The organism is Erythrobacter sp. AP23, assembly GCF_001542855.1.
Lineage (GTDB): Bacteria > Pseudomonadota > Alphaproteobacteria > Sphingomonadales > Sphingomonadaceae > Qipengyuania.
Genome location: NZ_LNBY01000001.1, coordinates 1 through 57,671, shown reverse-complemented (window position 1 = coordinate 57,671; position 57,671 = coordinate 1). Strand labels below are relative to the sequence as shown.

The window sequence follows — 57,671 nt, the reverse complement described above, 5'->3', positions numbered from 1 at the left end:
CACCTAATGAGCAAAGGAAGGTACAAGCGAGCTGCTTTCTTGATGCATCAAGCTGCAGAGAGTCTGTACCACTGTGTCCTACTGGTCTGCACATTCTACACGCCCCACGTGCACAATCTCGGCTTCCTGCGCACCCAGGCGGAGCGCATCGATCCGCGCCTCACCTACGTCTGGCCACGCGACACCCGCCGCGATCGAGCCCGCTTCGAGAAGCTCAAGGAGGCTTACGTCAAGGCCCGCTACTCGAAGCACTACCGCATCACCAAAGAAGAACTCGAATGGCTCGGTGAACAGGTCGAGAAGCTTGGCCACGTGGTTCACGCAGTATGCTCCGAGCGACTTGAAAAGCTGAGAGCCGATGCCGCTGGCTCTCACTGAGCATGAGACACCACTACGTCCCGCAGTTTCTGCTTAAGCGCTGGCAAGATGAGTCCGGGAAGGTCCACCTATTCGGTGTCAAGAGTGGCAAGCTGGTTTCCTCAAAGCGAACGCCCAAATGGACTGGCTTTGAAAACGATCTCTATGCAATCGTTGCCAATGCAATCGGCCTTGGCAGCGACGTGCTTGAACGAAAGGTATTCTCTCCTCTCGACAACAACGCAGTCAAGGCGCTCGAAAAACTCGAACGCCATGAGGCGCTGACTGAGGACGACCATATTGCATGGACGTTCTTCATGAGTTCGCTCCGAGTACGCCAGCCGGACGTACTCGACTATTTGCGCCAAGAGGGCGGGCAGTTGGTTAGGCGGTTTCTCGCAGAAGCAGATGCCAAAACACTTGGACCGGGCCAAATGAGTTCCGAGCAATGGTTTGGCGAAAACTTGCCGGGCGCAATCGATGCAATTCGACTTGCAAACATCATCCCGCGAATGATCACTCACGACGAAGTCACTGAGACATTCGGAAGCCTTAAATGGTGGTTTCGCGAGTTTGCCGAAACAGACCCGCCGCTTATCCTTTCGGATATGCCGCTTCACTGGGAAGGTGGTTTCAAGAACCCAGAGTTTACGATCCAGCTTCCTATTGGCCCGCGCCGCCTCTTCTTCGGCACACGATCAGAAAAGATCGAGCAGATTCTATCCAACATCGAACCGGCAGATCTGATCGCGAGAGCCAATCGGACAAGCCTCGCTTCCGCTTCACAGCGAGTCTGGGCAGCATCCGATTCCCCCGCGCAAGAGTTCATCGAGGCCAACCTGAAGTCCTGGGGCGTAAATGTTGTTCAGTTCCGATCGCTGGCACAGCAGAATTTGAGCGCTGGGATATGGCGAGATAAAAGAGCCGCCGTCTGTCGGGCAGCAGGTGGTTGGTTTTGTTGAGTAATCTGCGACGGCACCCGAAACGGCCCAGCGGCGGTTTCCAGAAAATCCCTTTTCTTTACAATGAGAATGGCGATGGCGCTTGACCGAATGGCGCAGCGAGCGGTCACGACGTGCCGAAGAGAACTGGTCCGCACTCGTCCGCAAGGATGCGTGCAGATGCATCTCGCCCAAATAGCATCGGACCTCGGCGCCTTGGCGCGAGAACGGCAGCCCCAGCGTAGAAATGTCATGTGGCGCGTTCGGACCCCAATCACCGATAATTGGTCTCGATGGCGGGCCTGACCTGCTCCCCCTCCATGTCCCCCAGGTCGGTCCGTCATCACCCTAAAATGAAAGGACCGACCGAATGTCGATAACAGGCGCGAACGACCAGCGAGCCAGCCAGAAACGCCAGACCGACATCGAGCGATCGCCATGCGGATTACAGAAGCCTGTCGCTATCTCGGGATCGGTCGCAGCACACTTTACGTGCTCATCGGCCAAGGCGAGCTTGAATACATCAAGCTGGGCAGTTCGACGTTGGTGCTGACCGAGAGCCTCAAGAGCCTTGTCGAGAGCAGGCGCGTTGCGCGCGATCGGACCGAAGGCTCGCCCGCGTGAAGATGCATCCCGACCTCGCTCACGCGATCGTCCTGGCCGCGCTCAAGAAGGCCCCGGATGGCACGAAGCGCAGACTAATCACGAATGTGCCCGAGCGTCGCGAGCAAGCCGAAGACGTCATCGCAGCTAGCATCGTGGTGGCGCTCGCACAGAGGCAATGACGGTCTTTTCGTATGGCGAAGCGCGTCCGCTTTGCGCCCTCATTCCAGACTCTGTTTCGATCAAAATGGAGTCCAGAGCGGACGTTCGGCATTGAGCTTTTAGCTAGCTGGCTTGCGTAATGTCAGCGAGGCTTCCCCAGAACTCTCGGTTGGTTCAAATTTGATCTCGATCCGCTTTCTTCAATTCATCGGACACTTTCTTGGACCGCTGGCGGTGTATCTGACGTGCATCCACGACGAATTCGGTCGGCAGGGTGTCCAACAACTCACCCAAGCCCATCGAGTCGGTACGGTTCCAGAGAAAATAGGGATCGACACATTCGAAAATCGTCTGCATCCTTGCCCACTTGAGCGGTTTCGCCGACGCCTTCATCGCATCGAGATGACCAGAAGCTGCTACTTCCAGAGTTCTCTTGCGGATTGCATCTTCCGCTGCTGTTTTCACCGTCATCGAACTGTCTTGAAGCAAGGCGCTAAGCCAGGGAAAATCCACCGTGGTTGGCATCCATCCGGCCAAATCGGCAGCCAACTGCCGTTCCCTGGCCGAATTTGCTGCAGCCAGCGGATTAAGCTTAGCCAGAATTTGATCGGTAGAGAGTCTCGTGCGCAACCGTCTTGCAATGTCGGCCTGGAGAGATGGCTTGGCGCTGCGAAAGGTCGCCAACAGAATTGGCACGGCTTCGTCACGATTGATGTCGAGCATCAAACTGATGGCGGCAGCATCGCTATGTCGGGTAAATAACCTGCGGGCGGCAAAAAAGGCTTCGTCAGGGTCCACCGATTGCAAGAACCTGATTGCTTCCACCGTTCGGCCAACGCCAAATCTCGGAGCTCGATAGGCTTCCTTCCACAAATCCCCTTGCGCCCGTTCGTCACCCTCTTCGGCCAGCTGGCGCACATAGTAGGCATTGATGGAGAGCCTGCCATCATCGCGGGCTCGGCGCAGAAACTCCAAGGTTGCCGGGCGGCTATCGCTATGATCCATCAATGGCTGAATGAAGGCATAGTGAGACGAGGACCATGTGTCCGTCTGCATCTTGCCAAGCCACCGGGTCACCGCCTTGCGGGCGTCTGCATCTCCGTTTGCAGCCAGATAACCGGCAACAAACTGCCCGTCATCATCATACCGATCCTGCATCAGTCGCTCGGCAACTGCGAGGACTTGCGGATCGTAAAATTGCAAGGCTCGAAATGTACCGATGATTGCCTGCTTGATCTCGTCATCGATCGCTGGATCGACGAAGACCGGCAGCAATATTTCGGCATCTTCCTTGTCTTTGAGGAAACCTGCCAGCCGAGCGGCTGAATGCAAGTCATCTCTGTCACCACCCGCGAGCAACTTGCTTACGCGATGTTTCAGACCTTTGATCGCACGACCATCGACGCTGCGCATCTCTGCAGCATTGACATAAATGGGTGCACCTTCCTTGATCATCTGTTCCAGTTTTGCGTCGTGCTGATGGACGGCAAGGGCCTGCATTTGCTGCACTTGACCGTAGCCACCATCCTCGATGCTTTCAGCGCTTCGGAGAGCGTCCGCAACACCGTCCGCCTCGCTCCATAGCGCGGCAGAATATCCATCCTCACGGCCCATAGGATTGTCTCGGCTCAGTTCCGAGACGACAAGTGCATCGAATCCTTCTCCTGCCATCATTGCGAGGATGCGCTCGCATTCCTGCCCCTGCATATCTCTCACCCGGCTCGAACGGCCCGAGCGCGCGGTGGCAAAGCGGACTAACTCGTCTTCGAGTTCCGTGCCGGCTCTTCCGGCCACGCAATCGAACTGCCAAGGATGGACGAGCCGGGGCAGGAAGCTGAGCGGATGACCAAGACGACCGGTTTGATGGTCCGGATCGCCGGCATGCTCTGCGTTGAACTCGGCCAATCGAACGGCGAATCTATCGAGCACCCATTCCAGGGTCTTCGCATCCATCAATTCGGGCAAATGCGAGTAATACAGGACAACATCCGTCAGCGGATGAGCCCCCTTCTGCGCATTCTCCAGGATCGCTTCGGCCAATTCTTCTGGATGCGAGCGCGCAAGCTCGGAGAGCCACCAATTGGCGGCTGACCAGCCGTAATCCTTATCCCGATCGCGAATCCGTTTGAGCGCGGCAGCCGGGTTCAATTGTGCCTGGCTGCTCAATACGCGATCGTCGATTGCATTCTCCTGGCTGAGCGGGACGCCATCGAGCCAGCCTGTGTTGTCGAAATCGGCGAAATGCTTGAGCGCGTGGATCATCGCCACGCTGTCTTGCGCCAGAACTGATCGAAAGTGCTCCTTATGTTGCGCCCAGATGTCGGCGGTCGCCTGATTATCTAGGATGTCGCGGTCGCACAGCACCCACAGCAGGTATTCGAGATCTGACCGATCGGATGTGGCTTCAATCTTGTCTTCGAGCCAGGCAAGATTGGACGCCAAAGCCATTTTGAGCGCTTTGGAGCTGACATCGCGGCGCCCCATCAGATCGATACTTCTGTTTCTTTCTTCAGGGTCCGCCCGACACTCATCCAGCTCGGTGGCGCGCTGGCGGTAAATGTCCCAAAGCCGATCGAGCAACCTTGCTGCTGATACCGTGCAAGCCGACCGTACCGCCACATCGATCGCATCCGCATTGTCCGACGTCAGCAGTCGTTCTATCGCATCTGTGACTGCACCGGAATCCTCCTTTGCGATTGCTGCGATTGCGAAATGGATATTGCGTGGAATGTCCCACTCGGTCTCGTCGTCATAGGATCTTAACGCCAGGTCTTCGAGTGCCGGAAGAAGGCGCTTGCCAATGGTCGCCAAGTGCCGTGACCACATAGCTTCCTGACGCCATTCATGGGGTAGTCTGCGCATTTGGGCGAGCAACACGTCTGCCACAAATTGTGCTGAAACTTCCCCGCTCAGGAGCCAGATTGTGTCGAGGAACACGTACCCCAATCGCTTCCCGACAGGCTCTTCCTTGGCCGTTTCGATGGCGTCGATTCGCTCAAGTTCTTCGTCGACTCGATGCGGTGTCCAGTGCTCGTCGACTATTCGTGCGCACAGCTGCTCGGCAACAGCCCAGTTCAGTAATCGATCGGATCGGAACGCGAACCTGTCTGGTCGCGGCCACCAAACGAGACCGACCTTCTCAAGCCTCTGGAGTGCCGCATCATTAAGACCGGCGTCCTGCACATCGCGCAATGTCCAAGGGTATCGCGGCGTGCTGCCGAGCAATCGACCGGCCAGCTCCGTAAGGCCTAGTGCATCGCTCGGATGGTCGCCTTGTTCGCGTGCTTGGCGCGTGGCGAAATCCCAGTAGCTCTTGATGAACTCATATTCGGTGCAATCGACCCAATCGGTGCGCTCGGGCAACTCGACGAAAATCTTTGCGTGAATGGGTTTCAGCAAGAGCTCGAACACGTCATCGGGCATCGTTTCGAGCGGAGCGTCACGGCCATGATAGCGCAGATATCTGCGTAGTTCTGCGCTGGTGAAATTGTCGATCTGGTCAATTTTCGCGCTGTTCTGGCAATTGGAAATTTCTTCCGTGATGCGGGGCTGACACGAGACAACCAGTCTTACTCCGACTGCTGCCCAATCATAGGAAGCCAGCTTCCGGGCCAGATTCCGGTCCTGTAGATCGTCAACATAGACTGTCAGCCAGATACCGCCTTTTGCACCGGCGGCTGGCATAAGCCGGCGCGCAATCTCCGGAATCGACGCAATCTTGCCATAGGCAGGCAGCCAGATGCGTTCGTTGATTTCCGAAACCATGCCATCGAAATCCGTCGGCGCCCGGAATGCGATTGCAAGTTCGCCCCGCTCCAGCTGCGACTGTGCAGATTGTGACAGGGACCATGTCTTTCCTTGCCCTGACTCGCCCGACAATACGGTAATGGGATCAATTGGAATAAGGGGCTCGATCCGTGCCTGCTTGCTGGAATCGTATCCCAAAGCCGTCAGATCGGACTGGAGCCTGGTCTTCAAAATACGGGGAAGATTGCGGGCATGGTCGAGCCGCAATTGTGCATCGGGTCCGATCATATCCATGATGTCGGAATCGCTTAGCGTTTGCCCTCGGCTGGCTGCTTTGAGCATGCGGCCTGTAATCTCTTCGCGCTTGTCCTCTGCTTTCTGATTGGGCGCGAGCATCAGCGAAAGCAGGTGATCGACTTCGTTCTCAGCCGACGCCGTATCGATAAACTCGATGTCGAAATTCTTCAAAAGCCGGTGCAGCTTTTGGCTTCCAGGATCGACTTGAGCCGCCTTGGCCAAGTTCTCTAGGAACTGATCGACTGAAAGTTTCTGATGCCCCCATTTGAATCGCGGCTTGGGCTCATTTGTTTCCGGCGAATGGAGATGCCGGACGAAGCGACTTAACTCCTCCGTACCCAGACCGTTGTCCGTTACCAGCCGGAACACTTGCGTATCTGCGATCGATACGGATTTCAGAAGATCGGGAAAAACTTCCCGCGCAATGTCACCGGCAGACCATGTACGATGGTGTGCCCGCATCTTCACCTGTTCGATAACTGTGTTCGACGAAGCTTCGAGTTGATGATCGCCGCCATTGTCGGGCTCAAGCCTCAACAGCATTGCGTTGTCTTCTGTTTCTCCGCCATCGCCGAGACGTAGCTGGACGGACATCCGGGTTCCCAACTGGATGCTTCTCAATATCTGGAAGAGAAAGCCGGCGATTGCGGCTTGTCCCCCCGTAGGACCTGTTGATACCATATTCGGCCTGTTTGCTTTACGCTGTGTGTGCCTCTCCGAACTCAAGAAATGCGTTTTGGCCCGAATAGATATAATTACAGAACAAGCTTTTACCAGTCACCCAGAGTATAGCGGCATTTCCGCTACCTCATTTCTTCCAACTCCTCATCGGCAAGATAGTCGACGAGCTCCGCGTCATCGACAACCGCAGCGTAAAACAAATGGATCCAAGCGTTCGGTCCGCGGTCGAGATGATGCTCTTTGAATAGCGGCAGAAGTGCGCGAAAGTCCTGATCCTTGTCGCGGGCGTTTTGCGCCAACCTTAGCAGTCGGATGTATTGGTCTCTGAAATATGGGCCGTAGCGTTTCTCGAGATCTAGACCACCGATATGGCGCACAACCAGTGCTTTGATATCTTCGGGCAGATCGGGATCGGGATCAAGGCTAAAACTCTCTGGTGCGTTGAGCGGCCTGCCGATTGTCAGCCGCAGCACTTGCTCGGCGATGAAGTCATCGAAATAGGGATGGAGGTACAACCGCCGGCCTTCGTCATCGACGGTTTCGCTGCCTTTCTGCCCCTGGCAGATATCGCACATGGGAGAGAGATTTGCTGGAGTTACGGCAAATTGCGGATACTCGGCTTTGGGCAGATAATGGTCGAGCGTGTTGGGCGTGCCATCCTCTCCGCATGAGGGGCAGATTTGAAGCGTCCGCTTCCTAAGTTCTTCGAGTATCGGACGCTGGACAGAGTTCTCGCCCGGATGGTCATAGAGATTAATGAACTTTTTTCGGTGCGCTGCCACTTGCGGCCAGTCCGGAACGCTCTCCGGATTGCCGCGCTCCGCGACATAGAATTCCACGCGTTGCCGCCATTCGGCTGCCAGAACGTTGAAGAACACTTCATTTTGACCGTTAGCGCGTTCCAGCACCAGGTCATCGACAAGCTGGGCACTGCAGAACGGTGGCAACGGAAGCTTCAGAACCATTTGCCGTTATCCATTGCGTGAAGCTGGATGATAATCTCTTCGTTTATTTCTTCGTCCAGTAAGGCAATAACCTCCTCGGCCGACCCGTGCTCTTCGAGGAGCTCGCGCAGCCAGCTTTCATGCGGCTTAGAGACAGCCCGGTCGCCGAAGACGTAGCTTGCGATCCGTTGCACATCGCCGCCGAACGTCTCGAAAGGCGGAGAGGTAATGGCCAGTTCGTCGTCCGATATTCCTAAGACATGGACACAGCTGCTCGGCACCTCGCGCACCGTAACCGGTGAATGAGTGGCAAGCACTGCCTTCGAACCGTAGGTTCTCAGCACTTTTTTCAGCATGGTGACGAAATCGATCTCAAGCGTTGGATGAAGAAACAGTTCCGGCTCGTCGACGATCACTAGGCTGTTGCGGCGGATAACGCCGATGACGTTAATGACAATATAGAGAAACAGGCGTTGCCCGGAGCTCAACGAAACCGGCTCATCCCCATCGAAGAAGGTGACACCGGCTTCATAGTCGACATGGCTTTTGAGCAAATCGATATTGAGAACGCCGTCATGGTTCGAGATCGGAAGATACATGCCCGGATTGTCGTAGTTCCTGTCCAGCTCGATCACTTGCAGATCGTCCAGGGGGTCTTCGATGATGATGTCAGCGATCGGTGCTTCGGGTTTTAGCAGGAGTGCGGCCGCGTCGAATGTCATGGCTTTTCCCAGCACTCGGTGAAGCGTATCCAGCTTATTAGCCCATTGCTTCATACCGCTGAAGCGCAGATCGTCGGTCAGGCAGCTCATAAGGGACGTCGCGGCGTTAATCCGTGGAACGGCCAGGCTATGTCGCGTTTTCCTGGGTTTCTTGCCCTTTTCGGGAGCGGGTCGTCCGCGAAATCCGAAGAAACGGTACACATCCTTGTCTTGCAGGCGCTGATCCAACGCTGGCTCGTCGTCCGCATCGACCGGAAAACGCTCGAAGGGACTGTAGGATACTGTGACGAGCTGGCTCAGGTTGGGTTTCTCCTTGAAGCCCGCCCCGTCGAGCTCATCGGCCTGCTTGGGCGGGAGCAACCAAGCGCGCACAAGCTGCTTGAGCAACCACGACTTGCCAACCCCGTTCGGGCCAATCAGCACATTGATGTCGTGTGGCAGGATCGATTGCGAGTCGAAGTTGAGCGTTAGGGTTGAAAGGTCTCCCAGCACATCTCTGAAATCGAAAGTGAGATCCGAAACACCGAGCGCGCTGCCGCTCAAAACTTTCCAGACATCGGCAAAAGATTTTTGTGAGCCTCGTTCACGCTGCAGCGAATTTCGAAAGCCATCGGTGTCAGTGAGCTTTATGGCCTCCTGGTCTTCACGCTCGAATACGAACAGGCTTGCGTCGCGCAGATGCTCGGCAATCGCGAGTGTTTCCTCGTCCGATGTTGCGCCCTGCAATTGCTCGTAGAATGTGACGTCTTCCGGCACGGAAATGTAGTTTTCTCGATCGATCGGGAAAACGCCGTCCCAATTGTCTTTGCGCAATTGGCTGAGGTGTTGATGCGACGAAGAGTTGTCCTGAAACAGTATTCTAATGGCACCAAGTTCCAGTTCTTCTCCATCAACTCGGCAGAAGGTGGGAAAGCGCGTCTTGAAGCCGTAATCGTCCCACCGATCATAGAGTAGGAGCAGAATATCGTCATTGCGCGACACCCACTTACGGCGCGCCGACTCATCTCTCCCTACGTAAACAACCTTCATATCCAATGCCTTCGAGTGCTTCGATGTTACTCCAAAACTTAGAAAATACAGACTGTTCCACTTAACACTATCGCCGATCACTCAAGTTCTGCGAGAAGGCAACCTCCGTTTTGAAAAGCTAGATGTCTAGACCGAACATTTTTCCATAAATTGGCAACGACATCGAAAAGCCAGCTGAAGGCAAAAATACGCCCCATGCCGTTCATTATCTTGCCCCGACCATGCACGGCACAGACAATTCATCTTCGGCTTATGGATATTTCGGGCCAAGAGCGGACTGTCCGGTAACGGCCCCTTCGCGACGGATCACCATGGAAGACTGGCGGTGCGTTTATGTTGACACCATTGGTCATTAGCAGAGCACCCAGGTCATACCGCGTATTTACAGTCAATCACACCTACCGAACATTCTCCGCCCTCAGTAATTCATTCTATTCGTGTGAATGGGAACCCGTCCGTTGCCTAATAGTAGGAACTGAACGTTAATGGAGAAACAAGATGTCATACATCCGATCAGGATTGGGCTCCCTATTTCTTGTGACGGCTACAGTTGCGATAGCCCAGGAAACGGTACCCCGGACTCAAGAGCAGGCGACTGCCGCCTTCATAGAGCGTAAGACTAACGAACAACGCGAAAGGGCTCAAAGATCAGTAGCCCCAAATGAGTTGCGGGAGTTGAATGGACTGGTCCGTGCAATAGATGTGGTCCTGCCGCATCCGTCCGCTGTCGACAATCCGGTGCAGTTGGAGGCCATCCGCAATCTCTATATGGTGGATATCGCACAAGGGTTGGCTAGTTACGGCTTCAAGCCAGGCGATCTGCGATCCAGTGCGGACGGCGGCTCCGCCATTGTCGAGGCTATGGGCAATACCCTCCGTGGAACGGCTTCTGTCGACGACTACCTTATGCTCGCTGATACAGTCTTCGTGGGCACAAAACAGTCCGAGACCAATCAACTTCTCGACGACCAACACCGCACCACGGTCGGTTTCCAGATCACCCGTGAAATCAAGTTCCCGCCTAATTTGAAAGACACCATTGATCTGCGCCGAAGGTCAGGCGCCGGTGCAGGTGGCGAAAACCTTCGCATATCGACGGAAGTCCCGTTGGAAGACGGACAATCATATCTGATCATTGGATCGAGATCCCTTTATCAGTCCGAGTTTTCGGGGAATCGAGGCCAATGCAAGAACTGCATTGTCGAGCTGATCCCCGCGCTCGTCGTTGATGGGGATAGGGCGACCTCGACTGCGCCGCCATCGTTCAGCGTTGATCTTTCGTCGCTCTAACTATCGCGCAATTTCCTGCGAAAGGCACAGTCATGAAAATTCAACTCGGTATCGCAGCAGTTTGTTTCGGCCTCGGCACCGCCGTGTCGGCCCAGAGTATTCAGCAGCAAGGATATGTGAAACGCATCGTCGACAACCAAGTGCAGTACGTTCGTATTCACGAAGAATTACCGCCCATTTGCGATGGCGATACAATTCGCGCCGCCACCACGGTAAATGAGATCGGTTCGGAATTTGTGCTTACTGGCGCAGGAGACTACTTCAAATACGGCACCAAGCCCAGCTACACCGACGACCCCGAATTCCTCGATATTGTTCCAGGATCGACGTCGGTCATGTCGACACAGATATGGTGGGAAGATAATGGGTCGCGACCGGTCCCTTACTACGGTGCGCGCGTCGTAGTGAACGCGAACAGATTCTACTATTCGGTTCGGGAAGAGCAGGCGGGCGACTTTGCCTGCGGGACGGTCACCTCATCCAACATTCGGCAGCGCATCGACTACGAATCTGCGATGCTGCACGAGTTCGGGCACTTTATGGGGATGTACCATCGCTCCGACGGTACGACTGGCCCTTGCGTCATGTCTCGATACATCATTCAGGGACAAATCAAGCGTGATTTTTGCACTGACGAAGAAGGTTTGATGCTCGGCTTTTACGGGACAAGGTAGCTGTCATGTCCGACCTGAAAAGAGTTCTCCTCCTTTCTGGCATGTTGCTGGCGGCTTCGTCGTGCCAGGACGCTTCCGAGCCCGAGCCGGCGCAGCACAAGGTGGTTGGACCTGCTGGCGCGGACGTTACCCAGCGGCCCGAGATACCCCCGTCGCGAGGCGATGTGGTGCTGGAAGGTTGCTGCTCATTTGCGCCCGGTGATCATGCTGTCGAGGAGCTTTTTGGAGATTTCCAGGGCTGGAAAGTCAGTGGTGACAGTTTTGAGCTCGTTTTCAGCTACGGGGCGTCGCTCGAACCCGCACCCGATTTGCCGGGTTCGAGCAGAACCTCAATTGATGGGGTGAGGGTCAGATCAACAGCGCTGAAGCCGGGGACAGGCGAAATTCCGGTTCTCACGGCCGTTCTCGATGCTTCTAGCTTGGATGGCCTTGAAGTAGTCGATCCGCGCCTCACTGTGTTCGGCCAGTGTGAGAGCGAAAGCGGTTGCGCAGATGCGAGGTTAGTCCTCGACAGTTTGAGGTTTTGAAACTGTACGCAATTAGGCAATTAGGCTGAGATTTTGATCTGTGTTGGAGCATGTCAGCCGCAGCCCGGCGACGCACGACACGCGAACACGGACGTGTGTCTTACGAGGCGATTGTTTGAGGTTCGCTCATAGGTAGAGACCAGCAAAACCGGACGGACCGCTTCCGCCCCCCGACCTCGCCGTTAGCTTCACTTTACCTCGAGGCGGTTTTCGCGCTGCCCCTGGGGCGACCTGCTCTATCCGCTGCGCGGACCGGGCCTGTAGTCCCGGCCCATTCGGGTGACGATCAGGAGCAGTTTGAAGTTGAGCGGGAGTTTCTGAATGACGCGCTCTGTCCCGCGCTGCGCACTCCTGAAGGCTCGGCGCTCTTGAGCTAACCCGCAGGCACTCTTGCCTCTCTCATTGCCGGACGCCCGCTGGCGCAGTGACCGCGCGCGCAGGACGTCCGGCGGCTTCCCACCGTCGCAAGGGTGCCGTTTTGTTGTACGGATCGCTGGCGCGATCCTTCACGCGGGAACGCCATGGGCTTCGCCCTCTCGTTTCCGAAACCGCAAATAGACGCCCCCGGGTGGCGGGCTGACACCCGCTGGCCCGCGCCAGGGCATCGATTTGCGGTTTTCCCTCCCCCTCCCATCCTCGCCGGAAGGCAGACGGCATGGCTGAAGCCATGCGCGCCAGCTAAGCGAGTTCAAGCTGCCAAGCCTCTCCAACCGCGCAGAATGCATTTTGTGGGGAGGAAATTAGTGGTTGCAAATAGAACAAAGAGAGAACATAAAATCAAGGTTCTCTTTGAGCGGGATTTCGCTAATCAGAGACGAAGGAGAGCCCTTTGACGTCGATTTTGGCACGAAAACTGAACTCGGTCGAACGTGTCGATCAATCGCATTCGCTTGTTTCGAAGCGAAATGAGTTGGCCCGTGCCCGGACAGTCGCGCGCGCTTGGGCGCAAACCCTTCATGACCAGTGCCGAGCTCGACTTGCTGCCGATTTCTCCCATGTTGCAATGGGTTCATTCGCCGAGAAGGTCGCTCCAAATTTAGATATTGCCGACCACCTGGCGGGTAAGAGCCATTCTCTGGACACGACAACCGTACAGCTCGCTCGATCAATCGGGATCGAAGCCGCCTCCCTTCCATTGCTCGAAGGATGCCACTTCCTGACGAGCCTCTACACCGCGCTCCTTCCCTCCAAGCAAAGGAGCGATCTCGGAGCCTTCTATACACCAGCGTCGCTAAACAAGCGGCTACTCGATCTTGCGGAGGAGGGCGGCGTCGATTGGACGACCGCGCGAGTGCTCGATCCGGCAAGTGGCGGCGGAGCTTTCTTGCTCGAAGCTGCTTCGCGGATGCGCAGTGCGCTTGATGGCAGCGAAAAGGCGTTTGTCTTGGCGCAGCTTGGCGCGCGTCTATCCGGTATGGAAATTGACCCCCACGCGGCAGCCCTTTCGCAGGTTGCACTTGAGATATTTCTTTCGGATCTGATCGATGCGAGCGGTCGTGCCGCACCAAAGTTCGTAGAAGTGTGCGACACACTCGAAGTTACGCCATCGCCCAAATTCGATTTGGTGGTCGGCAATCCGCCCTATGGCCGCGTGCGCCTCTCGGCGGAGCAGCGAGAGCGCTTCGCGCGAAGCCTCTACGGCCATGCTAATCTCTATGGTCTGTTTACCGATGTTGCTTTGCGTTGGGCCAAGCCAGGAGGTGTCATTGCCTACCTTACTCCAACCAGCGTCCTCGGCGGGCAATACTACACAGCTCTGCGCCGATTGCTCGCCAGCGAAGCACCGCCAGAAGCCATTGACTTCGTCCACGCGCGCCGGGGCGTTTTCGAAGATGTGATGCAGGAGACTCTGCTTGCGCTCTATCGCAAGGGCGGTGAGCAGAGACCTTTCCAAGTTCACTATCTGAATGTCGACAATGAGCGTGAAGCTCGATTGACAAAGAATGGGAAGGTCACGCTACCCGATGACTCTTCCACACCATGGCTAGCACCACGGCAACCCGAGCATGTTGGCATTATCAAAGCCGCAGCTAGGATGCCCGCTCGTCTATCGGATTGGGGTTATCGTGTTTCGACTGGCCCGCTGGTCTGGAACAGGTTCAAGCCGCAGTTGCGTGAACGGGCTGTCCGAGGAGCGTTGCCGCTAGTTTGGGCCGAGGCGGTAACGGCAGATGGCCGGTTTATCTTCCGCGCGGAGAAGAAGAATCACGCTCCCTATTTCAAGGTTGAGGTGGGGGATGATTGGCTAGTTGTCGATCAACCCTCGGTCCTCGTTCAGCGAACCACGGCGAAGGAGCAGCCGCGACGTTTGATTGCTGCTGAACTTCCGCAGGAGTTCGTGGAAAAGCACGGCGGCGTGATCGTCGAAAACCACCTGAACATGGTTCGTGCGACTTCATCCGCGAAAGTCTGCGCCGCTGCGGTGGCCGCAATCCTAAACAGTGACGTGGTCGATCAATTGTTTCGCTGCATCAGTGGGAGTGTGGCAGTCTCCGCATTCGAGCTGGAAGCCATTCCGTTGCCTCCCGCGTCAGAAATGAAAAAGATCGAGAAGCTGGTTTCTAGCGGAGCATCTCGCGCCACGCTGGAAAAAGCACTGCGACAAATTTATGGCCTCTAATCATGAGCCTACCGCCACTTACCACTTGGAGTGAAATTCACCGCCGACTTCCGCTGATATTCCCTGAGGGTTCGCCAAACCGTGAGCACTCGATTTGGGAGATCGCGGCAAAGACCATATTTGTCATGCAGTACGTTGGCGCCGTCGAAGGCAGAGAACGGTGGATACGCCCTGACCAGGTCACAAGAATGACCGACACTCAGGCCGCACAAACAACCGACACCGTGAGAGAGCAATGGGCCAAGGATTCCATGAAGCCCAGCAAGACCGACATTCCCGGTCGTTGGTATGCTGTTAACACCCGTGAGTCCATTCGTGATGACACTATCCGATATGCTCTGATCGCGAACGGCGCCGTACTAGACAAGCCGGGGGTGGCCGTAACTTCTCCAGCTGGGCGATACGCTCTTCAATCAGATTTTGCTGACTTGCTTGATCCGGCGCTGTCTGAGGCAGTGCTCAAAGCCAAAATCGATGCTTGGCAGAAGAAGTATCTCAACGCGGGCGCATTAGCGCGGATTGCCATCGTTCGACGGGGAGCTGCGGCAGGAGGCGATCACCAGCTGGTCACTTTCTCGAATGGCGAAACGCGACGAATGTCGACTGGACCAAGTTCCGATATTTCGAAAGCCGTCATCGAGGTTTTTGCTCCAACATTCCTCGATAAGCCGGGTGTCATCACGCTCAGCGAAAGCGGCAATAAGGTCGTTGCGCGGGATGACGAATTGGCGAAAGCAATCGGGCTGACCATCCCCGCGGAAAAGAGCTTGCCAGACATCGTTTTGGTCGATCTCGGCCCAATTCACCCCTTACTGGTTTTCGTCGAAGTGGTTCACACTGACGGTCCGGTAAATGAGGCGCGCAAGACTGCACTGCTCAAGCTAGCTGACAAGGCAGGATTTGCACCTGTGAATGTCGCTTTCGTCACGGCATTCCTCGATCGCGGCTCGGCAACTTTTCGGAAGACAGTCGGCACATTGGCGTGGGGAAGCTACGCATGGTTTGCCTCGGAACCAGAACGGCTGATTCAATTCAGCGAGAAGGTCAAACGCATTGAGGGTTCTTCGCAGTAAAAACGGCTTTTTCCGGACTGCGAATTTTGCCGTGCCTTTTCGTGAAGTTTGCGAGCGGCAAGGATTGCTTCGACTGAACTCAGTCGAATTCTTCAGGACGAATGAGGACGATTCCGGCATCAAATCGGTGCCAACAATTAATCCTGGGGCAAGCTTTGGGGGCAAATTTTGATGTGCCCGAAACTTCAAGGAATGTAACAATTACAAGCATTTGAAGTGCGAGTCTTCTTCTGCAGCGATTGCCTCTAGAGACTATTGCGTGGGCTCGCCTCGAACTGCTCGCCGGACTGCGCCTAGGAATCCAATCGCCTGACCGCCTACTTCGAGTCCGGCAGAAAAATCGAAGTCATTCACCGGCCTACCACCCAGTTAAGTAAGCAGTGGTCACCAATCGGGAGGCCAACCGTTTGCTGGGGAAGCAGTCACCGTTTCGTCGGGATATCGCAAACTTGAGGAGCTGAAACGCGGCGCGGGCCGTGGTTGGAAGGACAAGTCTGTCGCGATGATGGAACCGCGCGTTCGGTTGGTCTCGCTTCGGGACGCCTCTTCCAAGGTTAGAACGGGTGTAACGCATGCGTCCAATCCCGCGAAGGCAACTTCCCACTCGGTCATGGTCTTTGTCTTGATCACGGGTCCCAGTAACTCAGCGCGCGAAGCCCAGTGCTCGGGGTTGAGGTAGTCGTCGAAGTCCAAAGGATCGAAACCAAGGCCGGTGAGGAAGGCGTCGTGGAACTGTCTCTCGAGCGCCCCCACCGCAATATGGCGTCCGTCGGCGGTTTCATAGCACCGATAGAAGTAGGCGCTGCCGTCTAGCAGGTTGCCTCCACGCCCGGGATTCCACTGGCCCATCTGCATCCAACCGGACAGCTGTGTTAAGAGAACACTGATCCCGTCGATCATGGCGACATCGAGGACCTGCCCCCTGCCCGAGCGTTGCCTCTCGTTTAGAGCGGCCAGTACTCCAACCACCATGAACATCCCGCCACCCCCGAAATTGCCGACGAGGTTCAGAGGTGGGGTCGGCGTACGATCGAAAGGCCCGATAGGGTTAAGTCCGCCACTCAATGCCAGATAGTTTATGTCATGACCGGCCTTCTGGCTTAGCGGGCCTTCCTGACCCCACCCACTCATCCGAGCGTAGACCAGCCGTTCGTTGATCTCGCAGAGCCGGTCCGGCCCCAGACCAAGGCGCTCCATCGTTCCGGGCCGGTATCCTTCGATTAGCACGTCCGCTTCTTGGACCAGGTAAAGGATTTTCTCCAAGCCATCCTGCGACTTGATATCCAGTTCGAGCGAAGGCCTACCCCGGAAAAGAAAGTCGAACTTCGGATCCCCTCCAAGCGGATTTGTCGCTCCAGCCCGTTCGATCCGAATGCCGCTGGCCCCGAGGTCGCAGAGCATCATTGCACCGAACGGGGTTGGCCCAAGGCCTGTAAACTCCAGCACCTTGACGCCTTCCAGCGGCATCTGCCGCCGCGCCTCATTGCTATCTGTATCAGCGTCGCCAGCACCCATGCCGTCCTCCAAAATTATTCCCGCAAGTTAAAAAATATACTAGCCAGTAGACGTTTCGGATGTCACTATCGAAAACATGATCCGCCTCAAGGCGGACATGGGCACAACTGAGAGGATGCGAGAATGGGAACCGTCACACCTAGCGAACTGCGTTTTACGCGGACGGAGCGGGTAACAATGGGCCAGCCCGCCGGCCAAGCACTGCTGGACCAGGCTGAAGCCATGGCATGCAACAAGGTCTTTCTTCTCGCATCCAGCACCCTCAGGGAGAAGACTGACGAGATTTCGAAGATCGAAAACGCGCTTGGCAAACGACACGCTGCGACCTTCAGTGGCGTTGCGCCGCACGCGCCGCGGGCCGATGTGCTTAAGGCGGCGAATGCTGCACGTGAAGCGGGCGCCGATCTGATCGTATCGATTGGCGGGGGATCGACAACCGATGCAGCCAAGATCGTCAGTCTGCTCATCAAACACGACGTTCGCACGGTCGAGGATTTCGAGCCGCTCCGTACTTACGTCACCGACGACGGTGAGGTCATCAATCCAATTACGGTTGGGCCGGATATTCCTGTAATATGTGTGCCGACCACGTTGTCTGGCGGCGAATTCAATGCACTTTCAGGCGCTACCGACGAGGAAACGCAGCACAAGCAAGGATACGAGCACCGCAACATGGCTCCGGTCATGGTGGTTCTCGATCCTGAGATCACCGTGCACACGCCTGAATGGCTATGGCTGTCCACTGGAGTGCGGTCGGTCGATCATGCCGTCGAGACGCTTTCTTCCGATAAATCGAACGATTTCGCCGATGGTCTCGCAGAAAGCGCACTAAAGCTGCTGGTTGAAGGACTACCCCGAGTGAAGGCTGACCCTAACGACCTGGAAGGTCGTCTCAAATGCCAGATCGGCGCATGGCAATCCATGATCAGCATCATTGGGGGAGTGCCGATGGGCGCCAGTCACGCGATCGGCCACATCCTGGGAGGGACCTGTGACGTGCCGCACGGCTACTGCTCGTGCGTGATGGCGCCTTACGTGCTGCAGTGGAACGCTGAGTACGACGACAGTCGGCAAAAACGAACACTATCTGTTCTCGGTAACACCCATCCAACTGCGGCGGAGGCACTCGACGCATTCATCCGAAATCTTGGGATGCCGCGCACCCTCGGGGAGGTCGGGGTCGATGAAGCGCGCTTCCAGCAGGTATCCGAATATACGCTTCTCGACATCTGGGGGAGAACCAACCCCAGGCCTGTCAAGACGGCGGACGATATCATGGAAATACTGCGACTGGCAGCTTGAGGGAGGGAACGACGTGGCCAAGGAAGATGATTTCGCCGATCCGCGTATTCCGAACCGCGATGTATGCGTCCTGCGCTATCTTGTCGACAGATGGGCAGCCGAGCGACCGGAAAAGGCGCATGTGGTTTTTGCCGATGGCGATGAATGGACATTCGCTGAATTGCAGAAGAGAGTCCGGGCCAAAGCTGCGGGGCTCCGCGACCTTGGAATTCGCCAGGGTGAGCATGTAGCCGTATGGTTGCCGAATGGGCCCGACGCTCTGCTCGCTTTCTACGCTATCAATTACATTGGCGCGGTTTTCGTTCCCTTCAATACTGCATACCGGGGCAGCCTACTGCAACACGTGATTGCGAATTCTGGAGCGCGTTTTCTGCTGGTGCATCCAGACCTGCTGCCACGCTTGTCGGAAATCGATCTGGCGAAGGTGGAGCAGTTGGTCGTCACAACGAACGGGGACGCGGATTGCGCGAAATTGCCGGTCACCCGTTTCGATTCGCTATCTGGCGATGAGAACGATCCGCTTCCTCTCGATCGACCGATCGAGCCCTGGGACATTCAATCGATTATCTACACGTCGGGTACGACTGGCCCGTCGAAGGGGGTGCTGTCCTCCTATCTGCACATGTTCTCCAACGCCGGGCCGGAATCCTGGCCGATGGTGGGCGAAGACGACAGGTACATGTGCGTTGCTCCAATCTTCCATATCGGTGGCATGGGTCCTCCGTTCGTCATGCTGGCGCGCGGTGCATCAGTGGCAATGATCGACAATTTCTCGACTGATGAGTTCTGGTCTGTCGCGAAAGCCACCCAGTCAACCGTCGTGTTTCTGCTCGGCGTAATGGCAACATTCCTGCTCAAGGCGGAGCCAGGACCTGGAGACCGGGATCATACAGTGAACAAGGCCTTCATGGTTCCCTTAACCGGCGATGCCCCTGCATTCACGGAACGCTTCGGCGTCGACATCTACACGATCTTCAACATGACGGAGATTTCTTCCCCGATCGTATCGGAAGCAAATCCGATCAAGATCGGAACCTGCGGAACCGTTCGCGACGGAGTTGAGGTCCGTCTGGTGGATACGAACGATTGCGAGGTGTCGATCGGCGAAATCGGCGAGATGCTGGTTCGGACCGATAGACCCTGGGCGATGAACAGCGGCTACAATGCCAATCCTGAAGCGACTGCTGAAGCCTGGCGCAATGGCTGGTTTCATACGGGCGATGCATTCCGCCGGGACGAGGACGGATACTTCTATTTTGTTGACCGGGTAAAGGATGCCATCCGGAGGCGCGGCGAGAATATCTCGTCCTTCGAGGTAGAAGCTGACGTCTGCCGCCATCCCGCTGTGCGCGAAGCAGCGGCCATCGCTGTTCCCAGCGAGTATTCCGAAGACGAAGTCATGGTCGTTGTGGCGCCAGTACCCGGAAAGTCGATCGACCCGCAAAACCTTGCAGAGTTTCTTATCGAGACCATGCCCTACTTCATGGTCCCTCGTTACGTGAGAATCCTCGAGGAGTTGCCCAAAACGCCTTCCGCAAAGGTGATGAAGGCAGAGCTGCGTAGCGAGGGAATTACCGACGATACGTGGGACCGCGAGGCTGCGGGCCTGCGCGTCCGCAGAGAGAGCTTCAATTCATGAAGCCAACACCTTTAAAACAGGCGGTCGCTGCAGGCCGCCCCGAATGCCGGGAATAAATAAGCAATGAGCCAGCCCTTCTCCGAACGACCGGTCCGCGCGGAAGAGATTGATCGCGATCTCCTCAAGCAGGGAATTGCCAAGGCGAACATTCCGGCACTGTTGATGGTTCTCTACCAGATGACCGGCGAACAGCGCTGGCTTGAGGAACCTTATGCTCCGAAGCGTTCGCCGGGCCTCGATGACAACGACAGCGGTCAGTTGCCCGAAAAGGTGCAGGACGAAATCCGTGCATCGGCAGCCGAGGCGATCGACCGGTGGCTGGGCGGTGCGCCACTGGCGGTTCCTCGTCCCGGCAACGCCGAGCTCGCGCAGATGCTGAGTGTTGCGATGACCGAGGAGGTGCCCGAGGAATATGGCGACATCATTGCGGCCGGAATGGACTACGATAAGGCATCGGGCCTGGACAGTATCGAGAGCGCGGGAAAAACCGCGATCGTCATTGGTGGTGGTGTGTCGGGTATCTGTGCAGGTATCGAACTCAACAATCTTGGAATCCCTTACACGCTGTTCGAAAAGAACGAGGATTTCGGCGGCACCTGGTTCGAAAATCGCTACCCTGGCTGTGGGGTCGATACCCCGTCGCTCACTTACACATTCTCCTGTCGACCGAACGACTGGTCGATGTATTTTCCATTGCGTGATGAGATCGAGAACTATCTGCTCGATACCGCGCGAGAGTTCGGCCTTTACGAAAGCGCGCGGTTCAACACGCATGTGGAAGAGGCGCGCTGGAATGATACCAGCGAGAGATGGGACGTCACGGTCACCGCACCGGACGGCAAGCGCGAGACTCACAGTGCAGACTATCTCTTCAGCGCAGTCGGCATTCTCAATATTCCCAAATACCCCAATATAGAGGGTCTCGATCGCTTCGCCGGAGAAATTTATCATACCAGTCGCTGGCCGAGTGATGTCGACCTTGCCGGGAAACGGGTCGCCGTGATCGGCAACGGCGCCTCGGGTATGCAGGTCGCGCCTGCCATTGCCGACGAAGTCGAGAGTCTGACTCTCTTTGCACGATCGAAGCAATGGGCTGCGCCTTTCCCGCAGTTCAGAAAGACAATCCCAGACGGCGTGCGCTATCTTATGCAAGTGGTGCCGCTCTACCGTGCCTGGCTCGAACAACGCCTGTCTTGGACCTTCAACGACAGGGTGCACGGCACACTGTTCCGGGATCCGCAATGGAAACATCCGGAGCGCGCGGTAAACAAGATCAACGATGGCCATCGCCGGGCCTTCACGCGCTATGTGCATGAAGAGCTGGAAGATAGACCCGACCTGATCGAGCACGTGTTGCCTGACTATCCGCCTTTCGCGAAACGGATGCTACTCGACAACGGCTGGTATCGCACGATCAAGAAGCCGAATGTCAAACTCATCCCCGAGCATTTGGCTCGAGTCGAAGGAAGCACGCTCTATTCCTCCTCGGGAGAGACCGTAGAGGCTGATGTCATCATCCTGGCGACAGGATTTCAAACGACGAATGTCCTAGGCTCCTATGACATCATCGGTCTCGGTGGGGAGGTCCTGCGCGAGAAATGGGGCGAAGATGACGCTGCGGCGTATCTGGGGACGCTGGTGCCAGGTTTCCCCAATTTCTTCATCCTCCTTGGACCGAATGTCGGCTCGGGCCACGGCGGCAGCATGATTCGCAATATTGAAAACCAGATGCATTTCGCTGGTGAGGTAATTCTTTCGGCCAGCAACAGGGGCGCACAAACGGTGGAAGTGCGCGACAAGGTCTACGAAGACTATCTGCGCAAAATTGATGAGGCACACGATAAACTGGTCTGGACCCACCCGGGAACGGAGAATTGGTATCGCAATTCGAAGGGCAGAGTGGTGGCCATCACTCCCTGGCGCAACGACGCTTTCTGGCGAATGACACGCAAGCCGGACGTGAACGATCTGAAGTTCGAACAAGATCGGGAAGAAATCGTCAAGAAAGCCCAATCGAGCTGAGCTATCGGTATGCGCGCATATTGCGGTCACGAACTCGGCAATCTCGAAGCGTTCGCGCTTGAGAGCGTCGATACTCCGACTCCAGCCGATGGCGAACTGCTGATATCGGTCGAGGTGACGGCGTTGGGGTTCGTCGACCAGCTCGTCATGCGCGGGTTGTATCAGATCAAGCCGCCCACGCCTTTTGTACCGGGCGGCGAGATTGTCGGTACAGTCGAAGCCGTCGGGCAAGAGGTTTCTGGCTTTGCCCCAGGCCAGCGGATTGCAGCCTGGCAATTCGGTGGCGGGCTGGCCGAGATGGCGATAGTCCGCCAGGATCATGCAGTGCCGGTACCGGCAGATCTCGAACCTGCAGCGGCCGCCTCCCTGCTTCTTGATTATCTGACCGCCTATTACGGATTGTTCGATCGCGGCGGCCTCAAACCCGGACAATTGCTCTTGGTCACCGGAGCATCAGGCGGCGTGGGCGCGGCGGCGGTCCAGCTTGCCAGTGCCACGTCAGCGAGCGTGATTGGCTTGGCTTCAACCGATGAGAAGCGAGAGATGGTTTCCCGCGCGGGTGCATCACAGGTGATCGATTATCGCGACGAAGACTGGCGCGACAAGCTCAAGCGCGCATATCCATCAGGCGTCGATCTGGTGTTCGACCCGGTGGGCGGCGGGTTGTTCGAGCCGTGCTTCCGCTCGCTCGCAAAGCGTGGTCGCCATCTTGTTGTCGGCTTCGCGTCCGCAGATGGCATTCCGAGCCTTCCGGCGAATCTCCCATTGTTAAAATCGGGAGAGCTGGTCGGTGTCGACACGCGCTATCTCTGGGAGACTGATCCCGCGCGAGTGCGCCAGATCCTGTCGATAGTGCTGCAGCTCGCGGCGTCAGGACGGCTCGCCCCTGCGATCGGCCGAACCTTTGCTCTTGACGATGCGGCTTCGGCGATCGCCTATGTGAACGACGAGAAGCGCATCGGAAAAGTCGTCGTCAGACCCTGAGGGCGGGTGCCGCTTACCAGCTGACCGGCAGGGCAGAAAGTCCGCGAAAGAGGAAACCTTCGCGCCATTGCGGATTGCTCGCATCTCCTTTCAGGGTCGGCAATCGGCGGGCGAGCTGCTCGAATGCGATCCGGCCTTCCAATCGCGCGAGTTCCGCGCCCGCGCAGAAGTGTATGCCGCCGCCAAAGCTGAGGTGCTTTTTCGCATCACGAGAGATGTTGAAGCTGTCGGGATCATCGAACACCCGAGGATCCCGGTTACCCGCCCCGATCAGCGTCAGCACCTTGGCACCGGGATCGATCGTCTCCCCGCGTATCTCCGTTTCGCGAAGCGCCGTGCGGTAGGTGGCTATGAGGGAACTTTCATAGCGCAGGGTTTCGTCTACCGCCCCAGCTGCAAGCTTATCCGGTTCTGCGACCAATGCCGCCCACTGCTCGGGATAACGAGCGAAGGACAGCAGGGCGTTGCCAATCATGTGTGCCGTCGTCTCGAAGCCTGCCCCGAAAAGCCCGATGGCGACCGTAACGAGCTCGTCATGCGACAGCGAGTCCTCCTGCCCACCCGACTGAACGAGCGCTGTCGCGAGGTCGTCGCGCGGCTCGCGCATCCGCTCGGCGAAGAGCTCTTCGAAAAACTCCTGCAATACTCCAATCTGTTCGTTGGCGGTGGCGAGCTCTTGCGGGCTCAGCGCTCGTGCCTCGAACACAATAAAACTTTGAGCGATGGCTGCCATGACTGCCGGCAGGCGCGAGTCCTCGGCATCAATCCCAAGCATGTCACACATGACACGGACGGGAAGCTGGTAAGCGAAGTCAGCAATGACGTCGCCCGTCCCCCGCTCGACCATTGCGTCGATCAGGCTGTCGGTAATCTCTCGGATGCGAGGTTCCATCGCTCGTACCCGTCGCGCATTCAGCGCGCCTGTAACCAGACCACGGATCCTAGTGTGATGCGGAGGGTCCTGCATCAGAAAGACTTCGGAAAGCCATTTGTATGACCGCTGTCCTAGGACATCGAAGTCGGGTCCATAGAACAGCCGGATATTTTCAACGAAATCGCCCTGACCGAAATTTTCCCGATCCATCAATACCGAGCGAACATCCTCATGCCGACTCACTACCCAATATCCCAAATCCGATCGATGTATCGGGTCATGTTCGCGCAGTTCGGCAAAAATGGGATAGGGATCCTGTCTCATCTCCGGCGCGTCGGGGGCAAAGGAAGCTACTTTGGCGGAACTGCTGGCCATTAGCGTTACTCCGCTATCTGGTCTGGAAATACGGGACGGAATCCCTCGCTCGCACGCTCGACGAAGACGAAGTGTGGCGCCCCGAAATGCGCCGGGACGATCCTTGCACCGGTGCTTGCGGCCTGTTCTAGGATGCGGCGCCTGGTACTGGCGGCCTGGGGGCGGCATTCGCAGTAAACACTGTTCCAGTCGGGTCGATAGACCTGCATCGGATGATGAAGGATGTCGCCGGTAAACAGAGCAATCTGTCCGCCGTCGGTTACTTCAAGGACCATGTGACCCGGTGTGTGGCCCGGAGAATAGTGAGCGGTCATCCCATTGGCGATCGAAGCTCCGTCATTCACCAGCTCGGCGAGACCTGCCTCAATAATCGGGGCTACGCTATCCTCGAAAACATTCGAATTGACCACCGCTCCGGTCATGGATGAGAATCGGTCTTTCTGCGGATCCCAGGACTCTTCGTCGAGTCGTGGGAGGAAATAGGTGGCATTCGGGAATGTAGCTTCCCAACGATCGCCGACCAGACGGGTGTTCCAGCCGACGTGATCGATGTGGAGGTGAGTGCAGAAGACCTTGTCGATATCGTCCGGGGCAAAGCCTGCCTCGCCCAGCTTTTCAAGAAAATCGCCGTCGAGATTGCCAAAGACTGGGATGCCCGGCCGATCCTTTGCGTTACCTGCACCAGTATCGATCAGGATACGCTCTTCACCGGTGTCAATCAGCCAACTCTGAAGGTAGGCGTAAAGCATCCCGTCGCGCATGAAGTCTGGCTCAAAGCCTGACGCTCTTTGTGAAAAGGCGTCAGGCTCGAATTCCGCGAAGAGATCTTCGGGCGGACTGAAACCGCCCTGCCACTCTTCTATCCGGTAGACCTTGAACGATCCGATGCGAAACGCTTCTTCCGTCATGGTGCGTCCTTGCCGCTTTAGAAGTCCACTCCAAGCGTGACACCGTAGGTCCGGGGCGGCCTCAGCGACCCAACCGAAACGAACCCATAGAGTGGCGCGGTGATGATTGTGTTCGCAAGGGCATATTTGTCGAACAGGTTCTTGCCCCACAGGGCCACTGAGTACCGCTCGTTGGGCGAATGGTAGGTGATGCTCGCATTGACCAGGGCAAAGGCATCCTGTCGAGCATCCCGATTATTGAACTCTGTGAAAAAGATCTCGTCCTGAAAGTTCATGTCCGCGGAAAGATCGATCGATCCGGTATCGCCAAGATCGATGGTCTGATCAGCGAAGATCGCCACGGTGAACTCTGGCGCATTGGCCAACCGATTGCCCGACAGGTCCGATAGCGCAGGGTTATCAGGGCAGGCTGGAAACTGCCTGCGTGTCGGATCGCCGGCTGCATAGTAGCCGTTGCAGAAGTCGGTGTACTTAGCGTTGAGGTAGGTCCCGAAGATACGGAACGTGGTATTGCGCGCTGGGCGGAGCGTCGCTTCCAATTCGAGTCCGTAATTGCGAGCCGACGCAGCGTTGATGGTTTCGACGATGCTGTTCTCGTTGACAAAGCCCACCTGCAGGTTGGTGTAGTCATAATAGAAAGCTGCAGCGCTGTATCCGAAGGTACCGTCCCTCGTTTCGCCACGCAGGCCCACCTCGTAACTCCACACATTCTCAGGCTCGATCACGTCATTGACGCTACCGATGTTCACCACACCTGATTTAAACCCTTTCGTTACCTTTCCGTACAGCAGCGTTCCGCCTGGAGTCTGGTACTCGAGAACAAACTTCGGCGTGATCGAATCCCAGTCCCCGGTCTTGTCGGTCGGGATATCCAAGCCTTGCGCTTCGAAGGTAAAACGGCCGGTCCCCGAGCGCTTTTCCCAGTTGTATCGGGCCCCGGCTGTGAAGGTCAGGTCGGGAACAATCTCAAGCGATCCTTCCAGATATGCTCCGACGGCCTCTGTCTTGACCGTTCCGCGTTGCAGGTAGTTCCCTTGGTCGAACAGGTCCGGCGGGAGATTGGTACCTAGAAGGACGTTGAAATACTGGGCGAGATTGACGGTCGGCACGCGGACTTCACCGAAGAGATCCTCCTCGAAATACATCGCTCCTCCGAGCAGATCGAATCCGTTAAGGTCGGCCGTAAAGGTGAACTCCTGGCTGAAGGATTCGCTGTCTTCGGTGTAGTTGTTCTGACCGAACGCATTGATGTCAGAAACGTCGAGGTCGTCCCGATTGAAGCGCTCGAACTTGCGATAGGCCGTGGTAGAGGTGAGCGTAAAGTCGCCCTTATCCAGCGTTGCGATTGCCTGGATGCTTGAGCCTTTGCGATCATTGATCGCGTCTTCGTCGGAATAAATGTTGCGCGTATCTACCGGCTCGCCGCGGTCCGCGTAATAATCGAAGATGGTGTCGCCGCCCAGGAGCGGCCCGGGAAGGAAAGCTTCCGGCACGACCGTGGGGCCGAAATAGTGAAAGGCGTAGTTGAAGTCGTCTTCCCTGAAGTGGTCCGCCACGACAAGAAGCTCGAGATCAGGCGTTAGGTTTGCCTGCAGTGATCCGCGAAAAGCGTAGGCATCGCGGTCGTCGACGGGATTGCCGGTGAAGAGGTTCTCGCCGTAGCCATCGCGCTGTTCGTACTTGCCGGCCACGCGGAAGGCGAGCGTTTTGCCGGCGATCGGCCCGCCAACCGCCCCTTCAAGGGTCAGAGCGTCGTAATTGCCATAGGTAGCCCTGGCATATCCCTCGAAATAAGGAGTGGGCCGTGCAGTGACAATGTTGATGACACCTGCTGTAGCCCCTCGCCCATAGGTCGTTCCCTGGGGCCCGCGCAGAACTTCGATCTGCTCAATATCGTAGAAACCGCTGAGCTGCGCTGCTGGGCGGCTGTTGATCGCACCATTTTGCAGAAATGCGACTGCGCCATCTGCACCCAAATCAATGCTCGTCAGACCAATACCGCGGATGAAGGTGCGGTTCACCCCGAACTGGTCACCAACTGAAACATTGGGAACGGCTGCCGACAGATCGCCCGCGTTTTCGATCCCTCCCGGTCCAATAGCATCCGCATTGAGCACTGAGATCGCTGCTGCGGTATCCTCAAGGGACTGATTGGACTTTGTGGCCGTGACAATGATGACTGGATTTCGCTCTTCCTCAGCGACGGCCGGCGCCGTGGGCTCTTCGGCTACCTGCGCACTGGCCTGGCTGGCGCACTGAATGGATGCGATGGCGGTAGCTGAAAGCAGCACGCGCCTGGTGCTCTTAAGTTCCATACTCTCTCCCCTTCATACCAGACCTCTGATTTTCTACTGGCCGGTATCGTTAAATAAAAAAATGCAACCCCGAATTGCTCCTCAAACAAATTGATTCTGCGCTATTCAGCGCCTGCAAGCCGCAGGGCGGCAGAGACGAGCTGATCGACCACTTCTTCGGCCGAGCGCTGGCCATCTGGCGAATACCAGGTCGGTATCCAGCTTATGAGGCCGCCGATCCAGACGGCGACAAAGGAGTCCGTGTCCTGCCGAAATTCGCCCGCTTCGATACCTTCACGGATCAGCTCGGCGATCTGGTGATCGAATGAGTGCCTCAGGCGCAGGATGCGCTCGTGGTCCGTTGCGCTGAGATGTTTCATCTCGCGCAAGTAGACCACGACGTATTCCTGCCGATCAATGACGATCCTGCCGACCTGCCGCACGACTTCGGCAAGAAGCTCCCGGTGATTCTTGTGCTCTCCGGCCAAAGTGGTTTCAAGAATCGTAAGGGCTTCGCTAATGCCGACTTCGCAAATGGCAGCGAGAATGGCTTCCTTGTTCTTGAAGTAGGAATATAGGAAGGGTTTGGTTACGCCCAGGTTGTCGGCGACGTTGTCAAGCGTACAACTGCTGTACCCACGCTGGTAGAACAGGTGGCTGGCCACTTCGACAATGCGATTGGTCTTGAAGGCAACGAACTCGCTCTTCAGCGATGCTCCTCGACCTGCCGCAGGCTTGGCAAGCGGCTTGGCTACAGCTGACATGGCGAAACCGCAGGATTTGGGGCGCGTCTTGGCAATTCCATCTCCGGTTGGTGGACGCTTTCTCCACCTTCGAATCCAAGGATGCCAAAAAACGCATCTACTGGCCAGTAGTTTTTTTCAGGGCTTGGTACAGCCGCGCATCTGACCTAGACCTGAGGGCTGTTGCAAGAGCCTTGCATGCTCGAAGACGAGGCCGAGAACAAGAGCCAGGAGAAAGATGAAATGACGCACTTCGGCGACATGCAAAACGCGATCTACAATGCCGGTCTTTCAGGCATCCTGCCTGACTATCCGGTCGATTTCGCCTCGCTCCAGGCGCGGGCGGAAAAGGCCCTCTCGCCGATGCTTCTGAACTATGTCCAGGGCGGTTGTGGTGATGAGCATACGCAGGACAGCAATGCCAGCGCCTTCCACCATTGGGGGATGGTCCCGCGGATGCTGGTCGATTGCGGCGAGCGTGATCTCTCGATCGAATTGTTCGGCAGCAGATACCATTCGCCCATCTTCATGGCGCCGATCGGTCTTAACGGAGAGATCACCCAGGACCGGAAGGGCGATATCGCCGCCGCGCAGGCTTCGGCCGAAACGGGCGTGCCGTTCTGCGCCTCAACTCTGTCGAACACGCCCCTAGAGGAAGTCGCGGCGGCTGGCGGAGACACTCCGGGTTTCTTCCAGCTCTACACGCCCAAACATGATGGTGTCGCCGAAAGCCTTGTGCATCGGGCCGAGACGGCCGGCTACCGGGCGCTTGTGATCACGCTCGACACCTGGCTCACTGGCTGGCGTCCCCGCGACCTCAACACGGCTAACTTTCCGCAGCTGCGCGGCAAGGTACTGGAAAACTATTTTAGTGATCCTGTCTTTCGCAGCCTGCTGGACAAGCCCCCCGAGGAAGATCTGGCAGCCGCAGTCGGCACTTGGGCGGCGACCTTCGGAAAGGTCCTGACATGGGATCACATAGCTTGGTTCCGGGACATGACCAGTCTTCCGATTGTCCTCAAGGGCATCTGCCATGAGGACGATGCGCGTCGCGCCGCGGATCTTGGCGTTGACGCGATCTATTGTTCGAACCACGGCGGGCGGCAGGCGAACGGTGGAATCGCTGCAATCGACATGCTGCCCGCAGTGGTTAAGGGAGCTGGCAGCACACCAGTGCTGTTCGATAGCGGCGTGCGTTCGGGCAGCGATGTCATCAAGGCCATCGCGCTGGGAGCGACAGCGGTAGGGATCGGACGCCCTTATCTTTACGGTCTTGCAATCGGAGGCGCTGCAGGCGCCGCACATGTCCTTCATTCGATCCTCGCGGAAGCCGATCTTTTAATGGCCGTCAACGGCTACCCGACACTCGATGCGGTGCGTTCGGCTGGTGCCCAATCCACAAGGCAATAGGGCTTGCGGGACCCGAACCTTTCTAGCGCTCGAGTCCTGAAGCAAGTATGGGGCATCGAGGTCGGGACGCAAAAATAGTCACGTGAAAACAGCTGAATGATCGTGAAACGGGATGCCTTTTCTGATGCCCGCTGGCCCGCGCCAGGGCATCGATTTGCGGTTTTCCCTCCCCCTCCCATCCTCGCCGGAAGGCAGGCGGCATAGCAGAGCCATGCGCGCCGGCGGTGGCGGGGTTCTGCTTGCGGAGAGCGGCGCGCTAGACGTTCGCCTTGAGAGCTTCGCTCACTGTGACTGAACCGGAGCAATATGCTCCCCACGCTTCCATAAGCTTCACACGCATACCGGGATCTTCTTCGGTGCCTAGGTAGGTGGTGCGACGATACGCCGCCTGAACCGCGTCCGGCGTCTTGTGCGCAAGCGCGGCCTCTACAACCGCGTTTGGGAATCCCGCGTTCGCCGCCCAGTCCGTGAAGGCCGAGCGAAAGCCGTGGACATGGAAAGGCTCCTGCATGTCGCGCAGCACCTTTAGCAGTGTCATGTCTGACATGGCTTTGCCCGTTGCACCTGAGAAAACCACTTCGGCTCCCTCGACACGGAAGGCATCCGCTTTTGCGAGGACGCCTAGTGCAGCCTCGGAGAGCGGGACGACGTGTGCCTTGCTCCGCTTCATGTGCTCTGCCGGGATTGTCCAGAGGCGTTCTTCCAGATCGAACTCGTCCCATGTCGCGAGTCGGACTTCCTGCGAGCGCGTGCCGGTCAGAATGAGAAGATCGAGCGCGAAGCGTCCGAAGGAAGGCTTGCGCCTCAGAGCGGTCAGGAACGAGGGGATCGCGACATAGGGCATCGCCTTCCGATTCTGCGGTTTCTTCACTTGCCGTGGCAGGCCCCTCCCCGCTTTCAGGCTGCTGTTGCCGGATGGTGCCTCGGTCGATCGCCAACCCTTCGCATGCGCATAATCCAGCACCGCGCAAATCCGGTTGCGTACCTGGCGGGCGGTTTCCGGAATCTCCTGCCAGATCGGGGTTAGGACTTCGATGATGTCGGCTGCGGTAACGCTGCCGGTCGGCATGTCACCAAGATTGGGGAAAGCGTAGTTCTCCAGACTGGCCAGCCACTGGCGGGTGTAGACATCACTCTTCCATCCCGCCTCATTGTCGGAGTGGTACTGGGTGGCAGCTTCGCGAAACGTCACCTTGGCGGCAGCCTCGTCCTTGCGCTCCGTTAGAACATCGCGCTTCTCAACTTTCACGGCCTTGCGCATTTCAGCCGCCTTCTCGCGCGCTTCTGCCAGCGTCACGAGTTTCGCGCTGCCCAGCCCCAAGTCTTGCCGCTTGCCATCTCGCTGGAGTCGCAAATTCCAATAAGCGCCGCCCCGCTTGTCCACCTTGAGGAATAGCCCATCCCCGTCCTGATAGGTCCCCGGATTCGCCAAAGCTGCCTTGACCGCTACCGCCGATAGTTTGCCCATGATTCTACCCCCACACTTTTCCGCACAAGATCACCAATCCGAAGTGTGGGGGTAAGCACCCTCACCCCCACATTACCCCCACACTTGACCTCGGATGCAGGTGGATCGCGATGGCCCGAAGTGGACGGAATAGAGGCAATATACCGCAGAAATCCAAGGGTTTCCATGGATTTCTGGGGATGCGGATAGATGCTAAAAGAAAGGGCGGTGGTGGACAGGGCTGGATTCGAACCAGCGTACGCTTGCGCGGGCAGATTTACAGTCTGCTGCCTTTAACCACTCGGCCACCTGTCCACACGGGCCATTTCGCTTAGGAAATCGAGGGATCGCAGTGGCGACCCCGTGCCGAGAGGCGCCCCTTTGGCGAAGCGAGCCTTGCCTGTCAATGCCCTCGCTGGCACAGGCTGCAACCAATACAGAAAACTGGACGAATATGATGGCAAAAGGCGAACGCAAACGGGCTCTGCGAGGACGGGCAGGCCGGATGAAGGGCGGGCGCGGCAGCGGCCGCGCCAGTGCCGGCCAGGTGAGGCTGTGGGGCCGCCATGCGGTCGAGGCAGCGCTCAAGAACCCGGACCGGGTGCACCGGAAATTGTGGGCAACCCGCGAGGCGATCGACACGCTCGATGGCGAACTGCCATCCGATTTCCCGGTCGAATATGCCGATGTAACCGATCTTGCGCGGCTTGTAGCCAAGGATGCGCCACATCAGGGCCTCGTGCTCGAATGCGCCGCATTGGAAGACACTCACCTCGACGAGGTCCTCGACGGCGATCCAGAACGCCCGATCGTCGTACTCGACCAGGTAACCGACCCGCACAATGTCGGGGCGATCATGCGATCGGCTGCAGCGTTCGGTGCCGGGGCCTTGATCACCCAAGATCGCCATGCGCCACCCGAAGGCGGAGTCGTCGGCAAGGCGGCCTCCGGCGCGCTCGAAGTGTTACCCTGGGTGCGCGTGGTCAATCTTGCCCGCGCGCTGGAGCAGATGGCCGAAGCCGGTTACTGGCGGATCGGGCTGACCGGCGCCGCGGACGCCACACTCGCCGAAGCGCTACCTGCAGGCCCCGTCGCGCTCGTGCTGGGCGCGGAAGGCGAAGGCATGCGGCATAATATCGAGTCGCATTGCGACGCGCTCGCCAAACTGCCGATCGGCGAGCGGATCGAAAGTCTGAACGTATCCAATGCCGGCGCAATCGCGCTCTATGCGGTAGCGACGCGATAGCCGGCATCGCCGACTTGGGGGAAACGCATGACACGCTTGCTCACCATCCTGATGGCGCCGCTGCTGCTGACCGGCTGTATGCTGTCGCCAGGGAAGTTCACCAGCGAACTGCAACTGCTAGCCGACGATACCTTCGCCTTCTCCTACACTGGAGAGATCCAGATGCTCGCACTCAGCAAGCTCGCCGATCTTGCCGAAAACAGCGATGAGAGCTTCGAGGCGGAATGTTACGACGACGATTTCGACGTTCGCGAATGCTCGGCGGTTGAAATCGCTGAACAGCGTGAAGAATGGGATGCGAACGCTCAAGAGCGCCGCGAGAAGCAGGCACGCGAGGCAGAGCAGATGCGCGCCTTCCTCGGTGGCATAGACCCGTCGGATCCCGAAGCGGCCGAGGAGCTGGCCAACCGGCTCGAACGCCAGCGCGGGTGGCAGCGGGTCGAATATCGGGGCGACGGCCTGTTCGACGTGGAATTCGCAATCTCCGGCACGTTGGGTCACGACTTCGTCTTCCCCACAATCGAGCGCATACAAGGTTTCAACGCCTTCGTCGGCGTGCACCTGCGCGATGGCGACCAGATACGTGTCGATGCACCGGGGTTTGTCGGTCAGAAGGACACCAATCCGATGTTGGGCGGCGGCGCCCCGCTTGCGGCGATGGCAGCCATGTCGGAGGCCGACGACGGCGGTGAGATGCCGCGGATCGTCATCCCGGAAGGCACCTTCACCATTGTGACCGACGGCCGGATTCTGGCGAACAATACCGACGAGGGACCGGCTCCGCACGCCCTCGGGCAATCTCTATCGTGGAATATCGGACCGGCAACCAGCCAGGCGCCCACCGCGCTCATCGCGTTCGACTGAGCAAACGAAAACGCCGCGCTTTCCGGGAAGGAAAGCACGGCGAAATTCAGTCCCATTGTCGCTCCGCGAGGCGTGCGGAGCGCCGGTCAGGCAAGACCGATTAGTTGACGGCGTCCTTGAGACCCTTGCCGGCCTTGAATTTCGGCTGGTTCGAAGCCTTGATAGTCATCGGTTCGCCAGTGCGCGGGTTACGACCGGTCGAGGCCTTGCGCTTGGCAACCGAGAAGGTGCCGAAGCCGACCAGGCGCACTTCGTCACCGCTCGACAGGGCCTTGCTGATGGAATCGAAGACACCTTCGACGGCGCTCGAAGCATCGCTCTTGGACAGGCCGCTGGAATCGGCAACCGCGCTGATCAGGTCGTTCTTGTTCATAGGTGAAAACCCCCTTGTTCTTATAATCGAATGGTGTTGGCTGAATCGCCTCGGTGAAGGCGGACGAATTGAGAGTTTTTTGTCGGCAGTGTCAAAGATAAAATCGGCCAAAACCGGCGGATTTCGGGGCCAGAGCAGCGAAAATTGAGGTGAAGCGCGAATTCACCATCCCGTGATCTGCCAAGCGCGGGTGAAGCCCCCCGGTCAAGGCGCCGGGGGGCGATTCGAGTCGCTGCAGCGCAGCATGCCTTTTGTTAATGCGCGGTCGGTGACGGAGCCCCATGGGAATGGTCCGGCTGGCTCGCCAGATCGTCCGCCTCGGTCCATTCGATCGGCTCCGGTACACTACAGAGTGCGTGGACCAGTACCTCGTCGACATGGGCGACCGGCACGATTTCCAGGCCATCCTTCACATTGTCGGGAATCTCGGCGAGGTCTTTTACATTTTCCTCGGGGATGAGGACCTTCTTGATCCCGCCCCGCAGCGCCGCGAGCAGTTTCTCCTTGAGACCGCCGATCGCCAGCACGCGACCACGCAAGGTCACCTCGCCGGTCATGGCCACCTCGGCGCGAACCGGAACGCCCGAAAGGGTGGACACAATCGACGTTACCATGCCCACGCCCGCACTCGGCCCATCCTTGGGCACCGCACCTTCGGGCAAATGGATATGAATATTGCGGCGCTGGATCAGGCTCGGCTTGATCCCGTAATGCGGCGCACGTGCCTTCACGAAACTGAAGGCGGCCGCGACGCTTTCGTTCATCACTTCGCCGAGCTTGCCGGTCGTCTTGATCTCGCCCTTGCCCGGGGTGGTCACACTTTCGATGGTCAGCAATTCGCCGCCCACCTCGGTCCAGGCGAGTCCGGTCACGGCACCGACCTGCGGTTCTTCCTCGCTCATCCCGTGCTTGAACTTGCGTACGCCGGCAAAGTCGCTGAGATTTTCGGGCGTGATCGTCACGCTCTCGACCTCGTTTTCGAGGATCTTGCGCAGGGATTTGCGCGCCAAGCGGGCAAGTTCGCGTTCGAGCGTGCGGACGCCCGCTTCGCGCGTGTAGTACCGAATGAGATCGCGCAGCCCCTCTTCGGTGAGTTCGAATTCGCCCTTCTTGAGCCCGTGCTCCTTGACTTGCTTGGGCAGCAGATGGCGCGTGGCAATTTCGACCTTTTCGTCCTCGGTATAGCCTTCCAGCCGGATGATCTCCATCCGGTCGAGCAGCGGCTGCGGCAGGTTGAGGCTGTTCGCAGTGGTCACGAACATGATGTCCGACAGGTCGAGATCGAGTTCGAGATAGTGATCCTGGAACTTGCTGTTTTGTTCGGGATCGAGGACTTCGAGCAATGCCGAGGCGGGATCGCCACGAAAATCCTGGCCGAGCTTGTCGATTTCGTCGAGCAGGAACAACGGATTGATCTTGCCCGCCTTCTTGAGGTTGCTGACGATCTTCCCGGGCAGTGAGCCGATATAGGTACGCCGGTGACCGCGGATTTCCGCCTCGTCGCGCACGCCGCCCAATGACTGGCGCACGAACTCGCGGCCGGTCGCCTTGGCGATGCTTTTCCCAAGCGACGTCTTGCCGACACCCGGCGGGCCGACGAGACACAGAATCGGCCCCTTCAGCTTGCGCGTGCGCGCCTGCACGGCGAGATATTCGATGATGCGGTCTTTGACCTTCTCGAGTCCATAGTGATCGGCATCGAGCACTTCCTGTGCCTTGCCGATGTCCTTCTTGACCCTGCTCTTCTTGCCCCACGGCAAGCCGAGCAACACGTCGAGATAGTTGCGAATGACGGTTGCCTCGGCGCTCATCGGCTGCATGGCCTTGAGCTTCTTCAGCTCAGCTTCCGCTTTCTCGCGCGCTTCCTTGGACAGCTTGGTCTTGGCAATCTTCTCGGTCAGTTCGGCAATTTCGTTACTGCCGTCATCGTCGCCGCCCAACTCGTTCTGGATCGCCTTCAATTGCTCGTTGAGGTAGTATTCGCGCTGGGTCTTTTCCATCTGGCGCTTCACACGGCCACGAATGCGACGCTCGACCTGCAGCACCGATAGCTCGCCTTCCATGAAGGACATGACCATTTCGAGCCGCTTGAGTGGATCCTTCTCGACCAGCAGCGCCTGCTTGTCCGACACCTTGGCATTGATCGCCGCGGCGATCGTGTCGGCCAGTTCGCCGGCATCGTCGATATCGCCCAGCTGCTCGGCGGCCTCTTCGCCCAGCTTCTTGTTAAGCTTGGCATACTCGCCGAACTGCTCGATTACCTGGCGCATCATCGCGACGACTTCACTGCCCGACGCGGTCACCGCATCGGCCACGCTCACCGACGCCTCGACATAGTCGCCGCGCGGGGCGAGCTGCTCGAGCGCCGCTCTTGCGCTGCCCTGCACCAGCACACGTACCGTGCCGTCGGGCAGCTTGAGCAACTGCAGAACCTGGGCGACAACGCCGACGTCGAACAGATCGTCGCGCTCGGGATCGTCGCAACCGGGATCGAGCTGAGCGAGCAGGAAGATATCCTTGCTGCCTTCCATCGCCGCTTCGAGCGCCGCCACCGATTTGTCGCGCCCGACGAACAGGGGCACCACCATGCCGGGAAACACCACAATGTCGCGTAAGGGGAGGAGGGGGAAAGTCTGGGTCATCAATCAATTCCAATCAAGGCCGCCAACGGCCGTTCGCAAGGAATATGGTGAGGCCTGTCCCACTGCGCAACGCTGCATTCAAAAGTCATGTGGATGGCGCGGTATTACAATCAACCTGCCATTAACCTAAGCTATGAACCCGAACGGGGGCAAAGAGGAAATTTAATTTCTCCTTTGGAGTCAAAGCCATGCTGAGTTCGGTCATCTGCAAGGTGGGAAGTCATAACGTCAACCGGCGCCGCGTCTGGCATGACGGAATCAACTTTCGCACCAAATGCACGCGCTGCAGCGCGCCACTGATCCGCGACCACCAGAAAGGCTGGCGGCCGTTGGACGAAGAACGCGATCTGCGTGCAGAACGGCTGCCTCATCCGCGACATGCATAGGTAGTTGCACGCTCAGGCGGTTGCAGCCTCCGGGAACCGCGACGACCGTGTCGCTCGCGGCAGCCGGGAGGATGGCGCAGTCGGGCGGGTCAGGCCATGCTCGGCCTGACATCTTCGTTACATGCCGGGCAGCTTGAAGCCCGGGGGCAGGCCGACGCCTTGCTGGATCTTGCCCATTTCCTCCGCCGAGACGCGATCCGCACGGTCGCGCGCGTCGTTGAAAGCCGCGGTCACGAGATCCTCGACCATCTGCTTCTCTTCCGGTTTCATCAGGCTCTCGTCGATCGTCACGCCGAGAATACGGCCCCGTGCGGTCGCCCGCACCTTGACCAGGCCGCCGCCAGCCGATCCCTCGACTTCGATCTCGTCGAGCTTGGCCTGTGCATCGCCCATCTGCTTCTGGATCGTTTCGGCGGCCTTTTGGGCCTGCGCGAGCATTTCTTCCATATTCATGCTTTTCTACTCCAGGGTATTTCGCGGCGCTGGGGGGATGCGCCGCCTTCATCGATAAGTTCGGCGTCGGGAAAGGCATCGAATGCCGCCTTTACCAACGGGTGGGCGCGCGTAGCCGCTGCAGCAGCGTCACGCTCGGCCTGCTGCACCTCGACCAGCGACGGGGCGCCTGTTCCGCCTGCCACCTCTTCCACAGTCCAGCGCTTGCCCGTGTGGCGGTGCAAGGCATCACGCAGTACCGGCGCGATATCGTCCGAAAACTTGGCATCGCGGCCGTAGCGCAGGACACCGTCGGCAAAGTCTACCACGCGCACTTGCAGGCGCATGATGCTCGCCTCCTGCAGCAGGCCGGATGCGTCGATCGCATCGACCAGTTCCTGCCAGTCTAGCGAGGCTTGCGGCGCAGCGGAAGTTGCCTCACCGGAAGCTGCAGGGGCCGGTGCGGGACCCGCTTCCGCGAGCTTCTCGATCTTTTTCGCTAGCTTGCCCGGATCGGGCATCTGTCCCGCATGCAGCGTGCGCAGCAATGCCATACGCAACGCGACCAGCGGATCGGGCGCAAGCCGGACCTCCTCGTGACCCTTGAGCAGCAATTGCCAGAGGCGGTGAAGCTGTCCGGCGGGCAAGCGCCCGGCCCAATCGGCGAGTTGCTCGCGCTCGTCCGCGCTGGCACCTTCGGGTTCACTGCCGGAGACCTGGGCAACTGTGATGCGATGGGCGAGGTCCATCTGCGCGCGCATCAGTGCCAGCGGCTCGACGCCGAGCGCATATTGTTCGTCGACCGCCTCCAGTAGCGCCCTGCCCTCGCCTTCGAGGATATGTGCAAAGAGCCTGCGCTGTGCACTCTTGTCGGCAAGGCCGAGCATGTCGCGCACGCGTTCCGCGGTGACCTTGCCCTCCGTGTCCAGATCGGCATGGGCGATCGCTTGGTCGAGGATCGAAAGCCCGTCGCGCACCGAGCCTTCCGCCGCGTTGGCGACGATGTGTAGCGCTTCCGGGTCTGCCTCGACCCCTTCCTTACGACAGATCTCGGCGAAGTGCGTTTCGAGCAGTTCGACCGGGATACGCCGCAGGTCGAACCGTTGGGTGCGGCTGAGAACCGTGACCGGCAGCTTCTCGACCTCGGTAGTCGCAAATAGGAACTTCACATGCGCGGGCGGTTCTTCCAGCGTTTTGAGCAGCGCGTTGAAAGCGTTGCGCGAGAGCATGTGGACTTCGTCGATGATGTAGATCTTGTAGCGCGCCGAGACCGCGGCATAGCGCACCGCCTCGATGATTTCGCGCACGTCGTCGACGCCGGTGTGAGATGCCGCGTCCATCTCGATCACGTCGATATGGCGGCCTTCGGCGATCGCCTGGCATGGTTCGCACACACCGCAGGGGCTGATCGTCGGACCGCCCTGGCCATCGGGCCCGATGCAGTTGAGCGCCTTGGCGATCAGGCGCGCGGTCGAGGTTTTCCCGACCCCGCGGACACCGGTCATCAGGAAGGCGTGCGCCAGCCGGTCGCGGGCGACAGCATTGGCCAGCGTGCGCACCATCGCTTCCTGGCCGATCAGCTCGGCAAAGGTCTGCGGGCGGTATTTGCGCGCGAGAACGCGATAAGGCTGCGCCGGATCGGCTTTGGGCGGTGCGCTCGCCGAAGGAGCCGGAAGAGCTTCCTCGGCTGGGGGCTCGGGTTCGGAAGCGGACGGTGCGCCGAACATCGATTCCTGCCCAGCTTCTTCAAGCTCCGCAGCGCTCGGCGCGTCGACCTCCTCGCTCCCGGTTTCCCAAGGCAGGCCGTCTGGATTGTCCGGTGAATCACCCATGCAGGTCTAGGTAGGCGCAGATGCGCCGGTTGTCATGCCGCAGCTAGTGGAAAGATGCCCTACTGTCTTCGACGATCCCGATAGATTCGATCAAAGGTTCATTCAGGCAAATGAACTCCACACATTCCCAACCCGTTGCGATGCAGTATGTGCGCGCTTTTTCATTCAACACGCTGCTTAGGGACTCATGGAGTGCGGTGCCAGCAAGGCGAAAGGATGAGATTCCAGTACCATCTGCCTTTTCATCGATGCGAGGAAGATCTCTCTCATCGTTGATGCGGATCGCCTCGGTATCGGCCAGGATACGATAGACTGTCCGATCGTACTCGCTAAACACTAGAATTTCGCAATCACCGTCCTAGGTGAACTCGGACAGATCATAGTGAGGGCCATTATGCCGGCCCATAAAGATGCAAGCGGGGTAAGTAACGCGCAGGAGATGCAATCTCCTGTCGCCCACATTCTCAAACGGAGTTTCCCAACGGCTTGCGGCGACCCGTGAATCATCAGTCATATGTGGGGCAATAAGGAGCCGGCCGACCCGCCGCAATCCACCTGGGCTGCTTCCTTCCGGACCTGACCCGGTGAGCGAACGCTAACGTCCGACCGACTCCCGACGCGCCATATGGCGGTATGTTGGTGCAGTTTCAAGCTCTCAGTCATTGCAAGCATAACGAAGCAATCCAGTCCTGTGCTTACTGGATTGCCGCGTCGCCTGCGGCTCCTCACAATGACTATAAGCTACCGAAAATTATCGGCGTAAGCCTGAAGCTTGAGCCCCTTCGGAGGCGTGGCGTGGACGCGGGCGACGATGCCGTATTTCTCGGCATAGGCCTTGGCCTCGTCCTTGCTCGGAAAGGTCAGCTGCACCTGTGCCTGGGTATCGCCGCTGCCGGTCCAACCCATCAGCGGGTCGGCCTGGCGTGCCTCGGACTGCTCGAATTCGAGCACCCACTCATCGGTGCGGGCCTTGCCCGACTGCATGGCGTTTTTCGGTCGCTGGTAGATTCTCGCGGTCATGGAGCTGCCCTGTAATTCAACCTTCCGAGCGTGAAAAGGCGTTCTTGGTCTTCAAACTGGGCTTTTCCGCCCAAGGTTCCTCGGGCCAGCGATGTTTCGGATAGCGCCCCTTCATGTCCTTGCGCACATCCGCCCAGCTTCCGCGCCAGAAACCCGCCAAGTCTCGGGTCGACTGGATCGGGCGCCCGGCAGGGCTCGTCAGCTTGAGCAGAAGCGGCGTCTCATCGACCATCGGGTGCCGTTCCAGTCCGAACAGCGCCTGCACGCGCACCTCGACGCTGGGGGCATCGTCGCCTGTATAGTCGATCCGGTGGGTCGTACCGGCCGGCGACGTAAACTCGCGCGGGGCCAGCCGGTCGAGGCGCTGCCGGCTGTCCCAGTCGAGCTGGCCCAGCAGAGCATCGACGAGCTTCCCCCTGGAGACTTCGAGATCGCGCCGACCTTGTAACAGGGGAGCGAGCCAAATCTCCGCGGTCTCGGCCAGCCCTGCGCTCGTCAGCTGCTCGATCCCGGTAAAGCGGGCGCGAGCAAGCAGCTCTGCCGGAAGCAGTTTTGCCGGGTTCTCCAGAGCCTTTTCCACAAGCATATCCACAATCGCCTGTGAGTCGGGCTTGGGGTCGGGACCGCGCGCCAAAGTGATCGCCCCAAGCCGCCGCTCGAGCAGGGCCTCGACCCGCTCGCCGGTCCAGCGCAGCACCTGCCTGCGCTCGAGCCGTTCGGGCAACCACCGCTCGATATCGCTCTCTTCGAGCGCGATGGCCGAGGTGATCCGCGCGCCCCTGGCCTGCCCCTGCGCGTCCCCGACGACGAGGAACTCCGATCGCGCCAGTGGCGATGCAGGATCGAGCACGAAGCCCCGCCCTCCCGCGGCGACCCAGTGCTCCCCCGCCTTGTCGCGCCGCTTGGCGATAAACTCCGGTCGTCCGGCGGCAAGCAGAATGCCCGGTGGAGGGAGCGTGGTCGAAGCCTCTTCGTCTGAAAGAGTCCGGGCGCGTTTCGCCCAGCGCCCTGCAAGCTTGCGACTGGCTTCGGCCCTGGCTCCGCGATCGCCATTCCAGCGCGAAAGGCGCGTCTCGAGATCCTCGCCGCGCCCGCCAAGTCCGCGTTCCTGCAAGAGCAAGGCAAGCCGCGCGGCCTGTTCGGCTGCGCCGTGCTCGGCCCCGAAGAGCACGGTCGCCGCTCCCTGCGGGTCGAGCGGAAGTTGCGCCAGCTTGCCGCCCCGCTCGGTAATCCGGCCTTCCGCATCGAGCGCATCCAACGCCTTGAGGGTCTGCCGCGCTGCGCTGATCGATGCAGTCGGAGGCGGGTCGAGCCACGCCAGCTCCCTTGGATCGGTGCTTCCCCATTGCGCGAGCGCCAGCACCAGCGGCGCGAGATCCGAGGTGAGCATTTGGGGTGGATCGTAAGGCGGACGTCCGCCGTGCCCCGCCTCCTCCCACAGACGATAGGCGACACCCGGCCCTTGCCGTGCCGCGCGGCCTGCGCGCTGCGCCGCTGCCGCCTGACTTGCGCGATGTGTAACGAGATGCGTCGTTCCTGCGGCGCGGTCGAACTCGGCCCGACGCGAGAGTCCTGCATCCACCACGACCGAAACCCCGTCGAGCGTCAGCGAGGTTTCGGCAATGGCGGTCGCCAGCACGATCCTGCGGCGCCCCTCGCGATCGCGTTGGATCGCAGCGCGCTGTCCTGCCGGATCGACCTGCCCGTGAAGCGGCAGCACGATTGCCGCAGGCAGGCGCGCTTCCAATCGCTCACGCGTCCGCTCGATCTCGCGCACGCCGGGCAGGAACACGAGGATATCGCCCTCCTCCTCGCGCCACGCGGTTGCGATAACGCTGGTCACCGCGTCTTCGACCGGGATTTGCGGGAAGGATCCCGACCATTCGATGCGAAGCGGATGCGCCCGCCCCTCGCTTTCGATGACCCGAGCGCCGCTGCCAAGCAGCTCGGCGAACTGCGCGCCGTCGATCGTGGCCGACATGACCAGCACGCGCATGTCCTCGCGCAGCACGGCGCGGCTCTCCAGCGCAAGCGCAAGACCGAGGTCGCTGTCGAGATGCCGTTCATGCGCCTCGTCGAACAGCACCGCCGAGACCCCTGTGAGCTCCGGATCGGCGAGGATCGTGTTCACGAAGATCGCCTCGGTCACCACCAGAACTCGCGTTTTTGCCGAGCGCTTGCTGTCGAGGCGGGTGAGGTAGCCGATCGTCTCGCCCGGCCTCTCGCCCAGCATTTGCGCCATCCGTTCGGCAGCCGCCCGCGCAGCAACCCTGCGCGGCGAGGTGAGGATGATGGTGCCCGTACACCAGTCTTCATCCAGCAATTCGGGCGCCACGGCAGTCGTCTTGCCCGCCCCGGGCGGTGCGACGAGGACTGCCCCGGTCTGCTGGCGCAGCACGCCGAGCAGATCGGGCAATACGGTGGCGATAGGGAGGTCGCTAGTCACTCAGTCGCCCTACCCGCTCGTGGCGAGGATAGTCGAGACACATCGCTGCGATATCTCGACTGCGCGCTACGCTCGATACAAACGGTGAGTGTCTAATATCCCCGCGCGACCGCAAACAGCGCAGCCTGGGTCATCGCCTGGCGTGCCTTGCAGTCGGGGAAGATCGACAGCGCATCGATCGCGCGCTGCGCGAAATGGCGAGCACGGGCCTTGGTATCGGCCACGGCGTCGTGGCTCTCGATCAAGGCGGTGGCGTGATCGAGGTCCTCGTCCCCGGTCCGGAAACCGCCAATGGCGGCCTTCCAGAACTCGCGTTCTTCCTGATCGCCGCGGGCATAGGCGAGGATCACCGGTAGCGTCATCTTGCCTTCGCGGAAATCGTCGCCGCGATCCTTGCCCATGGCGGCCGCATTGGAGTCGTAATCGAGCGCATCGTCGACCAGCTGGAAGGCGACGCCGAGATTGCGGCCATATTCGTCGAGCGCCTGCTCCTGCTCGTCGCTGCATTCCGCGACAACGGCGGAGATACGGCTTGCAGCGGCGAACAGCGCCGCGGTCTTGGCCTGAATGATGTGGAGGTAACGCTCCTCGCTGGTGTCGATCTTGCGCTGCGCGGTCAGCTGGTCGACCTCGCCCTCGGCGATGATCGCGCTGGCGCCCGACAAGATCTTGAGCACCTTGAGACTGCCGTCCTCGGTCATCAGCTCGAACGAACGGCTGAAGAGGAAATCGCCAACCAGCACGGTCGCCGGATTGCCATAGATGATGTTGGCCGCCGCCTTGCCGCGTCGCAGATCGCTCCCATCGACGACATCGTCATGCAGCAGCGTGGCGGTGTGGATGAACTCGACCGCGGCAGCGAGCTTGTGATGGCGCGTTCCGCTATAACCGACCAGTTCTGCCCCGGCGAGCGTCAGCATGGGACGCAGCCGCTTGCCGCCGCCCGAAATCAGGTGGCCGGCGAGCGCGGGGATGAGCGGCACTTCGCTCTGCATACGGTCCAGGATGACCTGATTGACCTGGTTCATGCCATTGGCGGTCAGCGCCAGCATGGGTTCGATCGAGCCCTCGGGCTCCGCACGCTTCAAGGGGATTACGTCGGCAGACATTTCGCCTTGGCCATGGTCTGCCCAAGCTTTCTTGGCAAGACGGGATTTCTTGTTAGCCTGATCGCATGAATGACGCGCCCCAGAACGATCCCGTCCTCGCCGGCTTCCGCAAGAGCATCGACAATATCGATGCAGCCCTGATCCACATACTGGCCGAGCGTTTCCGGATCACCCAGGCGGTGGGCGAATACAAGGCCAAGGTCACGCTACCCCCGGCCGACCCGGCGCGCGAGCAGCAACAGATCGCACGGCTGCGCAGGCTGGCGGAAGAAAGCGAGCTCGATCCGGAATTCAGCGAGAAATTCCTGCGCTTCATCATCGACGAAGTCATTCGCCACCACGAGCAGGCCAGACGGTAGCCGAAACGAAGACCCCGGCGACTCCGGCGGACCGAGAAATGGCCATTCCGAAGGCGATGACGGCGCTTTCGCCTGACGGCCCGCGGCACGGTCAAATCCCATCGCGCCTGTGCCGTCTTGGTCCCGGCCATTCTTGTCCTTCAATGCCAGGACAAAGTGCCGTCGAGCGCTGGGCCAGGGGTCCTACGAGGCCCGCGGCAGGCGGAGCTTGACCAACAAGCCTCCCAGATCCTCGCTGGCGTCTAGAGCCACCGATCCTCCGTAGATCTCCGCCACGTCGCGGACGATCGACAGGCCGAGGCCGGTTCCCGGCTTGCCGGTGTCCAGCCGCGCGCCGCGATCGAAAATCCGCGCGCGTTCGCCCTCGGGAATGCCCACACCATCGTCCTCGATCCAGATTTCGCATTCCCTCGCGTCGCGGTTCGCATCGATCGTCACGAAAACGCTGCCCCCGCCATATTTGGCGGCGTTTTCGATGAGGTTGCCCAGGATTTCGTCGAGATCCTGGCGTTCGACGCAAACGGCCGCAGCGCGATTGCCGTCGAGGTCGAAGCGAGTCTCCTCATAGATCCGGGTCACTGCGCGCAGCACGCTTTCCGCGCTGGGCCAAACCTCCGCGCGCGCGTGACCGCTGGCACGCCTGCCAACGGCGCGAGCCCGGGCGAGATGATGTTCGACATGGCGCTGCATGGTCTTGGTCTCGCGGAAGACCAGCTCCGCCAGTTTGGGATCGTGCGCGGTTGCCGCATTGGTGAGCACCGTCAGCGGCGTCTTGAGCGCGTGGGCGAGATTGCCCGCATGCATGCGCGCCTCTTCGGCCTGCTGTTCGCTATGTGCAAGCAATGCGTTGATCTCTTCGACCAATGGCTCGACTTCGAGCGGCAGAGGCTCGGTAATCCGATTGGTCCCTTCGCTTCGCATGGCCTGAATGGCGTTGCGCACGCGGCGCAGCGGGGAAAGGCCGTACCAGCTTTGCAGCACGGCCAGTGTCATCAGGCCGATACCCAGTGCGGCGAAACTCCACACGAGGATCGAACGAATACGGCTTATCTGGAAATCCAATTCATCGCGCGCCGAAGCTACGGTGAAGGTCCACCGCGTATCGCTGTCGGGCAGGATGACCGTGCGCTCGACCATTCGCAACGGCTCGCCACGGAACTGATCGGAATCGTAGAAATGGGGGTCGTTGTCGATGTGATCGCCCTCGACCTCGAGGCTGCGATCCCACAGGCTCCGGCTCGGGAAAGGCTCATGCCCCTCGCCGCTGATCTGCCAGTAGACCCCGCTGTTGGGCTCGAGAAACCGCTGGTCGCCCAAAGAGCGGTAGAGCCGCACTTCACCGTCCATGTCGATCTCGGCCGAGGCAATCAGCGCCGTTTGGACATATTCGAGCTGCTCGTCGAAATTGTCCTGCACCAGTCGTACCAGCGTGCGATCGAGCGCGAAGCCGCCACCCAGGAGCAGCACGCCGATCCACACCGCGGCAATCGCTATCATGCGTCGCGCGAGACTGCGCTTCGCGGGCGGCGTGGCGATGGTTACCGGGTCATCGGCGGACGCAGCGGCGGCCCGGTCGTCACCGACCGCCGCCGCCACGCCGGGCTCCTCTTCAGGCGCGCGGCTGGTCGGCGGGGTCGTCGAGGCTGTACCCAAGTCCACGGATCGTCGTGATCACTTCCGCACCCAGCTTCTTGCGGATACGGGTAACAAAGACCTCGATCGTATTGGAATCGCGGTCGAAATCCTGATCGTAGATATGCTCGATCAGTTCGGTGCGGCTGACCACCTTGCCCTTGTGGTGCATCAGGTAGCTTAACAGCTTGTATTCCTGCGCGGTCAGCTTGACCGGTTCGCCCTTCAGCGTGACGCGGCCCGAACGCGTGTCGAGACGCACGGCGCCCGCGGTCAGTTCGCTGGAAGTATTGCCCGAGGCGCGACGGATCAGAGCGCGCAGGCGGGCGATCAGTTCTTCGGTCTGGAAGGGCTTGGCGAGGTAATCGTCGGCGCCCGCATCGAGGCCTGCCACCTTGTCCGACCAGCTGTCGCGTGCGGTCAGCACCAGTACGGGGAACTTGCGCCCTTCCTTGCGCCACATGCCGAGCACGGTCAGCCCGTCGATCTCGGGCAGGCCGAGGTCGAGAATGACCGCGTCGTAATCCTCGGTGCTGCCGAGGAAATGGCCGTCCTCGCCATCGGTGGACAGGTCCACCGCATAGCCATTTTGCTCGAGCGTCGATTTGAGTTGCTGGCCCAGCGTGGGCTCGTCCTCGACGATCAGGATCCTCATGAATGTCCGTCCTTGAATGATTTGTGTCGCGTTTCGTTCATGTAGATGAACGCGTCAACCTGAACGGAGTTTCGCTGCGGCAAATCAGCGGCTGCGGCGCAGCACCTTGCCAGTGCGCGCATCGACATCGACATACATCACGCGGCCGTTCTTGATGAACTTGAGGCGGTAGGCCATCGCGGTCGAGTCATAAGCCGGACCGAGATACTCCGCGCCGCGCATGGTCGGCAGGATACGCGCCTCGATATCGCGCAACTGCATGATATTACCCGCACTCATCTCGCGCCGCGCCTCGCCCTGTTCGGAGCGGGGCTGCGCATAGGCGGGGCTGGCCATGATCGGGCCGCCGACCAGCCCGAAGGCGAGAAGGGAGGCGAATAGGCGTTTCATGATGCGACCCTGCCTAGGCGAAGCGCATTGAACAAGGTGTGAATGTTCGCGAGCCTCACCATTCAGGCTAGCGCGTCATCTCATATTTGACAGTAATGGTAACGCCGGTACTTACTTCACCCGGCTCGATCGGTGTCGCAGCATCGCGGGACGGCGCGCTGGCAGTGCGCACCATCGCTTCGGGACGCGGACCGAAGCGCTGGAAACTTTCCGAGACTTCGAGCAGGCGAACCTCCGTGTAGCCGGCCATCCGGGCGTAATCCTCGGCCATCGTCCTACCGCTTTCGAAAGCATTGGCCCGCGCCTCGGCCTTGGCGGCGACATCGTCCTCGAGCATGAAGTTCGGGCCGTAGATATTGTTCGCGCCCGCAGCGACCAACGCGTCTAGGACTTCGCCCGTACGTTCGAGGTCGCGCAGTTTCACATTCACCTGATTGTTGACGGTATAGCCGGTAAAGGTCTGCTCGCCGGTTTCGCGGTTGAAATTGAAACTTGGATTGAGGTTGAAGTTGGATGTCTGGATATCGCGGCGATCGATACCCAGCGTGCGCAGCCGTGCAACGACTCGATCCATAGCTTCGGCATTCATCCGGACCGCCGCCTCGGCCGTGGCGGCGCGGGACATCACCCCTGCACCGATCTGCGCAACATCGGGGGCGCGGCGAACGATCTCGCTTACGGTCAGTTCGACGACCGGCCCGGGCGACTGGATCTGGATTTCGGCTGCCTGTGCGCTCGACGCCATGGCGGCAGCGGCAAGGGTGGGAATTGCGAAACGGATCATCGGCTTGCTCCTTGTCGATTGCGCAGACTGTCTGTCTTGCAGCGTTACGGCTTGCTGAACACATCCGTTCCCACTTTCCTCCGCGTACGCTTGGCGCTAGCCCACCGGGCCGAATGAGGGGAAGATAATGAAAAGCTGGAAAATCGCGCTGGCCGCGCTGGCCGCCATGGGAGCGCAGCCGCTTGCCGCACAGATGCAGGCGGTTCCCGACCGCGCCATCGACGAGGGAGAAGGACCCTTCGGCACGCTACTGATCCGCGGCGCAACGGTAATCGAAGGCACCGGTGCCCCACCCGCCGGCCCCATCGACATCATGGTCGAAGGAAACCGCATCGCCGCGCTCTATCCCGGCGGCGCTCCGGCGGAGCAGGCGCAGGCCGCGCAGCGCGTGATCGATGCACAGGGCATGTATGTTCTGCCCGGCTTCGTCGATACGCACGGCCATAACGGCGATCCCGCCAAAGCGGCTCAGCCTTCCTACGGCTACAAGCTGTGGCTTGCGCATGGCGTGACGACGGTGCGCGGCGTCAGCTTCTATTTCGGTTCCGGCACACCCGACATTTCCGATGCCGAGCGCAGTACGGCCAACACGATCACCGCGCCGCGCCTGATCCCCTATGCGGTGTTCGGCGACAAATGGTCGCGCGGTGCGCCCGATACACCGGCCAAGGCGCGCGATTGGGTGCGCTGGGCCAAGGCGCAGGGGTACTGGGGGATCAAGTTCTTCAATTCGGCCACGCCGCAGGTGCTCGCCGCAGCCCTGGACGAGGCGGAATTGCAGCAGATGGGCACCGTCGCGCATCTCGCGCAGACCGGCGTCGCCGAAGTCAATGCGCGCACGGCAGTCGAAAGCGGGCTCGACGGGGTCACCCATTTCTACGGTCATTTCGAAAGCCTGCTGAAAGACAGCGCGCTTCCCTATTATCCCGAAGACTACAATTACTTCGACGAGCAGTCGCGCTTCGGCTGGGTCGCGCGCTTGGCCCCGCAGGCTGTCGAGCCAGGCAGCGACAAATGGGAGGATTATGTCGATCTTCTCGTCGACAGCGACGTGACGCTCAGCCCCACCTTCAACATATATTCGGCCAGCCGCGATGTGATGGCAGCCAAGACCCGCGACTGGCACGCGAAATACACATTGCCCTCGCTGATGGACTTCTACGCGCCTAGCGCAACCAATCACGGCAGTTACTACAAGGACTGGTCGAGCGAGGACGAGGTCGCCTGGCGAAACTTCTACGCCAAGTGGTTCGACCTCACGAAGGATTTCCATGACCGCGGCGGACGCGTCACGGCAGGTTCGGACCCCGGTTACATCTACCAAACCTGGGGCTTCGCCTATATCGGCGAACTCGAAATGCTGCGCGAGGCGGGCCTTTCGCCGCTCGCAGTGATCCGCGCCGCCACGATAGACGGCGCGCGAGAAATCTACGAACCGCGAGGGGTGGAACCGCCGATGGGGCGGATCGCCGTAGGCCAGCTCGCCGACCTGGTGATCGTGCCCGAAAACCCGCTTGCAAATTTGAAGGTACTCTACGGCACGGGGCATACGCGGCTCAATTACGAAACCGGGGCGATCGAGCAGGTCGGTGGCGTGCGCTGGACCATCAAGGACGGCATTGTCTACGACGCCCCCGCCCTGCTGGCCGACGTCGCGCGAATGGTCGAGGAGCAGCGCGCGGGACGCTAGGCGCTTGCAGCCGGGCCCGCGCGCGCCTACCTCGCGCGGCCTATGGCACAGCCCCCGATCCTCAGCCTCGAAGGCATGGCCCTACAGCAGGGCGGCAAATGGCTGTTCGGCGGGCCCGATCACGACCCGCTTGACCTCCATATCGGCCCGCGCGACCGCATCGCGCTGATCGGCCGCAACGGCGTGGGCAAGACCACGCTGTTCCGTATGATCGACGGACAGATCGAAACCGATGCCGGCACGCGCAAGACGAAGCCCGCGATGCGGATCGTGCTGCTCGAACAGGACCCCGACCTCTCCGGCCATGCCACGCTGATGGACTGGGCGCTGGCGGGCGAACACGCGCCGCAGGAACATGAGGTGGAGGCCATCGCGGGCCAGCTTGGTATCGACATGAGCCGCGAGACCAAGGGCGCGAGCGGCGGCGAGAAGCGCCGCGCCGCTATCGCACGCGCGCTGGCGCAAGACCCCGACCTGCTGCTGATGGACGAGCCGACCAACCATCTCGACCTTAGCGCCATCGACTGGCTCGAAGGGTGGCTCGAGCGCTATCGCGGCGCCTTCCTCGTCATCAGCCACGACCGGACCTTCCTCAAGCGTCTGACCCGCACCACGCTGTGGCTCGATCGCGGGAACCTGCGCCGCAAGGAAGTCGGCTTCGGCGGCTACGAGGCCTGGGAAGAGCAGGTCTATGCCGAGGAAGCGCGCGCGGCGGAAAAGCTCGACGCGAAGCTCAAGATCGAGGCGCACTGGCTCGAACGCGGCGTGACCGCGCGGCGCAAGCGCAATCAGGGCCGTCTCGAGAAGCTGTGGCAGATGCGCGCCCAGCGGGCCTCCATGATCTCCGCCGGCGGCACCGCCAAACTCAAGCTCGCGACCGAGGAGGATTTCAAGTCGAAGTCGGTCATCGTCGCCGAGAACATCACCAAGAGCTACGGCGATCGCACGATCATCAAGCCGTTCTCCCTACGCATCCAGCGCGGCGACCGGATCGGTATCGTCGGCGCGAACGGCGCGGGCAAGACCACGCTGCTCAAGATGCTCACCGGCGAACTGGCGCCCGACAGCGGCACGGTGGAGATCGCCAAGACGCTGACCGGCGTGATGATCGACCAGCAACGCCAGTTGCTGACCGCCGACAAGACCGTGCGCCAGGTGCTGGCCGAGGGCGGTGACTGGCTCGACGTGCGCGGCAATCGCAAGCATGTGCAGGCCTATCTCAAGGACTTCCTCTTCGATCCCAAGATCGTCGACATGAAGGTCGCGGTCCTCTCGGGCGGTGAACGCTCGCGGCTGCTGCTCGCCCGCGAGTTCGCCAAGGCTTCGAACCTGCTGGTGCTCGACGAGCCGACCAACGATCTGGACCTCGAGACGCTCGACCTGCTGCAGGAGGTGATCGCCGACTACGAGGGCACCGTGCTGATCGTCAGCCACGACCGCGACTTCCTCGACCGCACCGTCACCCTGACGCTTGGCCTCGATGGCACGGGCCGGGTCGACGTCGTCGCTGGCGGGTACGAGGATTGGGAGCGCAAGCGGCGCCAGCCTGTCGCGGGGAAAGCCAAGGCGGCCAAGCAGACCGGCAAGCCCGCGCCGCCTCCGGCCCCCGCCCCCAAGTCGGGCAAGCTCTCCTACAAGGATCGGCGCGATTACGAGTTGCTCCCGGCACGAATCGAGGAGCTCGAGGCGGCGATCGCCAAGGGCGAGGCGATCCTGTCCGATCCCGATCTCTACAGCGCCGATCCGCAGAAATTCGCCAATATCTCTAAGGGCCTGGAGAACGCACGCGCCGAGAAGGACGCGGCCGAAGAGCGCTGGCTGGAGCTTGCCGAGCAAGTCGAGGCATGAGCCTCCAGGCCGAAATCGCGGCCTGCCGGATCTGTGCCGAACACCTGCCGCATGGCGTGCGCCCCGTTGCCAGTTTCTCGCCCACCGCGCGGCTGCTCATCATCGGCCAGGCTCCCGGATCGAAGGTCCACGAAAGCGGCATCCCCTGGGACGATGCCAGCGGTGATCGCCTACGCGACTGGACCGGGCTGACCAAAGAGCAGATGTACGATCACGCGCAGGTCGCCCTCGTGCCGATGGGGTTCTGCTATCCGGGCAAGGCCAGCGGCGGGGACAAGCCCCCTCGTCCCGAATGCGCGCCGCAATGGCATGGCCACGTGCTCGACCTCCTGCCCGAAGACCGGTTGACGCTGCTAGTCGGAACCTATGCGCAGGCGCACTATCTGCCCGCGGCGCGCAAGCTTTCCATGACCGACCGTGTGCGCGCCTTCCGCGACTACCTGCCGCGCTTTCTGCCCCTGCCACACCCCGCCTGGCGTTCGACCATCTGGATGCGCAAGAACCCGTGGTTCGAGGCCGAGGTCCTGCCCGAGCTCCGGCGACGCGTTTCCGACACCCTCGATTAGTCGGCTCCGACTCGCACCATGTGTGATACCCTCCCTTGCGGACGGGCAGCGAGAGGAGTGCAGCATGGCAATCGAGCAGATGGCGAAGGATTTCACCAAGGCCGTGGCGGAAGAGCGGGCCGACGATTACCAGGCCTATTGGGCCGACGATATCGTCAGCCTAGAGCCCAATGACGGACCGATGTCTCGCGTCGAGGGACGCGAGCAATTGCTGCAGAAACACGCTTGGTGGAACGAGAACGCCGAAGTTCATTCGAGCACCACCGACGGCCCCTATGTCTTCGGCGACCAGTTCGCGGTGAATTACGAGATGGACGTGACCATCGACGGCGAACGCAGCCAGATGAAGGAAGTCGGCCTCTATACCGTGAAGGACGGCAAGATCGCCGAGGAACGCTTCATGTACGGGCAGCAATAGACCGCAGCTCGAATAGAGGATTCGCCGAAAGCGTTTCCCCAGACATGGACCGCATGGACCACTGTCCTGGCGCAAAAACCGGCCTCACCCGATCCGGTAGAAATCGGCCACCCGGTCGAGCGCCAGTTTGAGCACCAGCTTGCCGCTGCGAGCGGGCCACTCCAGCGCCTTTTCGGCCGCAGGCACCCCCTCCCCGGCGCAGGCTACGCGCCAGAGGATGTCGGAAAGCCCCGGCCCCGCTTCGGCCATGGCTGCATCGAAGCGCTCCTTCGCCGCGATCTGACGTTCCGAGGGCGTCAGGCCGTTCGCGCGCGATCCTCCGTCTACGCGCACCGGATCCCAACGCATGGTCACCGATGGCGCAAGCTGCGCGCGTTCGTAATCGGCGCGCAGCCGCTCGCCCGCATCGAACTGGCGATCGGTCAGATGGCCGCGCGCATGCAGCCAGGTAAGCGGGCTTTCGGCGAGATTGACGGTAACGCTGCGACGTTTGGGAACGGCGCCGCTTCCGCGGCGCGGGCCTTCTTCGGTCAGTTCGCGTTCGACGAGCTTGCGGCGCATAGACTTCTCCTCGGTGGGTAAACAATTCCCTTGCGCCGGGGCGGTTCATGTAGGAAAGACATAAAACCAAATCGGTTATCGGTGGGGAGGGACCGAGTGATCAATCGCATCCGCGACATCCGCAAGCAGAAGGGCTGGACACTTGCCGACCTCGCCGAAGCTTGCGAACCGCCGACCACACCGCAAACCGTCGGTCGGCTCGAAACCGGCATGCGAAATCTCTCGCTCAAATGGATGGAACGGATCGCCGCCGCGCTCGAGGTCGATCCCGAAATGCTGGTTCGCAGCGAGAAAGCGGGCCATCCGCAGGTTGTCGCCACTCTGGCCAAGGACGGGCCGGAAGCCCTGCCCGCGACACGCGATGCGCTGCTTGCCACCGACCTCGGCGGCGATGGCGCGCTGATGGTGCTCGATATCGACTACCCCCATGGCGAATACCGCCCCGGCGACCAGCTCTGGCTGCGCCAGCTCGATCCCGCCGAGGCGGGGCGTGCGGTCAATCGCGATGTTCTGGTTCCCAAAAAGGGCGGCCGGTTCGCCTTCGGACGCCTGATCGACCGACAGGGCTCGCTTGTCGGCATCCTGCCCCCCGGCCATGGAGAGAAACAGCAGGTGGTCGACAATCCGGCCTGGATCGCCGTCGCCGAAATGCTGGTGCGGCGCCTGTGAACGTACGGAAAAGCCGCCGCGTCCTGTCGCTTTCGACACTGTTCCCCAATTCGGTCCATCCGCGCTTCGGAATCTTCGTGGCGAAATCGCTCGAAGCGCTGCAGCGCGATACGCATTGGGATGCGACCGTCATCAATCCCATCGGACTGCCGCCGGTCGCCTTGGGGCGGTACAAGCCGCTCGCGGCGGCTGCGCGGGAAGGCCACGAATTCGGCATGGACGTCCACCGCCCCGTCTTCCGGCTGCTCCCCAAGGTCGGCGGTCGCCTCAATCCGAAACTGATTGCGAAGTCGGTCCTTCCCCTCGCTCGCAGGCTGCACGCCGAACGGCCCTTCGACCTCGTCGATGCGCAGTTCTTCTATCCCGACGGGCCCGCCGCGATGCTGATCGCGCGCGATCTGGGCCTGCCCTTCTCGGTCAAGGCGCGCGGGGCGGATATCCATCACTGGGGTGCGCGCGGGTACGGGCGCGATGCGCTACTGGAAACAGCTCGCGAAGCGGCAGGTGTGCTGGCAGTATCCGAAGCGCTGGCCGACGACATGGCGACGCTCGGCATGGAGCGCGATGCGATCTCGGTGCACTATACCGGGCTCGACCGCGACCTGTTCCGCCCGCTCGACCACGTTGGATTGCGCGCGCGACTGGCGAGCACCTTCTCGATTCCGCTGGATTCCGACGACACGCTGCTCGTCACCGTCGGTGCGCTGATCGAGCGCAAGGGTCAGGCGCTGGCCATCAAGGCGCTCGCCGACCTGCCCAAGGGCCGGCTGCTACTCGTCGGCACTGGTGAGGACGAAGCCAGCCTGCGCGCATTGGCCAGGGAAGTCGGCGTCGCCGACCGCGTGCATTTCCTCGGCAGTCTCGCGCCGTCGATGCTGCCGCCGATCCTCACCGCGGCGGATGCCATGGTGCTGCCTTCTGCCAGTGAGGGGCTGGCCAATGCCTGGGTCGAGGCGCTCGCCTGCGGCACGCCGCTTGTTATCACCGATGCGGGCGGCGCGCGCGAAGTCGTCACCTCGCCCGAAGCCGGAGTGATCGTGGCGCGCAATTGCCGAGCGATCCGCGAAGGGATCGAACTGGTAGCCGACCGTAGCCGCTCACCAGAAACGGTGGCGGCGACGGTCGAAAACTTCAGCTGGGCGGCGAATGGCCGGGCATTGGCGGACCATTTCGACAGCCTTGTATCCTGATCCGTTCAGACCAGCCCGCGCGCCTTCTTTTCCTGCTGGTCGGCGACCGTTTCGGTCGGTACGAAGCTGTCGCTGGTGACGCCCAACCATACGAGGATCGGAGCGGCCGAATAGACCGAGCTGTAGGTGCCCACGAACAGGCCCAGCGTGATGGCAGCTACCATGCCGAAGAGACTGGCTGGGCCGTAGAGCAGCAGCGGGAGCAGCGCCACGAACAGCGTCAGCGAGGTCATCACGGTACGGGCCAGCGTCTCGTTGACCGAAAGGTCGAGCAGCGCGGGAAGCTCCATCTTGCGATACTTCTTCAGGTTCTCGCGGATACGGTCGTAGATGACGATCGTGTCGTTGAGCGAATAGCCGATGATCGCCAGGATCGCCGCGATGATCTGCAGGCTGAATTCGAGCTGGAACAACGCGAACATGCCCAGCGTCAGGCTCACGTCGTGGAACAATGCGAACAGCGCGCCCACGCCGAACTGCCATTCGAAGCGGATCCAGATGTAAAGCGCGATCGCCGCCATCGCCGCGAGCAGCGCATAAAGCGCGGTCTGGCGGAACTCGCCCGACACCTTGCCCGAAACATTGTCGTTCCCGTCGAGGCGGAAATCATCATACTCCGTCTGCAATGTGCGGACGATGTCGTTCGCCGCCTCCTGCGCGGCCTCCTTGTCGGCCGACACCTCATCGGGCAGCCGGACACGGATCGAGACCTGATTGTCCTCACCGAAACGCTGGACCACCGGGCTGCCATAGCCGAGCGCTTCGACGTCGTTGCGCAGCTCGGCGATCGGCGCCTGGGTGCTTTCGGTAAAGGTCGCCCGCACTTCGAGACCGCCGGCGAAGTCGACGCCGTAATTGAGGCCCTTGGTGGCAACCAGCGCCCAGCTTGCCGCGATCAGCAGGATGCTGACGGCGAAGAAGGGCACGCGCCATTTGAGAAATCTGATGTTGGTGTCGTCGGGGACGAGCTTGAGCAGTTTCATATCGTCGCCCTCCTTATAGCACGATGTCTTTGGGCTTGGCCTTGCGCAGATAGCCGGCGACCCACATGCGGGTCAGCGTAAGCGCGGTGAAGACGCTGGTGAACAGGCCGATGATCAGCACCACCGCGAAGCCACGCACCGGACCCGATCCGAACAGGAACAGCAGCACGCCGGCGATGAAGTTGGTGATGTTGGCATCGTAAATTGCGCGGCTGGCTTCATTATAGCCGTTTTCGACGGCTGCGATCACCCGCCGCCCACGCTTGCGCTCCTCGCGGATACGTTCGTTGATCAGCACGTTGGCATCGACCGCGGCACCGATGGTCAGCACGAAACCGGCGATACCCGGCAGCGTCAGCGTGGTGTTGAGCGCTGCCATGATTCCGAGCAGCATGGCTATGTTGATCCCCAGCGCGGCGGTCGCATAGACGCCGAAGCGGCCATAGGTCGCAATCATCAGGATCACCACCATCACCGAACCCACTGCCATGGCGAGCATGCCGCGGCGGATCGAGTCGGCGCCGAGATCGGGGCCGACCGTGCGCTCCTCGATAACCGCCAGGTCGACCGGAAGCGCGCCCGAGCGCAGCGAGATCGCCAGTTGATTGGCGGTCTCGACCGAGAAGCCGCCCGAAATTTGCGCCGATCCGCCGCGGATCGGCTCGTTGATATTGGGCGCCGACAGAACCTGGCCGTCGAGAATGATCGCAAAGGGCTTGCCGACATTGTCGGTGGTCAGCTTGGCAAAGCGGCGACCGCCGTCACTGTCGAACTGAATGTTGACGACCGGTTCGTTTGTCTGCGGATCGAAGCTCTGCTGTGCACCGGTCAGATTGTCGCCGCGGATACCGCCCAGGCGGCGCACGGCGAGCGAGCTTCCCGCGAAATCCGACGTTTCGGCATAGGGAAAGATTTCCGATCCGGGAGGCGCGAGGCCCTGCTGGACATCGGACGGCAAGGCATTCTGGTCGACCAGCTTGAATTCGAGCTTGGCTGTCTGTCCGAGCAGCGCCTTGAGCTGATCCGGATCCTGCAGGCCGGGAACCTGAACCACGATGCGCGTATCGCCCTGACGGATGATTGTCGGTTCACGCGTGCCGAGTTCGTCGATCCGCTTGCGCACCACTTCGGTGGCGCTTTCCATCGCATCGCTGACCGCCTGGTCGAGCCCATCGGAGGTGGGCGTGAGGATCATCCGGCTGCCATCCTCGACGGCGAGGTCCCACTCGCGCACAAGGCGGGTGCCGTTGATCGAAGGCAGCAGCAATTCGCGCGCGCGATCGACCTCGCTCGGGTCGTCGAGCATGAAGCTCAGCCGCCCGTCGCGCGTCGATACGTCGCCGATGCGGATGCGCGGTTCGGCGCGGCGCATGATGTTGCGCACGTTCTCTTCCATGTTCTCGAGCCGCTGCGATTCGACCTGCGCGGCATCCGCCTCGAGCAGGATGTGGCTACCGCCGGCTAGGTCGAGGCCGAGATTGACCATCGGTTGCGGCAGCACGTCGGGCCAGCGCACGCTGGTCGCCGACAGCAGCGATGGCAGCGCGGCACCCACGCACAGGGCGGTGATCAGCCACAGCCAAATCTTACGCCAGGTAGGGAAATCGAGCATGGAAGGATGCGCCCTCAGTCTTTGTCGTTCGCGGCCGGCTTGCTGCGCGAGGACAGCACTTCGCCGATCGTATTGCGCACCGCCTTGACCGTCATGCCTTTGGCGAGCTCGACATGGACGAACTGCTCTTCGACCTTGGTAATCTTGCCGACGAGGCCGCCAGCGGTGACAACTTCGTCACCCTTGTTCAGCCCGGCCACGCGTTCGCGGTGCTGCTTCTGCTGGCGCATCTGCGGGCGCAGGATGAGGAACCACAGGATCAGCAGCATGCCCAGGGGCAGGATCCAGCCCGTCCATGCGGGCGGTTCGGCTGCGGCACTGCCGGCGGCGGCGAGAAGGTCGATCATCGAAGGAATACCTGTCGGAAATTTGAGTTGTGTCGGACCCGCAATTGGGAGGTGCCCGGCGCCTGTTCAAGCGACACGTGCGCTCCCTCCTGCGAAAGTGCCGGGCGGTTAGCAGCATTGCGGGGCCGGGGCAACGAAATGCCTGCGAACTGTGCTTGCCATGCACAAAGACGCGCCCTATAGGGCCGCCTCCACTGGTTTCGGGATGTAGCGCAGCCTGGTAGCGCACCATACTGGGGGTGTGGGGGTCGCTGGTTCGAATCCAGTCATCCCGACCAGTGGTTTCAATCACTTAGTTGGTCAGCACGCTGCGAGAAATCGGTTAAGTAATCACCGAGTAAGCACGCTGACCGATTTGCAGTTGGCTCGCCAGTTGCGTTGATCCTTCGTTCATCGGCGCTGAGTCCCAAACGGCTGCACGACAGACCGTCCGAAAT

At 60.0% G+C, this 57,671-nt stretch carries 47 protein-coding genes, 2 tRNA genes and 1 other RNA gene (1 of these 50 running past the window's edge); 24 read left to right on the top strand and 26 right to left on the bottom strand.

From position 1 onward, the window contains the following. From ASS64_RS00255 to ASS64_RS16560, 4 genes are all read left to right on the top strand, one after another. On the top strand, positions 1-378 hold the 3' portion of the coding sequence (locus tag ASS64_RS00255) for a HEPN domain-containing protein (protein WP_067688119.1). 552 nt of this gene lie to the left of the window's left edge; 378 of the gene's 930 nt are visible here — the last part of the coding sequence; its start codon lies off the left edge, out of view; the stop codon is at positions 376-378. A gap of 2 nt (positions 379-380) precedes the next feature. Continuing rightward, positions 381-1,319, top strand: coding sequence for a DUF4238 domain-containing protein (locus ASS64_RS00250; protein ID WP_067688116.1), 939 nt, complete (start codon positions 381-383; stop codon positions 1,317-1,319). A gap of 417 nt (positions 1,320-1,736) precedes the next feature. Beyond that, positions 1,737-1,922: a helix-turn-helix domain-containing protein gene (locus ASS64_RS00245; protein WP_067688113.1), complete on the top strand. Its 186-nt coding sequence runs from the start codon at positions 1,737-1,739 to the stop codon at positions 1,920-1,922. After that, a complete protein-coding gene (locus ASS64_RS16560; protein WP_157075036.1) occupies positions 1,919-2,083 on the top strand; it encodes a hypothetical protein in 165 nt (54 codons plus the stop codon). Before ASS64_RS00245 ends, ASS64_RS16560 begins: the two co-directional genes overlap by 4 nt. A 154-nt stretch (positions 2,084-2,237) precedes the next feature. Here ASS64_RS16560 and ASS64_RS00240 read toward each other — a convergent pair whose 3' ends face one another. From ASS64_RS00240 to ASS64_RS00230, 3 genes are all read right to left on the bottom strand, one after another. Further along, positions 2,238-6,701, bottom strand: coding sequence for a hypothetical protein (locus ASS64_RS00240; RefSeq protein ID WP_067688111.1), 4,464 nt, complete (start codon positions 6,699-6,701; stop codon positions 2,238-2,240). A gap of 209 nt (positions 6,702-6,910) precedes the next feature. Further along, entirely contained in the window at positions 6,911-7,753 is an 843-nt protein-coding gene (locus tag ASS64_RS00235; protein WP_067688108.1) for a hypothetical protein, read from the bottom strand. Further along, positions 7,744-9,483 (bottom strand): AAA family ATPase, encoded by a 1,740-nt coding sequence (locus ASS64_RS00230; protein WP_067688105.1) that lies wholly within the window; start codon positions 9,481-9,483, stop codon positions 7,744-7,746. Before ASS64_RS00230 ends, ASS64_RS00235 begins: the two co-directional genes overlap by 10 nt. A 702-nt stretch (positions 9,484-10,185) precedes the next feature. On the opposite strand from ASS64_RS00230, the gene ASS64_RS00225 reads away from it, so the two are divergent. From ASS64_RS00225 to ASS64_RS00205, 5 genes are all read left to right on the top strand, one after another. After that, positions 10,186-10,773, top strand: a complete 588-nt coding sequence (locus ASS64_RS00225; RefSeq protein ID WP_157075035.1) for a hypothetical protein — start codon at positions 10,186-10,188, stop codon at positions 10,771-10,773. A 32-nt stretch (positions 10,774-10,805) separates the two neighbouring features. Next, positions 10,806-11,447, top strand: coding sequence for a hypothetical protein (locus tag ASS64_RS00220; RefSeq protein ID WP_067688099.1), 642 nt, complete (start codon positions 10,806-10,808; stop codon positions 11,445-11,447). Positions 11,448-11,452: 5 nt separating this feature from the next. Further along, positions 11,453-11,974 carry a hypothetical protein gene (locus tag ASS64_RS00215; RefSeq protein ID WP_067688096.1) on the top strand — a complete coding sequence of 174 codons (522 nt, stop codon included), beginning with the start codon at positions 11,453-11,455 and terminating at the stop codon, positions 11,972-11,974. Between the two features lie 829 nt (positions 11,975-12,803). Then, positions 12,804-14,594: a class I SAM-dependent DNA methyltransferase gene (locus tag ASS64_RS00210; RefSeq protein WP_067688093.1), complete on the top strand. Its 1,791-nt coding sequence runs from the start codon at positions 12,804-12,806 to the stop codon at positions 14,592-14,594. 2 nt (positions 14,595-14,596) lie between these two features. Further along, complete coding sequence (locus ASS64_RS00205) at positions 14,597-15,667, top strand: BsuBI/PstI family type II restriction endonuclease (protein ID WP_067688090.1); 1,071 nt, start codon at positions 14,597-14,599, stop codon at positions 15,665-15,667. 384 nt (positions 15,668-16,051) lie between these two features. Here ASS64_RS00205 and ASS64_RS00200 read toward each other — a convergent pair whose 3' ends face one another. Further along, positions 16,052-17,182 (bottom strand): CaiB/BaiF CoA-transferase family protein, encoded by a 1,131-nt coding sequence (locus ASS64_RS00200; protein ID WP_234002270.1) that lies wholly within the window; start codon positions 17,180-17,182, stop codon positions 16,052-16,054. A 177-nt stretch (positions 17,183-17,359) separates the two neighbouring features. Between ASS64_RS00200 and ASS64_RS00195 the strand changes: the two genes are divergently transcribed. The 4 genes from ASS64_RS00195 (at position 17,360) to ASS64_RS00180 (ending at position 23,129) form a co-directional block, all read left to right on the top strand. Then, complete coding sequence (locus ASS64_RS00195) at positions 17,360-18,484, top strand: iron-containing alcohol dehydrogenase (protein WP_234002269.1); 1,125 nt, start codon at positions 17,360-17,362, stop codon at positions 18,482-18,484. Positions 18,485-18,497: 13 nt separating this feature from the next. Next, positions 18,498-20,123: an AMP-binding protein gene (locus tag ASS64_RS00190; protein ID WP_067688084.1), complete on the top strand. Its 1,626-nt coding sequence runs from the start codon at positions 18,498-18,500 to the stop codon at positions 20,121-20,123. Between the two features lie 63 nt (positions 20,124-20,186). After that, positions 20,187-22,145 (top strand): NAD(P)/FAD-dependent oxidoreductase, encoded by a 1,959-nt coding sequence (locus ASS64_RS00185; protein ID WP_067688081.1) that lies wholly within the window; start codon positions 20,187-20,189, stop codon positions 22,143-22,145. Positions 22,146-22,154: 9 nt separating this feature from the next. After that, a complete protein-coding gene (locus ASS64_RS00180; RefSeq protein ID WP_067688078.1) occupies positions 22,155-23,129 on the top strand; it encodes an NADPH:quinone oxidoreductase family protein in 975 nt (324 codons plus the stop codon). A gap of 13 nt (positions 23,130-23,142) precedes the next feature. Here the strand turns inward: ASS64_RS00180 and ASS64_RS00175 are convergent, their stop codons facing one another. The 4 genes from ASS64_RS00175 to ASS64_RS00160 form a co-directional block, all read right to left on the bottom strand. Further along, entirely contained in the window at positions 23,143-24,378 is a 1,236-nt protein-coding gene (locus ASS64_RS00175; protein WP_234002268.1) for a cytochrome P450, read from the bottom strand. Positions 24,379-24,383: 5 nt separating this feature from the next. Further along, positions 24,384-25,286 (bottom strand): MBL fold metallo-hydrolase, encoded by a 903-nt coding sequence (locus ASS64_RS00170; RefSeq protein WP_067688075.1) that lies wholly within the window; start codon positions 25,284-25,286, stop codon positions 24,384-24,386. Positions 25,287-25,303: 17 nt separating this feature from the next. Next, positions 25,304-27,601 carry a TonB-dependent receptor gene (locus tag ASS64_RS00165; protein ID WP_067688072.1) on the bottom strand — a complete coding sequence of 766 codons (2,298 nt, stop codon included), beginning with the start codon at positions 27,599-27,601 and terminating at the stop codon, positions 25,304-25,306. Between the two features lie 101 nt (positions 27,602-27,702). After that, positions 27,703-28,344, bottom strand: coding sequence for a TetR/AcrR family transcriptional regulator (locus tag ASS64_RS00160; RefSeq protein WP_067688069.1), 642 nt, complete (start codon positions 28,342-28,344; stop codon positions 27,703-27,705). Positions 28,345-28,566: 222 nt separating this feature from the next. Between ASS64_RS00160 and ASS64_RS00155 the strand changes: the two genes are divergently transcribed. Beyond that, complete coding sequence (locus ASS64_RS00155) at positions 28,567-29,733, top strand: alpha-hydroxy-acid oxidizing protein (protein ID WP_067690185.1); 1,167 nt, start codon at positions 28,567-28,569, stop codon at positions 29,731-29,733. 256 nt (positions 29,734-29,989) lie between these two features. Here the strand turns inward: ASS64_RS00155 and ASS64_RS00150 are convergent, their stop codons facing one another. Both ASS64_RS00150 and ASS64_RS00145 read right to left on the bottom strand, forming a co-directional pair. Continuing rightward, on the bottom strand, positions 29,990-31,201 hold the full coding sequence (locus tag ASS64_RS00150; RefSeq protein WP_067688066.1) for a site-specific integrase: 1,212 nt from the start codon (positions 31,199-31,201) through the stop codon (positions 29,990-29,992). Positions 31,202-31,409: 208 nt separating this feature from the next. Continuing rightward, a tRNA-Tyr gene (locus ASS64_RS00145) sits at positions 31,410-31,495 on the bottom strand. A 142-nt stretch (positions 31,496-31,637) separates the two neighbouring features. Between ASS64_RS00145 and rlmB the strand changes: the two genes are divergently transcribed. Beyond that, complete coding sequence (rlmB, locus tag ASS64_RS00140) at positions 31,638-32,426, top strand: 23S rRNA (guanosine(2251)-2'-O)-methyltransferase RlmB (protein WP_067690182.1); 789 nt, start codon at positions 31,638-31,640, stop codon at positions 32,424-32,426. Between the two features lie 27 nt (positions 32,427-32,453). Further along, the gene (locus tag ASS64_RS00135) at positions 32,454-33,290 is read left to right on the top strand and encodes a hypothetical protein (protein ID WP_067688062.1); all 837 of its coding nucleotides are present in this window, start codon (positions 32,454-32,456) and stop codon (positions 33,288-33,290) included. Between the two features lie 100 nt (positions 33,291-33,390). On the opposite strand, the gene ASS64_RS00130 is transcribed toward ASS64_RS00135, so the two are convergent. The 8 genes from ASS64_RS00130 to ASS64_RS00085 form a co-directional block, all read right to left on the bottom strand. Continuing rightward, positions 33,391-33,687 (bottom strand): HU family DNA-binding protein, encoded by a 297-nt coding sequence (locus ASS64_RS00130; protein WP_255356008.1) that lies wholly within the window; start codon positions 33,685-33,687, stop codon positions 33,391-33,393. Positions 33,688-33,917: 230 nt separating this feature from the next. After that, entirely contained in the window at positions 33,918-36,305 is a 2,388-nt protein-coding gene (gene lon / locus ASS64_RS00125; protein ID WP_067688056.1) for an endopeptidase La, read from the bottom strand. Positions 36,306-36,808: 503 nt separating this feature from the next. Then, the gene (locus tag ASS64_RS00115) at positions 36,809-37,144 is read right to left on the bottom strand and encodes a YbaB/EbfC family nucleoid-associated protein (RefSeq protein WP_067688050.1); all 336 of its coding nucleotides are present in this window, start codon (positions 37,142-37,144) and stop codon (positions 36,809-36,811) included. Beyond that, a complete protein-coding gene (locus tag ASS64_RS00110) occupies positions 37,141-38,955 on the bottom strand; it encodes a DNA polymerase III subunit gamma/tau (RefSeq protein WP_067688047.1) in 1,815 nt (604 codons plus the stop codon). Before ASS64_RS00110 ends, ASS64_RS00115 begins: the two co-directional genes overlap by 4 nt. 522 nt (positions 38,956-39,477) lie before the next feature. Then, positions 39,478-39,572, bottom strand: an RNA gene (gene ffs, locus ASS64_RS00100) — signal recognition particle sRNA small type. A 124-nt stretch (positions 39,573-39,696) separates the two neighbouring features. After that, positions 39,697-39,975, bottom strand: coding sequence for an ETC complex I subunit (locus tag ASS64_RS00095; RefSeq protein WP_067688040.1), 279 nt, complete (start codon positions 39,973-39,975; stop codon positions 39,697-39,699). Positions 39,976-39,991: 16 nt separating this feature from the next. After that, the gene (gene hrpB, locus ASS64_RS00090; RefSeq protein WP_067688037.1) at positions 39,992-42,421 is read right to left on the bottom strand and encodes an ATP-dependent helicase HrpB; all 2,430 of its coding nucleotides are present in this window, start codon (positions 42,419-42,421) and stop codon (positions 39,992-39,994) included. A 92-nt stretch (positions 42,422-42,513) separates the two neighbouring features. Further along, positions 42,514-43,530, bottom strand: coding sequence for a polyprenyl synthetase family protein (locus tag ASS64_RS00085; protein WP_067688034.1), 1,017 nt, complete (start codon positions 43,528-43,530; stop codon positions 42,514-42,516). 65 nt (positions 43,531-43,595) lie between these two features. On the opposite strand from ASS64_RS00085, the gene ASS64_RS00080 reads away from it, so the two are divergent. Then, entirely contained in the window at positions 43,596-43,889 is a 294-nt protein-coding gene (locus tag ASS64_RS00080) for a chorismate mutase (RefSeq protein ID WP_067688031.1), read from the top strand. A 183-nt stretch (positions 43,890-44,072) separates the two neighbouring features. On the opposite strand, the gene ASS64_RS00075 is transcribed toward ASS64_RS00080, so the two are convergent. The 4 genes from ASS64_RS00075 to ASS64_RS00060 form a co-directional block, all read right to left on the bottom strand. Next, on the bottom strand, positions 44,073-45,548 hold the full coding sequence (locus ASS64_RS00075; protein ID WP_369815328.1) for an ATP-binding protein: 1,476 nt from the start codon (positions 45,546-45,548) through the stop codon (positions 44,073-44,075). Continuing rightward, complete coding sequence (locus ASS64_RS00070; protein WP_067688028.1) at positions 45,499-46,176, bottom strand: response regulator transcription factor; 678 nt, start codon at positions 46,174-46,176, stop codon at positions 45,499-45,501. Before ASS64_RS00070 ends, ASS64_RS00075 begins: the two co-directional genes overlap by 50 nt. An 84-nt stretch (positions 46,177-46,260) precedes the next feature. After that, positions 46,261-46,566, bottom strand: a complete 306-nt coding sequence (locus tag ASS64_RS00065) for a PepSY domain-containing protein (RefSeq protein ID WP_067688025.1) — start codon at positions 46,564-46,566, stop codon at positions 46,261-46,263. Positions 46,567-46,633: 67 nt separating this feature from the next. Then, positions 46,634-47,350, bottom strand: a complete 717-nt coding sequence (locus ASS64_RS00060; RefSeq protein WP_067688022.1) for an SIMPL domain-containing protein — start codon at positions 47,348-47,350, stop codon at positions 46,634-46,636. A 127-nt stretch (positions 47,351-47,477) separates the two neighbouring features. On the opposite strand from ASS64_RS00060, the gene ASS64_RS00055 reads away from it, so the two are divergent. The 4 genes from ASS64_RS00055 (at position 47,478) to ASS64_RS00040 (ending at position 51,872) form a co-directional block, all read left to right on the top strand. Then, complete coding sequence (locus ASS64_RS00055; protein WP_067688019.1) at positions 47,478-49,040, top strand: amidohydrolase family protein; 1,563 nt, start codon at positions 47,478-47,480, stop codon at positions 49,038-49,040. Between the two features lie 42 nt (positions 49,041-49,082). Next, positions 49,083-50,888 (top strand): ABC-F family ATP-binding cassette domain-containing protein, encoded by a 1,806-nt coding sequence (locus ASS64_RS00050; protein ID WP_067688016.1) that lies wholly within the window; start codon positions 49,083-49,085, stop codon positions 50,886-50,888. Beyond that, positions 50,885-51,454, top strand: coding sequence for a uracil-DNA glycosylase family protein (locus tag ASS64_RS00045; protein ID WP_067688013.1), 570 nt, complete (start codon positions 50,885-50,887; stop codon positions 51,452-51,454). The genes ASS64_RS00050 and ASS64_RS00045 overlap by 4 nt, the downstream gene beginning before the upstream one ends. Before the next feature lie 64 nt (positions 51,455-51,518). After that, positions 51,519-51,872: a nuclear transport factor 2 family protein gene (locus ASS64_RS00040; RefSeq protein WP_067688010.1), complete on the top strand. Its 354-nt coding sequence runs from the start codon at positions 51,519-51,521 to the stop codon at positions 51,870-51,872. A gap of 84 nt (positions 51,873-51,956) precedes the next feature. On the opposite strand, the gene ASS64_RS00035 is transcribed toward ASS64_RS00040, so the two are convergent. Further along, positions 51,957-52,433, bottom strand: coding sequence for a DUF6456 domain-containing protein (locus ASS64_RS00035; protein WP_067688007.1), 477 nt, complete (start codon positions 52,431-52,433; stop codon positions 51,957-51,959). 96 nt (positions 52,434-52,529) lie between these two features. Here ASS64_RS00035 and ASS64_RS00030 point away from each other — a divergent pair, with 96 nt between their 5' ends. Beyond that, the gene (locus ASS64_RS00030; protein WP_067688004.1) at positions 52,530-53,102 is read left to right on the top strand and encodes a helix-turn-helix transcriptional regulator; all 573 of its coding nucleotides are present in this window, start codon (positions 52,530-52,532) and stop codon (positions 53,100-53,102) included. Continuing rightward, positions 53,099-54,292, top strand: a complete 1,194-nt coding sequence (locus tag ASS64_RS00025; protein WP_067688002.1) for a glycosyltransferase — start codon at positions 53,099-53,101, stop codon at positions 54,290-54,292. Before ASS64_RS00030 ends, ASS64_RS00025 begins: the two co-directional genes overlap by 4 nt. 5 nt (positions 54,293-54,297) lie before the next feature. Here ASS64_RS00025 and secF read toward each other — a convergent pair whose 3' ends face one another. The 3 genes from secF to yajC are packed head-to-tail and all read right to left on the bottom strand — an operon-like array spanning position 54,298 to position 57,234. Then, positions 54,298-55,275 carry a protein translocase subunit SecF gene (gene secF / locus ASS64_RS00020; protein ID WP_067687999.1) on the bottom strand — a complete coding sequence of 326 codons (978 nt, stop codon included), beginning with the start codon at positions 55,273-55,275 and terminating at the stop codon, positions 54,298-54,300. A gap of 13 nt (positions 55,276-55,288) precedes the next feature. After that, positions 55,289-56,887: a protein translocase subunit SecD gene (gene secD / locus ASS64_RS00015; RefSeq protein WP_067687995.1), complete on the bottom strand. Its 1,599-nt coding sequence runs from the start codon at positions 56,885-56,887 to the stop codon at positions 55,289-55,291. Positions 56,888-56,901: 14 nt separating this feature from the next. Continuing rightward, on the bottom strand, positions 56,902-57,234 hold the full coding sequence (gene yajC, locus ASS64_RS00010) for a preprotein translocase subunit YajC (RefSeq protein ID WP_067687992.1): 333 nt from the start codon (positions 57,232-57,234) through the stop codon (positions 56,902-56,904). Positions 57,235-57,435: 201 nt separating this feature from the next. Between yajC and ASS64_RS00005 the strand changes: the two genes are divergently transcribed. Beyond that, positions 57,436-57,512, top strand: a tRNA-Pro gene (locus ASS64_RS00005). Positions 57,513-57,671 lie beyond the last annotated feature (159 nt).

Coding starts and splice junctions, on each gene's coding strand:
- ASS64_RS00250 (WP_067688116.1), top strand. CDS start 381: ATGAGACACCACTACGTCCCGCAGTTTCTGCTTAAGCGCTGGCAAGAT.
- ASS64_RS00245 (WP_067688113.1), top strand. CDS start 1,737: ATGCGGATTACAGAAGCCTGTCGCTATCTCGGGATCGGTCGCAGCACA.
- ASS64_RS00240 (WP_067688111.1), bottom strand. CDS start 6,701: ATGTCCGTCCAGCTACGTCTCGGCGATGGCGGAGAAACAGAAGACAAC.
- ASS64_RS00235 (WP_067688108.1), bottom strand. CDS start 7,753: ATGGTTCTGAAGCTTCCGTTGCCACCGTTCTGCAGTGCCCAGCTTGTC.
- ASS64_RS00230 (WP_067688105.1), bottom strand. CDS start 9,483: ATGAAGGTTGTTTACGTAGGGAGAGATGAGTCGGCGCGCCGTAAGTGG.
- ASS64_RS00220 (WP_067688099.1), top strand. CDS start 10,806: ATGAAAATTCAACTCGGTATCGCAGCAGTTTGTTTCGGCCTCGGCACC.
- ASS64_RS00215 (WP_067688096.1), top strand. CDS start 11,453: ATGTCCGACCTGAAAAGAGTTCTCCTCCTTTCTGGCATGTTGCTGGCG.
- ASS64_RS00205 (WP_067688090.1), top strand. CDS start 14,597: ATGAGCCTACCGCCACTTACCACTTGGAGTGAAATTCACCGCCGACTT.
- ASS64_RS00200 (WP_234002270.1), bottom strand. CDS start 17,182: ATGGGTGCTGGCGACGCTGATACAGATAGCAATGAGGCGCGGCGGCAG.
- ASS64_RS00195 (WP_234002269.1), top strand. CDS start 17,360: ATGGGCCAGCCCGCCGGCCAAGCACTGCTGGACCAGGCTGAAGCCATG.
- ASS64_RS00185 (WP_067688081.1), top strand. CDS start 20,187: ATGAGCCAGCCCTTCTCCGAACGACCGGTCCGCGCGGAAGAGATTGAT.
- ASS64_RS00180 (WP_067688078.1), top strand. CDS start 22,155: ATGCGCGCATATTGCGGTCACGAACTCGGCAATCTCGAAGCGTTCGCG.
- ASS64_RS00175 (WP_234002268.1), bottom strand. CDS start 24,378: ATGGCCAGCAGTTCCGCCAAAGTAGCTTCCTTTGCCCCCGACGCGCCG.
- ASS64_RS00170 (WP_067688075.1), bottom strand. CDS start 25,286: ATGACGGAAGAAGCGTTTCGCATCGGATCGTTCAAGGTCTACCGGATA.
- ASS64_RS00165 (WP_067688072.1), bottom strand. CDS start 27,601: ATGGAACTTAAGAGCACCAGGCGCGTGCTGCTTTCAGCTACCGCCATC.
- ASS64_RS00160 (WP_067688069.1), bottom strand. CDS start 28,344: ATGTCAGCTGTAGCCAAGCCGCTTGCCAAGCCTGCGGCAGGTCGAGGA.
- ASS64_RS00155 (WP_067690185.1), top strand. CDS start 28,567: ATGACGCACTTCGGCGACATGCAAAACGCGATCTACAATGCCGGTCTT.
- ASS64_RS00150 (WP_067688066.1), bottom strand. CDS start 31,201: ATGGGCAAACTATCGGCGGTAGCGGTCAAGGCAGCTTTGGCGAATCCG.
- rlmB (WP_067690182.1), top strand. CDS start 31,638: ATGGCAAAAGGCGAACGCAAACGGGCTCTGCGAGGACGGGCAGGCCGG.
- ASS64_RS00135 (WP_067688062.1), top strand. CDS start 32,454: ATGACACGCTTGCTCACCATCCTGATGGCGCCGCTGCTGCTGACCGGC.
- lon (WP_067688056.1), bottom strand. CDS start 36,305: ATGACCCAGACTTTCCCCCTCCTCCCCTTACGCGACATTGTGGTGTTT.
- ASS64_RS00115 (WP_067688050.1), bottom strand. CDS start 37,144: ATGAATATGGAAGAAATGCTCGCGCAGGCCCAAAAGGCCGCCGAAACG.
- ASS64_RS00110 (WP_067688047.1), bottom strand. CDS start 38,955: ATGGGTGATTCACCGGACAATCCAGACGGCCTGCCTTGGGAAACCGGG.
- ASS64_RS00095 (WP_067688040.1), bottom strand. CDS start 39,975: ATGACCGCGAGAATCTACCAGCGACCGAAAAACGCCATGCAGTCGGGC.
- ASS64_RS00085 (WP_067688034.1), bottom strand. CDS start 43,530: ATGTCTGCCGACGTAATCCCCTTGAAGCGTGCGGAGCCCGAGGGCTCG.
- ASS64_RS00080 (WP_067688031.1), top strand. CDS start 43,596: ATGAATGACGCGCCCCAGAACGATCCCGTCCTCGCCGGCTTCCGCAAG.
- ASS64_RS00070 (WP_067688028.1), bottom strand. CDS start 46,176: ATGAGGATCCTGATCGTCGAGGACGAGCCCACGCTGGGCCAGCAACTC.
- ASS64_RS00065 (WP_067688025.1), bottom strand. CDS start 46,566: ATGAAACGCCTATTCGCCTCCCTTCTCGCCTTCGGGCTGGTCGGCGGC.
- ASS64_RS00060 (WP_067688022.1), bottom strand. CDS start 47,350: ATGATCCGTTTCGCAATTCCCACCCTTGCCGCTGCCGCCATGGCGTCG.
- ASS64_RS00055 (WP_067688019.1), top strand. CDS start 47,478: ATGAAAAGCTGGAAAATCGCGCTGGCCGCGCTGGCCGCCATGGGAGCG.
- ASS64_RS00050 (WP_067688016.1), top strand. CDS start 49,083: ATGGCACAGCCCCCGATCCTCAGCCTCGAAGGCATGGCCCTACAGCAG.
- ASS64_RS00045 (WP_067688013.1), top strand. CDS start 50,885: ATGAGCCTCCAGGCCGAAATCGCGGCCTGCCGGATCTGTGCCGAACAC.
- ASS64_RS00040 (WP_067688010.1), top strand. CDS start 51,519: ATGGCAATCGAGCAGATGGCGAAGGATTTCACCAAGGCCGTGGCGGAA.
- ASS64_RS00035 (WP_067688007.1), bottom strand. CDS start 52,433: ATGCGCCGCAAGCTCGTCGAACGCGAACTGACCGAAGAAGGCCCGCGC.
- secF (WP_067687999.1), bottom strand. CDS start 55,275: ATGAAACTGCTCAAGCTCGTCCCCGACGACACCAACATCAGATTTCTC.
- secD (WP_067687995.1), bottom strand. CDS start 56,887: ATGCTCGATTTCCCTACCTGGCGTAAGATTTGGCTGTGGCTGATCACC.
- yajC (WP_067687992.1), bottom strand. CDS start 57,234: ATGATCGACCTTCTCGCCGCCGCCGGCAGTGCCGCAGCCGAACCGCCC.